General features: G+C 67.6%; 47 protein-coding genes (1 of these 47 running past the window's edge). 31 read left to right on the forward strand and 16 right to left on the reverse strand.

From position 1 onward, the window contains the following. Window positions 1-179: 179 nt before the first annotated feature. On the reverse strand, window positions 180-1,877 hold the full coding sequence (locus tag ACFQ9R_RS15445; RefSeq protein WP_378991254.1) for a DEAD/DEAH box helicase: 1,698 nt from the start codon (window positions 1,875-1,877) through the stop codon (window positions 180-182). A 481-nt stretch (window positions 1,878-2,358) separates the two neighbouring features. Between ACFQ9R_RS15445 and ACFQ9R_RS15450 the strand changes: the two genes are divergently transcribed. The 3 genes from ACFQ9R_RS15450 (at window position 2,359) to ACFQ9R_RS15460 (ending at window position 5,697) form a co-directional block, all read left to right on the forward strand. After that, a complete protein-coding gene (locus ACFQ9R_RS15450) occupies window positions 2,359-3,411 on the forward strand; it encodes an alpha/beta fold hydrolase (protein ID WP_378991256.1) in 1,053 nt (350 codons plus the stop codon). A gap of 93 nt (window positions 3,412-3,504) precedes the next feature. After that, on the forward strand, window positions 3,505-4,935 hold the full coding sequence (locus tag ACFQ9R_RS15455; RefSeq protein ID WP_378991258.1) for an RNA-guided endonuclease TnpB family protein: 1,431 nt from the start codon (window positions 3,505-3,507) through the stop codon (window positions 4,933-4,935). 72 nt (window positions 4,936-5,007) lie between these two features. Next, the gene (locus ACFQ9R_RS15460; protein WP_378991260.1) at window positions 5,008-5,697 is read left to right on the forward strand and encodes a ferritin-like fold-containing protein; all 690 of its coding nucleotides are present in this window, start codon (window positions 5,008-5,010) and stop codon (window positions 5,695-5,697) included. A 38-nt stretch (window positions 5,698-5,735) separates the two neighbouring features. Here the strand turns inward: ACFQ9R_RS15460 and ACFQ9R_RS15465 are convergent, their stop codons facing one another. Then, on the reverse strand, window positions 5,736-6,608 hold the full coding sequence (locus ACFQ9R_RS15465) for a helix-turn-helix transcriptional regulator (protein WP_378991262.1): 873 nt from the start codon (window positions 6,606-6,608) through the stop codon (window positions 5,736-5,738). 100 nt (window positions 6,609-6,708) lie between these two features. Between ACFQ9R_RS15465 and ACFQ9R_RS15470 the strand changes: the two genes are divergently transcribed. Both ACFQ9R_RS15470 and ACFQ9R_RS15475 read left to right on the forward strand, forming a co-directional pair. After that, a complete protein-coding gene (locus ACFQ9R_RS15470; RefSeq protein ID WP_378991264.1) occupies window positions 6,709-7,245 on the forward strand; it encodes a YceI family protein in 537 nt (178 codons plus the stop codon). 100 nt (window positions 7,246-7,345) lie between these two features. Further along, a complete protein-coding gene (locus ACFQ9R_RS15475) occupies window positions 7,346-7,573 on the forward strand; it encodes a DUF3107 domain-containing protein (protein WP_067450585.1) in 228 nt (75 codons plus the stop codon). A 61-nt stretch (window positions 7,574-7,634) separates the two neighbouring features. Here ACFQ9R_RS15475 and ACFQ9R_RS15480 read toward each other — a convergent pair whose 3' ends face one another. After that, window positions 7,635-8,318: a TetR/AcrR family transcriptional regulator gene (locus ACFQ9R_RS15480; protein ID WP_056812916.1), complete on the reverse strand. Its 684-nt coding sequence runs from the start codon at window positions 8,316-8,318 to the stop codon at window positions 7,635-7,637. 195 nt (window positions 8,319-8,513) lie between these two features. Between ACFQ9R_RS15480 and ACFQ9R_RS15485 the strand changes: the two genes are divergently transcribed. The 5 genes from ACFQ9R_RS15485 to fxsT all read left to right on the forward strand — a co-directional run bounded on the left by ACFQ9R_RS15485 (window position 8,514) and on the right by fxsT (window position 15,991). Continuing rightward, window positions 8,514-9,602 (forward strand): DUF3152 domain-containing protein, encoded by a 1,089-nt coding sequence (locus tag ACFQ9R_RS15485; RefSeq protein WP_378991265.1) that lies wholly within the window; start codon window positions 8,514-8,516, stop codon window positions 9,600-9,602. A gap of 109 nt (window positions 9,603-9,711) precedes the next feature. Then, the gene (moeZ, locus tag ACFQ9R_RS15490) at window positions 9,712-10,893 is read left to right on the forward strand and encodes an adenylyltransferase/sulfurtransferase MoeZ (RefSeq protein WP_378991267.1); all 1,182 of its coding nucleotides are present in this window, start codon (window positions 9,712-9,714) and stop codon (window positions 10,891-10,893) included. A 111-nt stretch (window positions 10,894-11,004) separates the two neighbouring features. Next, window positions 11,005-11,856 carry a TIGR02569 family protein gene (locus tag ACFQ9R_RS15495; RefSeq protein WP_378632716.1) on the forward strand — a complete coding sequence of 284 codons (852 nt, stop codon included), beginning with the start codon at window positions 11,005-11,007 and terminating at the stop codon, window positions 11,854-11,856. 143 nt (window positions 11,857-11,999) lie between these two features. Then, complete coding sequence (locus ACFQ9R_RS15500) at window positions 12,000-13,250, forward strand: GNAT family N-acetyltransferase (RefSeq protein WP_378991268.1); 1,251 nt, start codon at window positions 12,000-12,002, stop codon at window positions 13,248-13,250. Window positions 13,251-13,309: 59 nt separating this feature from the next. Next, window positions 13,310-15,991, forward strand: a complete 2,682-nt coding sequence (gene fxsT / locus ACFQ9R_RS15505) for an FxSxx-COOH system tetratricopeptide repeat protein (RefSeq protein WP_378991270.1) — start codon at window positions 13,310-13,312, stop codon at window positions 15,989-15,991. Window positions 15,992-16,445: 454 nt separating this feature from the next. Here the strand turns inward: fxsT and ACFQ9R_RS15510 are convergent, their stop codons facing one another. The 6 genes from ACFQ9R_RS15510 to ACFQ9R_RS15535 all read right to left on the reverse strand — a co-directional run bounded on the left by ACFQ9R_RS15510 (window position 16,446) and on the right by ACFQ9R_RS15535 (window position 23,814). Continuing rightward, a complete protein-coding gene (locus ACFQ9R_RS15510; RefSeq protein ID WP_378991271.1) occupies window positions 16,446-17,471 on the reverse strand; it encodes an SCO2521 family protein in 1,026 nt (341 codons plus the stop codon). Window positions 17,472-17,473: 2 nt separating this feature from the next. Continuing rightward, on the reverse strand, window positions 17,474-18,469 hold the full coding sequence (locus tag ACFQ9R_RS15515; RefSeq protein ID WP_378991273.1) for an SCO2522 family protein: 996 nt from the start codon (window positions 18,467-18,469) through the stop codon (window positions 17,474-17,476). After that, window positions 18,470-19,381 carry an SCO2523 family variant P-loop protein gene (locus ACFQ9R_RS15520; protein ID WP_378991275.1) on the reverse strand — a complete coding sequence of 304 codons (912 nt, stop codon included), beginning with the start codon at window positions 19,379-19,381 and terminating at the stop codon, window positions 18,470-18,472. Window positions 19,382-19,401: 20 nt separating this feature from the next. After that, complete coding sequence (locus ACFQ9R_RS15525; protein ID WP_378991276.1) at window positions 19,402-21,246, reverse strand: SCO2524 family protein; 1,845 nt, start codon at window positions 21,244-21,246, stop codon at window positions 19,402-19,404. A gap of 209 nt (window positions 21,247-21,455) precedes the next feature. Continuing rightward, a complete protein-coding gene (locus ACFQ9R_RS15530; RefSeq protein WP_378991278.1) occupies window positions 21,456-22,940 on the reverse strand; it encodes an MFS transporter in 1,485 nt (494 codons plus the stop codon). Window positions 22,941-23,142: 202 nt separating this feature from the next. Further along, window positions 23,143-23,814: a FadR/GntR family transcriptional regulator gene (locus ACFQ9R_RS15535; protein WP_101466098.1), complete on the reverse strand. Its 672-nt coding sequence runs from the start codon at window positions 23,812-23,814 to the stop codon at window positions 23,143-23,145. A gap of 311 nt (window positions 23,815-24,125) precedes the next feature. Between ACFQ9R_RS15535 and ACFQ9R_RS15540 the strand changes: the two genes are divergently transcribed. The 7 genes from ACFQ9R_RS15540 to ACFQ9R_RS15570 all read left to right on the forward strand — a co-directional run bounded on the left by ACFQ9R_RS15540 (window position 24,126) and on the right by ACFQ9R_RS15570 (window position 32,815). Then, window positions 24,126-25,274: an MFS transporter gene (locus ACFQ9R_RS15540; RefSeq protein WP_378991618.1), complete on the forward strand. Its 1,149-nt coding sequence runs from the start codon at window positions 24,126-24,128 to the stop codon at window positions 25,272-25,274. A 254-nt stretch (window positions 25,275-25,528) separates the two neighbouring features. After that, a complete protein-coding gene (locus ACFQ9R_RS15545; RefSeq protein WP_378991619.1) occupies window positions 25,529-26,983 on the forward strand; it encodes a nitrate/nitrite transporter in 1,455 nt (484 codons plus the stop codon). Window positions 26,984-27,013: 30 nt separating this feature from the next. Further along, a complete protein-coding gene (gene nirB / locus ACFQ9R_RS15550) occupies window positions 27,014-29,563 on the forward strand; it encodes a nitrite reductase large subunit NirB (protein WP_378991280.1) in 2,550 nt (849 codons plus the stop codon). A gap of 63 nt (window positions 29,564-29,626) precedes the next feature. Then, window positions 29,627-30,007, forward strand: a complete 381-nt coding sequence (gene nirD / locus ACFQ9R_RS15555; protein WP_101466100.1) for a nitrite reductase small subunit NirD — start codon at window positions 29,627-29,629, stop codon at window positions 30,005-30,007. Further along, window positions 30,004-31,248: a uroporphyrinogen-III synthase gene (locus tag ACFQ9R_RS15560; RefSeq protein ID WP_378991282.1), complete on the forward strand. Its 1,245-nt coding sequence runs from the start codon at window positions 30,004-30,006 to the stop codon at window positions 31,246-31,248. The genes nirD and ACFQ9R_RS15560 overlap by 4 nt, the downstream gene beginning before the upstream one ends. Then, entirely contained in the window at window positions 31,242-31,970 is a 729-nt protein-coding gene (locus ACFQ9R_RS15565; RefSeq protein WP_378991283.1) for a sirohydrochlorin chelatase, read from the forward strand. Before ACFQ9R_RS15560 ends, ACFQ9R_RS15565 begins: the two co-directional genes overlap by 7 nt. A gap of 77 nt (window positions 31,971-32,047) precedes the next feature. Next, on the forward strand, window positions 32,048-32,815 hold the full coding sequence (locus tag ACFQ9R_RS15570) for a hypothetical protein (protein ID WP_378991285.1): 768 nt from the start codon (window positions 32,048-32,050) through the stop codon (window positions 32,813-32,815). On the opposite strand, the gene ACFQ9R_RS15575 is transcribed toward ACFQ9R_RS15570, so the two are convergent. Further along, the gene (locus ACFQ9R_RS15575) at window positions 32,799-33,749 is read right to left on the reverse strand and encodes a GlxA family transcriptional regulator (protein WP_378991286.1); all 951 of its coding nucleotides are present in this window, start codon (window positions 33,747-33,749) and stop codon (window positions 32,799-32,801) included. The genes ACFQ9R_RS15570 and ACFQ9R_RS15575 overlap by 17 nt on opposite strands. A 126-nt stretch (window positions 33,750-33,875) precedes the next feature. Between ACFQ9R_RS15575 and ACFQ9R_RS15580 the strand changes: the two genes are divergently transcribed. The 6 genes from ACFQ9R_RS15580 to ACFQ9R_RS15605 all read left to right on the forward strand — a co-directional run bounded on the left by ACFQ9R_RS15580 (window position 33,876) and on the right by ACFQ9R_RS15605 (window position 41,820). Further along, window positions 33,876-34,820 (forward strand): NAD-dependent epimerase, encoded by a 945-nt coding sequence (locus ACFQ9R_RS15580; RefSeq protein WP_378991288.1) that lies wholly within the window; start codon window positions 33,876-33,878, stop codon window positions 34,818-34,820. A 100-nt stretch (window positions 34,821-34,920) separates the two neighbouring features. Then, a complete protein-coding gene (locus ACFQ9R_RS15585; RefSeq protein ID WP_378991290.1) occupies window positions 34,921-39,225 on the forward strand; it encodes an amino acid adenylation domain-containing protein in 4,305 nt (1,434 codons plus the stop codon). Further along, the gene (locus ACFQ9R_RS15590) at window positions 39,222-39,899 is read left to right on the forward strand and encodes a DUF6875 domain-containing protein (RefSeq protein ID WP_378991291.1); all 678 of its coding nucleotides are present in this window, start codon (window positions 39,222-39,224) and stop codon (window positions 39,897-39,899) included. The genes ACFQ9R_RS15585 and ACFQ9R_RS15590 overlap by 4 nt, the downstream gene beginning before the upstream one ends. A 56-nt stretch (window positions 39,900-39,955) precedes the next feature. Beyond that, on the forward strand, window positions 39,956-40,921 hold the full coding sequence (locus tag ACFQ9R_RS15595; RefSeq protein WP_378991292.1) for an alpha/beta hydrolase: 966 nt from the start codon (window positions 39,956-39,958) through the stop codon (window positions 40,919-40,921). 35 nt (window positions 40,922-40,956) lie between these two features. After that, entirely contained in the window at window positions 40,957-41,289 is a 333-nt protein-coding gene (locus ACFQ9R_RS15600; protein ID WP_378991294.1) for a TfoX/Sxy family protein, read from the forward strand. Window positions 41,290-41,367: 78 nt separating this feature from the next. Then, entirely contained in the window at window positions 41,368-41,820 is a 453-nt protein-coding gene (locus ACFQ9R_RS15605; protein ID WP_378632767.1) for a VOC family protein, read from the forward strand. 55 nt (window positions 41,821-41,875) lie between these two features. Here ACFQ9R_RS15605 and ACFQ9R_RS15610 read toward each other — a convergent pair whose 3' ends face one another. Continuing rightward, on the reverse strand, window positions 41,876-42,304 hold the full coding sequence (locus tag ACFQ9R_RS15610) for a hypothetical protein (protein ID WP_378632770.1): 429 nt from the start codon (window positions 42,302-42,304) through the stop codon (window positions 41,876-41,878). Between the two features lie 177 nt (window positions 42,305-42,481). Between ACFQ9R_RS15610 and ACFQ9R_RS15615 the strand changes: the two genes are divergently transcribed. Together ACFQ9R_RS15615 and ACFQ9R_RS15620 are read left to right on the forward strand one after the other, a co-directional pair. Next, entirely contained in the window at window positions 42,482-42,703 is a 222-nt protein-coding gene (locus ACFQ9R_RS15615; protein ID WP_378632772.1) for a hypothetical protein, read from the forward strand. Window positions 42,704-42,848: 145 nt separating this feature from the next. Then, on the forward strand, window positions 42,849-45,446 hold the full coding sequence (locus ACFQ9R_RS15620) for a LuxR C-terminal-related transcriptional regulator (protein WP_378991296.1): 2,598 nt from the start codon (window positions 42,849-42,851) through the stop codon (window positions 45,444-45,446). A gap of 2 nt (window positions 45,447-45,448) precedes the next feature. On the opposite strand, the gene ACFQ9R_RS15625 is transcribed toward ACFQ9R_RS15620, so the two are convergent. Beyond that, entirely contained in the window at window positions 45,449-46,066 is a 618-nt protein-coding gene (locus tag ACFQ9R_RS15625; protein WP_378704287.1) for a TetR/AcrR family transcriptional regulator, read from the reverse strand. A 115-nt stretch (window positions 46,067-46,181) separates the two neighbouring features. Here ACFQ9R_RS15625 and ACFQ9R_RS15630 point away from each other — a divergent pair, with 115 nt between their 5' ends. From ACFQ9R_RS15630 to ACFQ9R_RS15655, 6 genes are all read left to right on the forward strand, one after another. Next, a complete protein-coding gene (locus ACFQ9R_RS15630; RefSeq protein ID WP_378991297.1) occupies window positions 46,182-47,555 on the forward strand; it encodes a flavin-containing monooxygenase in 1,374 nt (457 codons plus the stop codon). Then, on the forward strand, window positions 47,552-48,700 hold the full coding sequence (locus ACFQ9R_RS15635; protein WP_378991298.1) for a serine hydrolase domain-containing protein: 1,149 nt from the start codon (window positions 47,552-47,554) through the stop codon (window positions 48,698-48,700). Before ACFQ9R_RS15630 ends, ACFQ9R_RS15635 begins: the two co-directional genes overlap by 4 nt. Window positions 48,701-48,702: 2 nt before the next feature. After that, window positions 48,703-49,746, forward strand: a complete 1,044-nt coding sequence (locus ACFQ9R_RS15640) for an NAD(P)-dependent alcohol dehydrogenase (RefSeq protein WP_378991621.1) — start codon at window positions 48,703-48,705, stop codon at window positions 49,744-49,746. Between the two features lie 11 nt (window positions 49,747-49,757). Next, a complete protein-coding gene (locus tag ACFQ9R_RS15645) occupies window positions 49,758-51,410 on the forward strand; it encodes a class I adenylate-forming enzyme family protein (protein ID WP_378991299.1) in 1,653 nt (550 codons plus the stop codon). A 13-nt stretch (window positions 51,411-51,423) separates the two neighbouring features. Beyond that, window positions 51,424-53,163 (forward strand): amidohydrolase family protein, encoded by a 1,740-nt coding sequence (locus ACFQ9R_RS15650; protein WP_378991301.1) that lies wholly within the window; start codon window positions 51,424-51,426, stop codon window positions 53,161-53,163. Between the two features lie 177 nt (window positions 53,164-53,340). After that, window positions 53,341-53,676: a hypothetical protein gene (locus ACFQ9R_RS15655; RefSeq protein WP_378991303.1), complete on the forward strand. Its 336-nt coding sequence runs from the start codon at window positions 53,341-53,343 to the stop codon at window positions 53,674-53,676. 13 nt (window positions 53,677-53,689) lie between these two features. Here the strand turns inward: ACFQ9R_RS15655 and ACFQ9R_RS15660 are convergent, their stop codons facing one another. The 4 genes from ACFQ9R_RS15660 to narH form a co-directional block, all read right to left on the reverse strand. Continuing rightward, window positions 53,690-54,850: an NADH:flavin oxidoreductase gene (locus ACFQ9R_RS15660; RefSeq protein ID WP_378632789.1), complete on the reverse strand. Its 1,161-nt coding sequence runs from the start codon at window positions 54,848-54,850 to the stop codon at window positions 53,690-53,692. Between the two features lie 122 nt (window positions 54,851-54,972). Continuing rightward, window positions 54,973-55,728, reverse strand: coding sequence for a respiratory nitrate reductase subunit gamma (gene narI / locus ACFQ9R_RS15665; RefSeq protein WP_378991304.1), 756 nt, complete (start codon window positions 55,726-55,728; stop codon window positions 54,973-54,975). Further along, window positions 55,725-56,405 carry a nitrate reductase molybdenum cofactor assembly chaperone gene (gene narJ, locus ACFQ9R_RS15670; protein WP_378991305.1) on the reverse strand — a complete coding sequence of 227 codons (681 nt, stop codon included), beginning with the start codon at window positions 56,403-56,405 and terminating at the stop codon, window positions 55,725-55,727. The genes narI and narJ overlap by 4 nt, the downstream gene beginning before the upstream one ends. After that, on the reverse strand, window positions 56,402-57,671 hold the 3' portion of the coding sequence (gene narH / locus ACFQ9R_RS15675) for a nitrate reductase subunit beta (RefSeq protein ID WP_378991622.1). 410 nt of this gene lie beyond the right edge of the window; only the last 1,270 of its 1,680 coding nucleotides appear in the window; the start codon falls outside the window, past its right edge — the gene reads right to left on this strand; its stop codon occupies window positions 56,402-56,404. The genes narJ and narH overlap by 4 nt, the downstream gene beginning before the upstream one ends.

Below are 57,671 nucleotides of genomic sequence, written 5' to 3' on the forward strand. Positions count from 1 at the left end.
GCTCCTTCGTCGCCTACGCCCCGGCGCCTGACCGGCGGCCCGGCCGCGGACCGGCCACTGCGTGGCCGCCGCTCCCTAGGGGTCGCGGGGGCGGGGCTGGGAGTGCTGTCATGGCGGATTCGGAGTGCCATGGCTGTGGCCGTGGGAGGGCGGGGTGAATCGCCCTCCCCGGGGTCGGGTCAGGCGTCTACGGTGGCGGCCGCGTCGGACGCGGTGGGTTCCGCGGGCTTGCGGCGGCGCCTGCGGCGGGCCGGCTTGGCCGTGTCGTCGCCGTCGTTGTCGGCCGGGGCCGATTCGGGGGCGTCGGTGGCGGGCTCGCTCGACTCGGTGGTCGCTGCTTCGCCTGCCTCGGCGGGCTTGCGGCGGCGGCGCCTGCGGCGGGCGGGCTTGTCGCCGTCGGCCGCTTCGTCGGCGTTGTCGGCCGACTCGGTGGTCGTGGTCGACTCGGTGCCCTCGGTGTCGGCCTTGCCACCGCGGGTGCGGCGGCGGCTGCGGGAGGACTTGGGGCGCTCGGTGCGCTCCTCGACTACGGCGTCGTCGTCACGGGTGGGGGCCGCGGGCTTGCGGATCACGCCGGTGATGCCCTCGGGGATGCCGAGGTCGCTGTAGAGGTGGGGGGAGCGCGAGTAGGTCTCGGCGGGGTCGGCCATGTTCAGGCCGAGCGCCTTGTTGATCGACTCCCAGCGGTGCAGTTCGTCCCAGTCGATGAGGGTGATCGCGACACCGGTGCGGCCGGCGCGGCCGGTGCGGCCGATCCGGTGCACGTAGGTCTTCTCGTCCTCGGGGCACTGGTAGTTGATGACGTGGGTGACGTCGTCGATGTCGATACCGCGCGCGGCGACATCGGTGGCGACGAGCACGTCGATGGCGCCCTTGCGGAACTTGGTCAGCGCCTTCTCGCGGGCGATCTGACCGAGGTCGCCGTGCACGGCGCCGACATTGAAACCACGCTCGGCGAGATCGTCGGCCACCTTCTGCGCGGTGCGCTTGGTGCGGGTGAAGATCATCGTCGCGCCGCGGGACTCCGCCTGCAGCACGCGCGCGACCAGTTCGGCCTTGTCCATCGCGTGGGCCCGGTAGACGAACTGCGCGGTGCGATCGTGCACGGCGGAGTCGTTGGCGAGCTCGGCGCGGATGTGGGTCGGCCTGGTCAGGAAGGTGCGGGCGAGGGTGATGATCGGGCCGGGCATGGTGGCCGAGAACAGCATCGTCTGACGCTTGTCCGGCACCATCGACAGGATGCGCTCGATATCGGGCAGGAAGCCCAGGTCGAGCATCTCGTCGGCCTCGTCGAGGACGAGCACGCCGATCTTGCCCAGGATCAGGTGGTTCTGGTTCGCCAGATCCAGCAGGCGACCGGGGGTGCCGACGACCACGTCGACGCCGTCGCGCAGTGCGGCGATCTGGGTGTCGTACGGGCGGCCACCGTAGATGGCGGCGACCTTCAGCGAACCCTGGTGGTTGGTCAGGTACTTGCTCGCGTTCTCCAGGTCCTTGGTGACCTGGATGCACAGCTCGCGCGTCGGCACGATCACCAGCGCGCGCGGGGTGCCGTCGAGCGGGGTGGTGCCGGTGTCGGCGGTGGCGATGCGGTGCAGCAGCGGCACGCCGAAACCGAAGGTCTTGCCCATGCCGGTGCGGGCCTGGCCGATGAGATCCTCGCCGGCCAGTGCCAGCGGCAGGGTCAGTTCCTGAATCGCGAAGGTGCGTTCGATCCCGATCTCACCGAGTGCGCGCACGATTTCTTCGCGCACGCCCAATTCGGCGAAACTCGGCGGGATGTGGGTGTTGTCCAGTTCGGCCGTCAGGAGTGTGTCGGCCAAACCGGGTTCCTGTTCGACAGTGATCTTGCTCAGTGTTCGTGCCTTCCTCGTCATTGCATCTCGCACGCACGAGGTGGGGCGGGCCGGTCGGCCCGCGACGACCACATACCCGCCTGTGATATTCACCGGGCCGGCGCCGGATAACCATCGCCGACCAGGCGTTATGCGTGGTCGTCGAGACGGTGTCATCGGCGCGGCGCTGCGGTGATGCGGATTCGTTGCGCGCACATTTTCTTCGACATTGCTGTCTGGGCAACGCCGCTGTCCGCCCGCGCTGTGCGCCGGTGGAGTGCCACGCCGCGGAGTATGTCCGGGCGTCGAAACTAGCGTTGTCCACGGAGATTGTAGCGTGATATTCTGCGGAATCCGAATTTCGACGTGGTTGAATGCCGCGCGAAAACGGGCTCGCCACGGGATTACCTCAGCACCGGTGGTGTGTCGCAGCGCAATTCATCGGTGCCGGATTTCGCGCGTGTCCACCGGTGTAATCGAGCTCACTGGTACCGGCGGTACTGTGTGTGAGACATTTCTAGTCGTGAGTATCACCGACACCGTCACCACTGCCGCGCGCAACGCGTGGGCGCTGAGCTTCGGCGCAGGCATCGAGCCCGTCGACCCGGCGCCCTCGACCGTGCTGTGGGACGAGCCGCATCGTCTGCTGCGTCGCTACGATACCGAATTCCAGTCTGCGGCAAGCGATTCCGCGGTGTTGTTGGTGCCGCCACTGGCCGCGCCCGCCACCTGCTTCGACCTGCGCCGCGACCAGAGCCTGGCCCGGTACCTGGTGGAGACCGGCCGTGCGCCCTACCTGATCGACTACGGCGACATCTCCTTCGCCGATCGCCGGATGGGCTTCGAGGACTGGGTCCTCGACATCCTGCCCGAGGCGATCCTGCGCGTGAGCGCCGATCGCGGCGGCGCCCCGGTCGACCTGATCGGCTGGTCCGTCGGCGGCATGTTCTCGCTGCTCACCGCAGCCGCGAACCCGGAACTGCCGATCCGCTCGGTCACCGGTGTCGGCCCGCCGCTCGACTACGACAAGATGCTCGGAATTCCGCAGCTGCGCGCGGTCGCCGGCCTCACCGGCGGCTGGGGCTCCACCACGGTTGTCCGTGCCGCGGGCGGCATTCCGGCACCGCTGACCAAACTGGCCTACCGGCTCGCCGCCTACGACCGTGAACTGGCGCGTCCGCGGTTCATCGCCAGCAATATCGCGAACACCGGGACCCTGGCCAAGATGGAATCCATCGACCGCTTCCAGGCCGCCATGCCCGGCTACCCCGGCCGCTTCTACAACCAGCTGTGGGGCCGGATGATGCTGGCCAACGACATCGGTAACGGCAGGCTCGAACTGCGCGACCGGACCATCGAACTCGCCGACGTGCGCGTGCCCGTGCTGCTGATCGGCGGAAAGTCCGACGTGATCACCCCCAAGGCCGCTGTCGAGGCCGGTTTGCGCACGCTGTCGGGCTCGTCATCGGTCACCTACGAGGTCGTTCCGGGCAGTCACCTCGGCATTCTCACGGGACCGGAGGCCCGCGAAACCACGTGGGCGCACCTGGACAAATTCCTGGCCGAACGCGACTGAGCACTGATCGGACCAAGTTCAAGGGGAATCTGAGCTAGGTCGGGTTGGCCTCGAGCAATTCGATGTCGGTGTTCTGTGTCACACTCGCCGATGATGAGCCGCCATACGAGCTTCCGGTATCAACTCGACCCCACGGTCGAGCAAACCGCGGTGCTCGCTCGTCATGCAGGAGCTGCTCGGTTTGCGTTCAACCGCAGCCTCGATGTTGTCACAACGGCCCTCCGCCTCCGTAAGAGCTCACCGGATCATCGGGTGCCGTGGACCGGGTTCGATCTGATCAACGCGTTCAACACCTGGAAGAGGACCGAAGCCGCCGGACGAGTGATCGCGGTCGACGCGGGCGGAACAGCCGAGGTGGTGGTGACCGGGCTGGCGTGGCGGACTGAGGTCTGTCAGCAGGTGTTCGAAGAAGCAGCTGTCGACTGCGGACATGCCCTGAAAGCGTTCTCGGACTCCAGGGCCGGGAAACGTGCGGGTGCGCGGGTCGGGTTTCCTCGTTTCAAGAAGAAGGACAAGACCATCCCGTCGTTCCGGATCCGGAACAAGCACTCCAAGACCGGGCGAACGAAGATCCGAGTCGGTGACAACGACAGTCCCCGGTCGGTGACATTGTCCGGGATCGGTGCGATCCGGGTGCGTGCAGACACTCGCCGGTTGCGGCGTCTGCTTACGAAAGACCGCGCGAGAATCCTGTATGCCACCGTTTCGTATCGGGCGGCGCGGTGGTGGATCAGCCTGACCTGCGAAGCTTCCGATCTGCACCCGGCTCACCGTCATCAGCCGCGAGAACTGGGCGATCACGATGGTTGGGTCGGGATAGATCGTGGGTTGAGTGTGTTCGCTGTTGCCGCGACCGCTGGCGGGGCCGAAGTCACCCGCATCATCGCGCCCAAACCCTTGGCCGCCGCCCTGGACAGGCAACGCCACCTGGCGAAGTCGGTATCACGCAAACAGAAAGGTTCACATAATCACCGGCAAGCCACCACCAGACTGGCCCGTCACCATCACGGGGTTGCCAATATTCGTCGTCACTTCGCCCATCAGGTCGCCAACACGCTGGTCAAGACCCACGACCGGCTCGTAATCGAAGACCTGCATGTGGCGGGGATGGTGCGAAACCGTCGGCTGGCGCGGGCGATCAGTGATGCTGGATGGGCGGATTTCGCCCGGATGCTGACCTACAAGCAAGCATGGCGGGATGGCGTGATCACGGTCGCCGACCGTTGGTTCCCATCGAGTAAACGATGCTCGGCCTGCACGGCGATCAACTCGACGCTGACGTTGGCGGATCGGGTGTTCTTCTGCGAGTGCGGGTTTCGCGGCGATCGTGATCACAACGCGGCGGTCAACCTCGCGCAATGGCCGATGATTCACCAAGACTTCTCACGATCCCCGGACCCCCGAGCAGGAGGCCGGGTCACCAAAGTCCGCCGACAGACCGGATCTGACCGACACTCTGTGAGTGTTGGTGAAACCGGTCTGGTTGACGCGGAAACCGAAGCCCGAACCACGTTAGTGGCATGAGCTGAGGACGCCCGAGAAGGGCGGTGTCTGGAGGCGGTCAGAGCATTCGGACACGCTGTATTGTTGACGGTCATGGGAGCCCAGACCTCTAGCGCGCCGGAATTCTTCTCGACCGAGCCGCTCGCCGCGGACCACGCGGGGGTGACGGAGCTGTTCGCGGTCCTCGCCTACGGCGAGCTGTCCGCGTTCTACCGGCTCGCCGAAGAGGCGAAGCAGGCGCCGTCGCTGCGCGGCCGGATCGGCGTCGCCAAGATGGCCGCCGCCGAGCTCGCGCACTTCGAGACCCTGGAAGCGGCGCTCACCGAGCGCGGCGCCGACGCCGAGGCCGCGATGGCGCAGTACCAGGGCGCGCTGGACTCGTACCACGCCTCCACGGACCCGTCGACCTGGCTCGAGTCGATGGTGAAGTTCTACGTCGCCGACGGCCTGGCCGCCGACTTCTACACCGAGATCGCGGGCGCACTGCCCACCGAGGTCTCCGATGTGGTGCGCGATGTCCTCGCCGAGACCGGTCACTCGCAGTTCGTGGTCGACGAGGTCCGCAGCGCGGTGGCGGCCAGCCGCTCCGAGCGCGACCGCCTCACGCTGTGGGGGCGCAGGTTGCTCGGGGAGGCGATCACACAGGCGCAGTTCGTGATGGCCCAGCGCGACGAGCTGGCCGAACTGGTCCTCGCCGCCACCGGCGATCTCAACGGCATCGCGACCCTGTTCGACCGCATGCAGCAGCGGCACGCGGCCCGCATGGCAGAACTCGGCCTGTAGCTGTTCGGCCCTCGGGTACCCGGCTTGACCGGGGGTGATCAGCCGCCGATCGCGTGGTGCTGGACGAGGCGCAATTCCGGTGTACGGGAGACGGTTTCGCGGGGTAGCCAGATCACGACCTGTTGATCGTTGTCGGCCGCCAGCGTCTGCACCGTGTAGGTGATAGTGCCTCGGGTGGGATGTTCGAAGCCGAGCAGGGTGGGCAGATCCTCCGCGAGACGGTGGGGTTGCCAGCGGCGGGCGAACTCAGGTTCCTCGCACAGGTCGGCGATGAGTTCGGCGACGCGTTCGTCATCGGGGCGACGCAGGCGCGTTCTGGCGAGCTGGTCGGCGAGTTGGTCGGCGAACTGGGCCCAGTCGGTGACCGTGGTGCGGGCGAGCGGATGGCGGAACGTCCACAGGGCCAGGTTGACCAGGTCGGGATTGTCGAGCAGGCCGAGCGGGGCGGCCAGGTCCGACCACGCGTTGTTCCAGGCGAGCACGGTGGCCCGGGGGCCGAGAGCGAACGCCGGGGTGGGGTCGAGCGAGTCGAGCACGCCGCGCAGGGCGGGGGGCACCTGATCGAGGGCGGGATCGAAAGCGGTACTCGGGCACCGGGCGTCGCTGCTGGTGGTCAGGGCCAGCCAGGCGAAATGGCCACGCTCGGTGTCGTTGAACCGCAGGGCGGTGGCGAGTGCGTCGACGACCGCCATCGACGGATTGGTGTCGCGGCCCTGTTCGAGCCGGGCCAGATAGTCGGCACTGACACCGGCCAGCACCGCGACCTCTTCACGGCGAAGACCAGGGGTGCGACGCCTGCCGCCGCCGGGCAGGCCCACGTCGGCCGGATTCAGCTCGGCTCGACGGGCGACGAGAAGTTCCGCGAATGCCGAACGAGCGCCGGGATGATCTGCCATATCTGCGCCTACCATGTCTCGATGGTGCCCGGTCATGGCGTTGTCAGCCACGCCCTGCCAGGACCAGGATAACCGCGGTCTGGTTAACGGACCGCAGTCCGGTCAGGGTGGAGGCATGACTTCCTCGACACAGACCCAGCAGCTGAAGACCGGGTCCTGGGCCCTCGACACCGCCCACTCCTCGGTCGCGTTCACCATTCGCCACCTCGGGATCGCCAAGGTGCGCGGCGGATTCACCCGCTTCCAGACCGAGTTCGCCGTGGACGAGACGGGCGCGGCCACCCTCGGCGCCACCATCGAACTCGATTCCTTCGACACCAGCAACGCCGACCGCGACGCTCACATCCGCCAGGCCGACTTCCTCGACGTCGCCAACCGCCCGACCCTGAGCTTCCGTGCCACCCAGCCGGTCCGGGTCGCCGAAACCTTCACCGTCACCGGCGAGGCCACCCTGGGCGCGATCACCCAGCCGCTGACCCTCGACGTCGAATGGGGCGGCATCGCCGACTTCCCCGACGGCACCCGGCACGCGGGTTTCTCCGCCACCGGCGCCATCAAGCGCACCGACTTCGGCGTCGGCGTCGCTATGCCGGGCATGCTGTCGGACACCGTGAAGATCGAACTCGAGATCGAACTGATCGAGCCCGCCTGATCCCGTTCGCTGACAGCGCACCAGGTGTGGGAGCGGTGGTGTTCGGGCTGCACTAGCCTGGGACCTGACAACACAGGACTCTTACGTTCGGAGGTTGGCCGTGGAGGTCAAGATCGGTATTTCGGATAGCCCGCGCGAGCTCGTGATCAACAGTGCGCAGAGCCCTGATGAGATCGAGGCGCTGGTGTCCGATGCGCTGAGCGGCTCCGCCGGTGTCGTGTCACTCACCGACGAGAAGGGCCGCAAGTTCCTGATCCAGGCCGCGAAGGTCGCCTACGTGGAAATCGGTTCCCCGGCCGTCGGCCGAGTCGGCTTCGCCACGATCTGAGCTGCGAACACAAAAATGCCCCGCCATTTCCGATGGCGGGGCATTTTTCGTCGTTGCGGACTCAGAGGTCCTGGGAGTAGGCCCGCTGGGCGGCGGTCAGCGGCACGTGCTTGAGGCCACCCCAGGCCAGCGACACCGTGGTGTCGACGGCTTCGTCCTTGGGGACCGGGCGGTCGGCTTCGAGCCAGTAGCGCGCCGAGAACTGGCTGGCGCCGACGAGGCCGACAGCAAGGATGCGCGCGCGGTACGGGTCGAGACCCGAGTCGTGGGCGACCAGATCGAACACCGCGTCGACACAGGCCTCGGTGGCCTGCTCGACCCGGCGCTGCACCTGCGGTTCGCTGGTGAGGTCGGATTCGAAGACGAGGCGGAAGCCCTGCATCTCGTTGTCGACGAAATCGAAGTACGCGGCGACCGCGGCCCGCACGCGCTGCTTGTTGTCGGTGGTGGAGCGCAGCGCCTGGCGCACGCTCGACACCAGGATGTCGACGTAGTTCTGCAGCACCGCCAGGTACAGCTCCAGCTTGCTGGCGAAGTGCTGGTACAGCACCGGCTTGCTGACCCCGGCTACCTGGGAGATCTCGTCCATGCCCGCCGCGTGGTAGCCGCGCTGGACGAAGACCTCGCTGGCGGCGAGCAGCAGCTGCTGGCGGCGCTCGTCGCGAGGCAGGCGGGTGCCGCGTTTGGCCGGGACCGTCTCCGGCACCGATCGGCGCGAGGGCATGCGGTCCACGAGGTCAGTCATCTCGGCTCTCTATAGTCGATTCCCCGGGCCGCCGGGTGTGCGGTCGGGTATCCCACGAACGATACTCGCACGGTGTTCGCCCTGCGTCTCGCCCTGGAAATGTAGTACCAGTCCACGGAGTTCGCCGGGCCGTAACCGCGCGATCTCCTCCGGCCGCCCGTACGGCGGATTTGCGCACTGTGAGAATCTGATGGGGTGACCGACCGGACGGATGACCATGCCGACGGCGGGCGCGATGTCGCTCGCTCCACGCAACCCTCCGAGTCCGGTGCTGTCACGTCGGCGCAGGAGGGGCGGGAGTTGCAGGTCTACGACCCGCTCGGGCTCTATCAGCCCGCCGACCGATCCCGCCAGCCGCTGCGTGCCCGCTGGGATCCCACCGACCACGACAACGGCCGCCCGCGCAGCCCGCAGCGGGAGGCGAAGAAGCAGAGCGCGCTCGGTCGATTCGTGTCGGCCTACGGGTGGCGGGCCTACGCGCTGCCGGTGCTGCTCGCCATCACCGTGCTGGTCGTCGTCGACGCGGTGCGCACCGGGCCGATCCCGCCGCCGAGCGATCCCGGCTTCGGCGCGCTGAGTCCCAAGGTGGCGCAGTCCGGCATCATCGGGGCACCTCCCGGCGACGGCAAGTTCCCCGCCGATCTGCCGCTGGGCGCGCTGCCGGAGGGCGGCGACTACGTCGAGCGCGCGGCGGGCACCTGGCATGTGGTGCCGGGCACCAGCGCCCAGGTCGGCGCCGGCACCGAGCGCGTGTTCCGCTACACCGTCGAAGTCGAGGACGGCATCGACACCGCACCGTTCGGTGGCGACGCCGCCGTGGCGAAGATGGTGGAGACCACCCTGGCCAACCCGAAGAGCTGGACCAACGACCCCAAGTTCGGCTTCCAGCGCATCGACGCGGGCCCGGCCGACTTCCGGCTCTCGCTCACCTCTCGCGAAAGCACCCGCGCCGCGTGCGGCTTCGAGATTCCGATCGACTCGTCGTGCTACAACGCCGACCTCGACCGGGTCGTGCTCTCGGAGGTCCGCTGGGTCCGCGGCGCGCTGGCCTTCGACGGCGACATCGGTTCCTACCGGCAATACCAGATCAACCACGAGGTCGGCCACGCCATCGGCTATCACGGCCATCAGCCGTGCGAGACCGACGGCGGCCTCGCGCCGATCATGATGCAGCAGACCTTCGGCACCAAGAACAACGACATCGCCCTGCTCGACCCCCACGGCGTGGTCCCCGCCGACGGCAAGACCTGCCGCTTCAACCCCTGGCCGTACCCGCGCGGCTAGTGGCCTCGCCCATGCGGGACCATGGACGGGAAGAACAGCGCGGCGGGTCTTGTTGTAGACAGCAGAACGGCCACCAGGCCCAGCCGCCTTCAGATACAGGAGTTCTCACGTGTCTCTCACAGGGACGTTGCCGCCGCTGGTTGAACCGGCCGCGGAACTGACCAAGGACGAAATCGCTCGCTACAGCAGGCACCTGATCATCCCCGATCTCGGTGTCGACGGTCAGAAGCGGTTGAAGAACGCCAAGGTCCTCGTGATCGGCGCGGGCGGCCTCGGCTCGCCTGCCCTGCTCTATCTGGCCGCGGCCGGTGTCGGCACGCTCGGCATCGTCGAGTTCGACGAGGTCGACGCCTCCAACCTGCAGCGCCAGATCATCCACGGCGAATCCGATATCGGCCGTCCCAAGGCCGACAGCGCCCGCGATTCCATCCTGGAGATCAACTCCGGGATCGACGTGCGGCTGCACAAGATCCGCCTGGAGCCCGAGAACGCCGTGGACCTGTTCGCCGAGTACGACCTGATCGTCGACGGCACCGACAACTTCGCCACCCGCTACCTCGTCAACGACGCCGCCGTCCTCGCGGGCAAGCCCTACGTGTGGGGCTCGATCTACCGCTTCGAGGGCCAGGTCTCGGTGTTCTGGGAAGACGCCCCCGACGGGCGCGGCATCAACTACCGCGACCTGTACCCGGAGGCCCCGCCGCCGGGAATGGTCCCCTCCTGCGCCGAGGGTGGCGTGCTGGGCGTGCTGTGCGCGTCGATCGGATCGGTGATGGTGACCGAGGCGATCAAGCTGATCACCGGCATCGGTGAGACGCTGCTCGGCCGCCTGATGGTCTACGACGCACTGGACATGAACTACCGCACCATCAAGCTGCGCCGCGATCCGCAGCGTGAGCCGATCACCGAACTGATCGACTACGACGCGTTCTGCGGTGTGGTGTCGGAGGAAGGCACCGCGGCCGCGGCCGGGTCGACCATCACCGCCGCCGAGCTCAAGGATCTCCTCGATGCCGACAAGGTCGAGCTGATCGACGTGCGCGAGCCGGTGGAGTGGGACATCGTCCACATCGCGGGCGCGACCCTGATCCCCAAGGACCGCATCCTGTCCGGCGAGGCCCTGTCCGAACTGCCGCAGAACAAGCCGATCGTGCTGCACTGCAAGACCGGCATCCGGTCGGCGGAGGCGCTGGCCGCGTTGAAGCGCGCCGGTTTCGCCGACGCGACGCATCTGCAGGGCGGCGTGGTGGCCTGGGCCAAGCAGGTGGATCCGTCGCTTCCGGTCTACTGACCCGATAGCTGCCGGTTTGCGACCTCATCGCATATTGCGGTGAGGTCGCAAAGTGGACTATCACAGCGTGCCTTGGGTCGCCTGCGGTGATCGCGGGGTTACGGTACGGCCGTGACCTCAGTCGAACCTCCCGAGCATGTGCGAGCCACATTCGGGCTTCGCGAAGTGACGCCGGTTTCCCTCGGAGACTGGGACGGTGGCTGGCGCATGGGCGACGTGGTGCTCAGCCCCGTCGCCGATCACGCCAGGGCCGCGTGGTCGGCGAAAGTACGCGAACACCTGGCGGTCGACGGGCTGCGGGTGGCCCGCCCCGTCCGCGCCACCGACGGACGCTATGTAGTCTCCGGTTGGCGTGCCGACACCTTCGTGGACGGCGCCCCCGAGCCCCGCCACGACGAGGTCGTCTCGGTCTCCCTGCGGTTGCACAAGGCGACAGCGGAATTGGAACGCCCCCGCTTCCTGGTCCAGCCGCCCGTCGCCCCGTGGGTCGACGTGGACGTGTTCGTCGCCGCCGACCGGGCAGCCTGGGAATCGGTCCCGCTGCGCACCCTGCGCGCGGGCGGTGTCCCCATCGCCGCCACCCCCGACGGCCAGCGTTCCCTCGAACTGATCGGCCAGCTCGCCACGCTGCGCAAACCCGTCCGCAGCCCCGACCAACTCGTCCACGGCGACCTCTTCGGCACGGTTCTGTTCACCGGCGCCCACACCCCCGGCCTCACCGACATCACCCCCTACTGGCGCCCCGCCACCTGGGCCGCGGGGGTCGTCGTGGTCGACGCGCTGGCGTGGGGTGGGGGCGATGACGGCTTACTCGACCGCTGGGCCACCCTGCCCGAATGGCCCCAGATGCTGTTACGGGCGTTGATGTTCCGCCTGGCAGTCCACGCCCTGCACCCGCGTTCCACCCCCGAGGCCTTCCCCGGGCTCGCCCGCACCGCGGACATGGTCCGTTTGGCGCTCTGACGCGAAAACCGCACCGGCGCTGCCTAATCAGTCGCTGTCGGACAAATGCTGAGTGCAGTTCCTCTGATCTCTATGTCAGAGATCAGGTGTGGGCGTCTAGGCTTGACCGCAGGGGTTTCTTGTGCGCGAACGCAGGGGAGTAGATGACCACCGCGGAATCCGTGTGGTACCGGGAGCCGACGCAGGCGGACCTGCCCGATATTCAGGTTGTCGACGGCGCAGCCTTTCATGACCGCTATCCATTCTTCGTCTTCCGCCAGTTGCTGGACGCGCACAGCTCCCGCTGCGTCGTCGCCGTCGAACCCGGCGACGATGAGGACAAGGTGGTCGGGTACGCGCTGACCATCATGGGTGAAGGCGCGAGGGCGTGGCTGATCAGCCTGGCCGTCTCGCCCGATCGGCGCGGGCGCGGCTACGGCCACGGCCTGCTACAGCGCAGCGTCCAGGTGTGCCTCGAGAGGGGCGACGTGGAGGAGGTCTGGTTGACCGTCGACCCGCGGAACATCTCGGCCTACACGCTGTTCGCGGATTTCGGTTTCGTGTTGCGCGAGCACGACGCACAATATTTCGGCGATAGCGAGCCGCGCGACGTACTGGTCTACGAGCTGCACCGTCTACCCGGCGAGCCACCGGTCGGCGCCAGCGAAAACGGCTGGACCGAAATACGATCGGCCGGGCACGACGCGGGGTCAGCGGGCAGGGCGCGGTCATTGCATGCACCGGCCATCGCCGATTCGGCGACCGCGCTACACCCAGGTACTCGATCCGCTGGTGACTTGCAGTCCGGTCCAGTCGCTGCCGGGTTCAATCAAGGCATCTTGACGCGTAACATATTCTGCACCAACATGTTTCGCTTCCTGCTATGCTTGGGCCGCAGTTACGAGAGTGGTCTGGTGGGGGATCTGGCACCCGAACTCAGGCCCTCGTTTGCTGGGGAGCGGGGAGTGGCAATCGTAGAAAACATGCGGGCCGATGAGGCGGACCCCACATGGGAGCGGCTAGTCGGACAGCTTCGGTGGTACAGCGCGCGCAGCAGGTCGGCGCAGCGGTGGTACAGAACTGTGAAAGTTGTCCAGATCTGCGTTGGCGCGATCGTGCCCGTTCTTGCGATGCAGGCATCGGCGGTTGTTACTGCGGCCGTGGCGACCGTCGTCGTTGTCGCAGAGGGAATGCAACAGGTGTTCCAGTGGCACACAAATTGGTTGAGATACCGCGCTACCGCAGAATCGTTGAAGCGTGAGAAGTATCTGTTTCTTTCGGGTGCGGGACCGTACGCGTCTGCGGGCGGCCGCAGTACATTGGCTCAGCGAATCGAGGCCATCACGGCCCAAGAAACATCGCGATGGGAGTCGGACAACGCAGATGATGGTCGTCGTGCCGAGATTTCATCGTAGCGAGTTGAGCGGTATTGACTGGAATGGATGTAACGGAGCGATCTGGCCGGGCCTCGGAAATGAGATATTTCATCAGCTACGCCGGCGCTGACCGTGTCTGGGCTTTCTGGATCGGGCAGCAACTACGCGCGAGCGAGTTCGAGGTAGAACTGGATGAATGGTCATGGAATGTCGGGACCAGCTTCATTCGTAACATCGAACATGCGCTGGCCCAAGCCGACCGAATTATTGCGGTCTGCTCGGCCGCCTACTTCGATGTCGGCTCGTATGGTTCCGAGGAACGCGAGGCGGCGTTGCGACTCGCGCATACAAGGCCGGGGCTGATAATTCCAGTCGTGGTGGGAGATTGTGAATTTCCGCCACTGATCGCAGTTCTCGCGAGGATCAACCTCATCGGACTGGATGAGACTGCGGCTAGAACTAAGCTGCTGGAAAAATTGGCCGGAGCCACGCCTCCGGCGATTGGGTATAAGCCGGAATGGCCAGGAGTCAATGGCAGAGAGAAATTCGTTCGTCCTGGCGAGCGTAGGCGCGGGGATCGTCGTCGGCTCAAGACGGTTTGGAATGTTCCACACCGCAATTCGCGATTTACAAATCGATCGAATATTCTCGGTCGACTCGATAACTATTTCGAGCCGGTAGAAACCCATGCGGTGGCGGCAATATATGGAATGGGAGGTGTCGGCAAGACACAACTCGCGATCGAATACGCTTGGCGTAACGCGCATCGCTACGATATTGTGTGGTGGATTTACGCCGAGCAGGAGGCGCATATCGCTCCCCAACTCGGTGCGCTTATAGAACAATTGGGTCTGCGTTCGAGTGGGTCCGCCACACAGGACGCAAAAATGGCATTGAATTCGCTGCGCCAGTCGAATCGTTCGTGGCTCGTGGTCTTCGATAACGCACCTTCCGTCGGTGCCGTGCGCGAGTGGCTCCCGCCTGGCGCCCGCGGGCACGTGCTCGTCACATCAAGAAGCCCAGAGTGGCGCTCGCTAGGTGAATCTCTAGAATTGAGAGAATTGGCGCTCGCTGACGCGGCCGCATACCTACAATCGCGCACCGGATGTACGGCACTCGACACCGCCACTGCCATAGCCAGCGAAGTCGATTGTCTGCCACTGGCATTAGAACAGCTCGCCGCCCACATTGAGCACATTGGTGTCGACCCAGGCCTCTTCTTGACGAAATTCCGAACTCAGCGAGCTCGCTACCTACGGCGCGGTAGCGACTTCCACTACGGAGGATCAATGGACACAGCGTGGTTGCTCACCCTGGAGAATCTTGAACATAACGCTCCCGCGTCGGCCCAGTTGGTGACGCTCCTGGCCTTTCTGGGCCCGGAGCCAGTACCCCTTGATCTCTTCGTCGAGGGTGCGCGAGCGTTGCCCGAGCCCTTGCGTGCCTCCGTTCTCAGCGAAGACTCGGATGGGCCTGATTTCGACGATGTAGTCGCCGAAGTACTTAGCCTGTCCCTCCTGCGGCGCGACGGCAACGCTCTGATCATGCACCGGCTGATCCAAGACGTAGTTCGCACACGGCTGTCGCCGAGCAATGCCGAGTTGGCTGCCCGCACGATACGTGGCCTCGTCGCCGCGTATCTGTTGCAGTACCGACCTGACCGGCCCGATTCGTGGCCACGCTGGGAACAGCTGGATCTGCATTGGTCTAGCGCGCTAGCGTTCACGGACCAACACGTCACGGTCGCTGAACACGAATTTCGGCAAACGATGCTGAACGGGTGCCGGTACCGATGGGCGAGGGGGAATTACGCCGGAACCAAGTCCTTGGTTGACTCGTTCCTCGGGTTGTGGCGGGCACACCTCGGGCCAAGCGCGATTGAGGTGCTCGAGGCCGAGTGCATCAGTGCTGCAGCGTCATACGATCTCGGCGAATACGGCGTCGCGATGTCGGCCGCTGAGAACCTGACGGTGCGTTGTGGTGAAGTGCTCGGCCTGGAGCATCCGCTGACCCTGACAGCGGCGAGTTGCTTGGCCAGATGCCTGCGCGGGGCGGCCAGGTACGAAGAAGCTACAGAGCTGAATCAGAGCATTCTCGAAGTGCGAACCCGTGTCCTCGGCGAGGATCACCCGGAAACGATCGCGACGGCGTGCAGCCTCGGTCGCTCGCTCGCCGGTGCCGGCAGACTGGCGGAAGCGGAGCAGGTGGATCGTCGGAGTGTCGACATCCGGTCAGCCGCGCTGGGACAACAGCATCCAGACACTCTTGTTGTGACGAACAGCCTGGTTGGCGATCTGCTATTTCTCGGCCGGGTCGAGGAGGCCCACGAGATCGGTGACGTCAACCTGCATGCGCTACGCGACGTCCTCGGTGACAGTCACCCTGACACGCTGAACGCTGCATACAATTTCGCTGGCGTCCTAGCGGCGCGGCGTGAATTCGACGCGGCGCTCGCCCTTGACACTGATACTCTCGACCGCTGCGTCGCGGTTTTCGGAGACGGACATCCCAATACGTGGCATGTTCGAACAAACCTGGCTACCGATTGGGCCGGGCTCGGCAATTATTCGAGCGCGGTCGCGGCTGATCGCGAGCTTCTGGTTGCTTATCAAGGGTTGCTGGGGCATGGTGATCCGGCGACGTTGACAGTGGCGAACAATCTCATGCTCGACTTGCAGGCTGTCGGCGACAGTGACGGCGTCGCCGCACTGAAGGAGGGATTTCCCGATGTCGACGGTGAACGTCGAATGCGGGACTGGTGGTTCTCGCGCGTGCGCTAGTACCGACAGGCGAACCCACAATCGACGTCGGAGACGGAACAGCTGCGTTTCGGCACAGGGCACGAGCGGGTGTTCAACACGGTTCCAGGCGATGATGGGTCCTGGTGTCATCCGCTGATCGCGGGATTGGCCGCAGAAGTCGAACTCCGTGGACCACCGCGGCTCACTCCGACCAGAACACCTTGCTCGCAACGCAATACGAGACGCTGGCCACCGGGGTGTCGGGGTGGGGTGCGCTCGCGCACGCAGTGCGGGCATGGGGCGGTGTCGTGGAGCGGTACCGCACGCCGAGAAATACCGGGAGGCGCGGATCGGAGTGAGCTTGTGCTGAGCCGCCGTCGCACCTTCGAGCCGGGCTGGCGGCGCGGGTCCTGTTCGCGGCCGAGGTGTAGCCGGGCGCGGGTGGATGTCGGTGTTCTTCGCGCTGCTGGTTCGCCGGTTGTTGCGGCTGTAATCACCATCCACCAGCCGGGTTTTCACCGCGCGCGGCATAGTAGGTTGCCACCTCGATTCGGCGCTGCACCTGTTCGATGCGGGCAGTCCACTGTTTGGAGAAGTTGGCCGCTGCCTGCAGGTTCCGCCACAGCGCCCGCATGGCGGTCGGGACCTGCGCGCCCGGCATCCACAGGTGTGCCAGATGTTCGAACACCGGGGCGAGCACGGCGACCTGCTGCCCGTCGCCGAACCCTTCGGCCGCCCGCACCGTCGCGTCGATGACCGTCAGCAGCCAATCATGGGCGGCGACGTCCTGGCAGAACCGCACGGCGTCTGGGAGATCCGCTGCTTCCCTCACCGTGACCCGGAGAGCTCTGGACCGTTCGTCCTCGAGGCGCAGCGACACCGCGGGCCCGGCGCTGCCACCGATGCTGGCGGTCCACCGCAGTCGCGTGGTCGGTGCCCGCAGCGGCGGCCGTTGATCCAGCAGCGATGAGGACCTCAGGTCGTCGAGATGTCGGGCGCAGATCGAGGCGAGATCCAGCGTCTTCGGGCCGGGCGGGGCGAAATAGCCTGCGGCCAATTCCTTGTCGGCGACCGCGCGGTCCGGCAGCTCGCTGATGACCTCTGTCACCCCGACTCGGCCTACGTAATGCGACCAAGGCCGACGTACCTTCTGGTCAGCCTGTACCACGGTGGTGTGCGACGACAGCTGGGCCAACCGGCCGCCCACCAGGACCACGGTCGACTCCACTGTCCCCACCACGCGCGCGGTCGTCGTCGCACCCCATCCGACGTGGCAGTCGACGCCGGTCGCACGACGCGGTGAAAAGGCAAGCTGGCCTGGACGTTCACGGCGTCGAACGGTTTCGCCGGCAACCGTGGCCAGCAGATCATCGGTGGCCCGACCGTCCATGGTCACCGAATGCGGCAGCAGGCAGGTGCGAATCTCGCCGAGCACCACGAGCGGCGTCGGCGTTCCTGACGCGGCGCGGCGCGGCGGCGATGCGGTGCGGGCTGGATTGTCGACCTCTGGGCTCGTCATGGTCAGGTCCCGTCGAGCAACAGATGTCCCACGCGTTCGACGACTTTGGCTGGCACCAGCACCTGCTCGGCACTGCCCTGAGCTGCGACCAGCGCGGCGACATCATCATCCGGCGCGAGATGATCGAGGATTACCCGCACCGCCGACTCGATCAGCAGATAGCGCTTGGGCAGCATCGAGAGCGTCCGATACGCCGTGAACGGCGCGGCGTCCGGATTGAGCCGCATCACCGGGGGCAGGGCAGCCCAGTGGTCCGGCCAATCCCGGTCGGCCGGCCAAAGTTGCGGATCCACCACGGGCGCACCGTGGTAGCGCAGCATGCCAAGGCGCAACAGCTGCCACACAGCGGCCAGGAACTGGCATGACCATCGCCGCGCCGTGTCCCGGTCGTGCCAGAGCTCCACGTCGAGAAAGATCGAATGCTCGCCGCGGCCGTACTCCTGCGGCGGCCGATACGGCTGCGGATGCATGGCCGGGCGCGACGAGCCGTTCTGCTCCCGACGCCCATTGCACAGCCAGCCGGATTCGGTGGTCGGTGGTCGGCGGCCGTTAGCGATCTCCTCCTCCTCGGGCTGGGCGATGAGCCGAGCCGCCACCATCTCCGCGACCGGGACAGCCGCGCCGACGGCGACCCTGCCCGCCAACACCGGCGCTTGGTAGCATGCCGATTCCCGGGCCAGATAGTCGATGGTCAATCCAGCGTCGGCGGCGGCGCTGAGCAGCCGTCCGAGGACGTGGGCCGGTTCGAAGCGGGGTTGGAAGTAGTCGTCGGTGAGGTAGCAGGTGCTCACTCGGGTATCGGGCCCGAATTCGATCCGCGCGGACTCGATGAACGCGGCGACCAGCGGGACCGCGCGCCGGAATTGCGCGCGGACCAAGTCGGTATCGTAGAGGATTTCCTCATGCCGGAAATGGCCGATCTCGATCGACAGGTGGGCCATGGGAAGTGGCGCGATGATCGAATCCTCCGACGCCTCACGATAGGTTGGAAAATTCATCTACTCGATATCCCAGGTCGCCGAATCGGTAAGCCGCCGAGCTAGATCCGTGTACGCCTCGACGGTCGCCGGATTGGCGAGTCGGGCATTGACGTCGGCGTCGAGGATGAGCTGTTCGCGCCACTGCAGCATCGGCTCGATCGGTGTCTGTCCCAGCACCATGGCCGCGCCGATGCCATGGGCAATGGCCAGTTCGCGCAGCGCTTTGGACTGCTCGTTCAGCCAGGCCGCCTGGGGTGGATCCCCCGTGCGCGTCCAGTCCGATGCGGCAACTGCCGTGCGCACGCAACGCGTGGATGCCAGCAGTGCCCCGTCGTCGTGATCCCACAGTGTGCCAGCGTGGACCAGCCCGTGCGATCCGTGCACCAGGCCACCGGCAGCCAGCACATGCTGGCGCGTCCATCGGTGGAAGACCAGCCATCGGTGCACGCGATGCGCCAGCACTGTCGAGGCGGTGGCCCGTAGCGCGATCTCCAGGGCGACTGAGCGGCCGGCGCTGAGGTCGACTATCACCACGGCGAATTCGCTCAACAGCGTGGCGAGCAACTTGGCGGCGCGCTCCACCATGGCTTCGTCACAACCGAATTCGGCGCCGCCCACGTCACCGGGCAGCAGCACCAGCTGACCGGCTCCTGGCTCGGCGCGGCGCAGCTGGGCGCGGTCGGTTTCGCGGCCGATGATCAGCCGCCGCGGCTCGCCGGTCTCTCCGAGCAAATACGAATGCAACCCGTGGCCCTCGTTGGTGCCGCGTTCGGCGTGGCCGATCTCGAACAGTGCGCCCGCCGTCGGAGACCCGAAATCGAAGTCGACATACGCAACTTCGATGCCGCGTAGAGACAGCCGGTAGGCAACGTTGCAGCTGGTGACCGATCGTCCAGTGCCCCCTTTGTCGGAGGTCGCGAAGACCAACATCGAGTCAGTGCACTGGGCGCTCATCGGGTGGCATCCTCCCGGGCGTAGGCGAGTGCGTCGAGCCGCTCGAGTGCATTGGCGGCCAGCGCCTCGGCAGTGTGGGGTCGCTTGGTCAGGACGTCCCCGGCCCGATCGAGTAGCTGCTGGATCGCCGCCAGCTCCTTGAAGCGCGGTGAGTACACGGCATCGCTGACCTGAAGCAACTCTTGATTGAGCAGATGCTCGGCCTCGCCGATCTTGCCGATCGCGGCGTTCACCATCGCCTCCGTGGCGAGCGGGGGTCGTGTGTAGGTGTTGTGCGCGACGACCAGGCACTCCATCATGCGTTCGGTCAGGAACCACGAAGGCGAGGCTTCGGCGGCGTCGCAGTCTGGGCCGAGGTTGTCCCACAGGCCCGCGGAACGCCCGCTGGTGATGGCTCGGTCCTGCATGTGCTCCAAGGCCGCGGCAGCAAGGTCGAGCAGCTGCTCGCGGGTATCCACATCGCGTGCCAGTCGAGCAGCCTGCAGACTGCGTTTGAGCAGCAGTGTCGCGAAGTCGCTCACGTGATAGCCCAGGAGCGGGCCCGGCTCGATGGCCCCAGATACTTTGAGCGTCAGGGTGACTCCGGGATAGTGCAGCAGGGCAGCGGGATCGCCTGGAACTTCACGGTTGATGATTTTCGCCCGCTGCGCCAGCTGGCGCAGCACCGCGACGGTGCGCGCCAGATCGGTGGTGGACTCCCGTTCCAGCAGTTCCTGGATGAGGAAAGCTGTTACCGCGAGGCTGAAGTAGTCCGACTGTTTCCCGTCGGAAGTGCGCCAGGGCAGGTCCTCCAGCGGCCAGCGCCCGGTGCCGAAGCGCGAGATCGTGGACCAGTAGCGCTGGGTCAGTTCCGCGCGACGCTTCAAGGACTCGGCCAGCTGAAGCTGATGTGGCTCTAGCAGAGCGGGTTCCTGAGTGCGCTGGGAGTACAGGTCTTTGATGCCGTCGAGTGCGACGAGGGTGAAATAGAGGTAAGGCTCGGTGACAGCGAAACCGGGTTGAGTTGCAACCCGACTGGTGATCTCGGTGAGGTCACCGGCGTTCGTGTCGATCCCCCACGCCCAGCCGCATTCGAAGGCCCGGTTGTCATCGCGCAGGTCGATATCGGCCGCGTGGCCACTGCGCACATCATTCTCGGCTTGCACGCGGATCTGCTCGAGGGCAGCGGAGTAGTCGGCAAGGACGTTTTTGTCCGGGGCACCGGTCTGGTTGACCAGCTTCAGGATCTCCTGCCCAGCGGGGGAGGTGAATGGCGGTGTGTGGATGACGAAACTCCGGATCAAGCCGATCATCGCTGAGGTCAGCCGACTGCTCACACGGGGGATCAGCGCGACGACCCGCTCGTTCATTCGGCGTGCCTCGCGGCGCACTTCGTGTCCCAGGTACCGCTGCAGACCACGCAGGAAACGCAGCGACGCGATGCACAGACTCAGCGACATCGAATATGAGTCGACCACCTCGAGCTCACGCTGCGCTGCCGACGGTTCCCCGAAGCCCATGTCGCGAAAGTAGCTGCCGCCCGCAAACATCGGCTCCCCGTCGGCATCGGTATAGGCGTCGAAGAACTCCTCGATCTTCGTCACCAGGGCGCCGCCGACCCAAATGTCCTCGCCGAGCACTGCCATCACCGCGGCGATATCATCGGCGGTCGCGATGCTGTCCGGGTCGAGGGCGAAACTCGCCAGCTCGGTCGACGGATACAGCAGGCACATCAGCTGTTCGGCGTCGCTGATCGAATTGCGTCCGTCACGTCCGCCCCAGACCCACCGGTCGTCGCGGAACGAGGTGCGCAGGTGTGCGCGCCAGAGATCCAGAAGTTGTTGCCGCGGTCGGATTCTCATCGGTGCCCCTCCGTACAACTGCACCTCAGTGTGAACGGTGGACCGCGTCCTTGTCCTCGGTTGAGCCGTAATACGTTTCGAGCAACGCTCGAGGATGTGTATTGCGAACTGGCGCAGCATCTTTCGGTTCGTCGGCAAGACGGCCCGCTGCAGCCGAAAGCCACGTTCGGGAGGGGACCGAACGTGGCTTTCGGGTGGGTGGGGATGGATCAGACGCTGGCGTAGGCCAGGGAGGGAACCTTGTCGGTGGCGAAGGAGGTGCGCAGGTAGCACCACCAGGTGACGGCGGCCATCACGAGGAAGACGGCGGCGTAGGCCCAGAAGGCGGGGGCCATGGTCTTCAGGTGGACGTTGGACAGGCGAAGGGCCTGCTGGACGACGAATCCACCCGCGGCGCCGACCGCGCCGATGACGCCGATCGCGGCGCCGGCCTGGCGCTTGGCGGAGGTGGCCGCCTCGGTCAGGTCCATGCCGTGCTCGGAGGCGTACTTCTTGGCGGTGGCGTTGAAGATCGACGGGATCATCCGGTAGGTGGAGCCGTTGCCGATACCGGCCAGGATGAACAGGGCCAGGAATGCGGTCAGGTAGAGCGGGAAGCTCTTCATGTCGACGGCGGCCACGATGCAGGCCACCGCGATCGACATTCCGCCGAAGACGAACACCGTGATCTTGGCGCCGCCGCCGATCTTGTCGGAGACCCAACCACCGAACGGGCGGCTGAACGAACCGACCAGGGCGCCGAGGAAGGCCAGGTTACCCAGGGTGGTGATCCAGCCGATCTTGGCGAGGTCGGGGAAGGTGGCCTTGATCAGTGTCGGGAAGGCGAACGAGAAGCCGATGAACGAGCCGAACGTGCCGATGTAGAGGAACGACATGATCCACGTGTGCCGGTTGGTCAGCGCCAGCTTGTAGGACTTGCCGTCGGACTTGGCCTCGGCCAGCGAGTCCATGAAGTACAGCGCGCCGAGGGTCGCGACCGCGATGAACGGCAGCCAGAACAGCACGGCGAGGGTGATGCCGAAGCGATAGCCGCCCGCGTCCTTGGCCATGATGTGGGTGCCGAAGGTGATCAGCAGCGGCACGATCAGCTGGGTCTGCGCGACACCGAGGTTGCCGCCCGCGGCGTTGAGGCCGAGCGCGGCGCCCTTCTTGCCCTCGGGGAAGAAGAACGAGATGTTCGACATCGACGAGGAGAAGTTGCCGCCACCGACACCGGCGAGGGAGGCCAGCACCAGGAACACCCACATGGGTGTGCTCGGCTGGTTGACGAAGTAGATGATGCCGAGCGCGGGCAGGAACAGCAACGCGGCGCTGAACGCGGTGAACGCGCGCCCACCGAACCGCGGAACCGCGAAGGTGTACGGAACTCGCAGGGCCGCGCCGACCAAGGTCGGGATCGAGGTGAGCAGCAGCGCGTTGCTCACGGCGACCGCGTTGCCCTTGCCCAGACCCTGCAGGAACTCGAAGCCGGCCGGGCCCATCGCGGTGACGATGGAGCCCCAGATGACCCACATGCTGAAGCCGAGATTTTCGGCGAATACGGAGAAGTACAGATTCTTCTTGGCGGTCTTCGCGCCGCCGGATTCCCAGAACCCCTTGTTGTCGGGATCCCAATGGGAGATCCAGCGGCCCTTCTTCTGGTATTCGAAGGACGGGGCTTCCGTCTCATGGCCGGTGGCGGCTATCGCGGTCATCGGCTTCCTCTCGATCGGGCTCGATAGGAGCAGCTCGCCTGGTGTTCGACGATGCTCCCTGCGGTGTCGAGATAAAGGTAGGAGCCGGTTGTTGCGTGACAATGGCCTCAGGTGACGTTCCAGGCAACTAGGGCTCACCGTGCGAATTCGCTGGTGGTGACAGCCCGGTTACCTGGATTTAGGAAGCGTCTCTCTGCGCTGCTCAGCGGTCCGGATATTCGGCGATGAGCGAGCCGAGGAAGCAGTTGGCCGCCTGCACGGCCCGCTCGGCGTCACCGTCGATGACGGCTTGGACCAGTTCGGCGTGCTCGGTGTCGTACGCGTCGTCGGATTTCGCGGTCCGCGCGTGGATCACCTGCTCGATGATCGGCAGCAGCGAATCGTAGAACTCCAGATATACCGCGTTGTGGCTGGCGACGACGATCGCGCGGTGCAATTCGACGTCGGCGGCGATGGCCACCGGGTCGGCCTCGGCCCAATTCCGGTTGCTGCGTTCGGCGAGCAAGCGCTGGAGAGTGGCGATATCGGCGTCGTCGCGACGGCGCGCGGCCAGGCCCGCCGCCGTGGTGTCGAGAGCTTGGCGCAGTTCGAGGATGTCGCGTTCGTGCGCGTCGGCGAAGTACTTGCCCAGCGTGCCGCCGACCTCGGAGGTGGCGATCACATAGGTGCCCGAGCCCTGGCGGCGTTCGAGCATGCCCGCGTGCACGAGCGCCTGGACGGCTTCGCGGACGGTATTGCGGCCGGTCCCGGTGAGCTCGGTGAGCTCTGGTTCGGTGGGGATCCGTTGGCCCACTGGCCAACGGCCGGAACGGATCTCGGCCCGAAGCTGTTCGGTGACCTGGGCGATGAGGCTGGTACGCCGGACGGGTTGCACGTCAGCAAGGGTACTGGGCTGTTCCGCCTCGCCGGGACTTCAGGCCGGACTCGACCAGCGCGGGCGGTCGGCGGTGCGTCAGCCCGTTCCGGCGAGTTCCCGTGTTCTCGCGGGAGATCGCTCACAGTCGCTTGGCAGTAGTCATCGGGTCATCCTATGATTTCCGGGTGCCGCCGCTCCGTGATTTCCAGCCAGCTTCCGGCGCCGGGTCGACCCTCGAGGACGACCGGCGTGGTCGCGTCGACCCGTCTCCCGAGATCACCGAGCGGTCGCTGATCGAAGGTCGGCTGCTCGTTCTGGCGGCCATCATCATGTCGGCGCTCACCTTGCGTGCCGCTGTCACCGCATTCAGTCCGCTCGCCGAGACGATCGGCGCCGAGGTCGGGTACGGCACGGGGATCGTCGGGGTGTTCGGCATGTTGCCGACCGCGATGTTCGGTCTCGCCGGGCTCATCGCGCCGCTGTTCGTGCGCCGGTTCGGGCTCGAGCGGACCGTGTTCGTGGCGATGCTGCTGGCCGGCGCCGGGTCGCTGGTGCGGGTGTTCGCCACCGGGACCGGTGGACTGCTGGCGTTCTCCGGGGTGGCGCTGCTCGGTATGGGCATCGGCAATGTGGTGATTCCGCCGCTGGTGAAGCGGTATTTCGGCGATCATCTGGCCGCGATCAGCTCGCTCTACATCGTGATGGTGCAGCTCAGCACCGTCATTCCGGCGTTCATCGCCGTGCCGGTGGCGCAGGCGCACGGCTGGCGGATCTCGATGGGGGTGTGGGCGCTGGTCGGTTTCGCCGCCGCGATCCCGTGGTTCGTCGTGCTGCGTGATCGGCGTGGTCGCGACACGGTCGACACCACCGCGCTGCCCGCCGAGGCGCCCGAGACCGGCAGAGTCTGGCGTTCGCCGGTGGCGTGGGGGATGGCGGGCATGTTCGGCATGACCTCGCTGACCACCTACGCCATGTTCGCCTGGCTGCCCAAGATCCTGTCCGACGCGGGCGCGAGCGCCGGTTTCGGCGGCAGCATGGTCGGCCTGTTCGCGCTGATCGGGCTGATCCCGGCGCTGGGCGCGCCCACCGTGGTCTCGCGGATGCGCAATCCGTTCCCCGTCGTCGTCGGCTGCATGGTGCTGTTCGCGACCGCTTTCATCGGCTTGCTGGTGGCGCCGATGCAGGCGCCGCTGCTGTGGGTTGTGCTGCTGGGTCTCGGCCCGTCCACCTTCCCGATGGCGCTGACGCTGATCAACCTGCGCACCCGCACCCCCCATGGCTCGGCGGCCCTGTCCGGCTTCACTCAGGGCGTCGGGTACGCGATCGCCTGCACCGGCCCGCTGCTGTTCGGCATGCTGCACACCTGGACCGGCGGCTGGCTCGTCCCGTTCGCCATGCTGTTCGTCGCCCTCGGTGTGCTCCTCGCGGGCGCCTGGCAAGCCTGCAAGCCGCGCATGCTCGAAGACAGCTGGAATTGATCTCACCGTTCGAGTTGCGAACCGGTGCGTTCGGAGTAATGCTGTGTAGATCACACCCTCACGGGCGTTTCCGATGATTTCTTGCTGCTTCCTTACGCGCGGAAATCGTTGCGACACATGCCGGAAACAAAAGGGCTGATCTCACCTCCCTGATCGGGGGAAGGTGAGAAACCGTTGATTCAAGCGACATTTCCCGCAGCATTTCGGCAATACCCATTTCCTACCGTTGGGCCATCGCACTTTTGGGAGGCCCAATCTTGAGCACGCTGAAGCGGAACCACGACATCGACGACTGGGATGCCGAGGACGTCGCGGCCTGGGAAGCCGGTGGCAAGGATGTCGCCAAGCGCAACCTGATCTGGTCTGTGATCGCCGAGCACATCGGATTCTCGGTGTGGTCGATCTGGTCGGTGATGGTGCTGTTCATGCCCACCGACAAGTACGGCATCGACGCGGCGGGCAAGTTCTTCCTCGTCGCCATGCCCACCCTGGTCGGCGCGTTCCTTCGCATCCCCTACACCGTCGCCACCGCCCGCTTCGGCGGCCGCAACTGGACAATCTTCTCCGCGTTCATGCTGCTCGTCCCGCTGGCGCTGACCGCGTACTTCGTCAACCAGCCCGGCACGTCGTACACCACGTTCCTGATCGTGGCCGCGTTCGCCGGCTTCGGTGGCGGCAACTTCGCGTCGTCGATGACCAACATCAACGCCTTCTACCCGCAGCGCCTCAAGGGCTGGGCACTGGGCATGAACGCCGGTGGCGGCAACATCGGCGTCCCGGTGATCCAGCTGCTCGGCCTGCTGGTGCTGGTCACCCTCGGCGGCGACTACGCCACGGTGATCTGTGCCGTCTACCTCGTCCTGGTCGGTGTCACCGCCGTGGGCGCCGCGTTCTACATGGACAACCTGACCAACCAGAAGGCCGACCTGTCCTACATGGTCAAGGCCCTGCGGGTGCCGCAGTCCTGGGCGATCGCCTTCCTCTACATCGGCACGTTCGGTTCGTTCATCGGTTACAGCTTCGCCTTCGCCCAGATCCTGCAGATCAGCTTCAAGGCCGGTGGCGACACCGCCGCTCAGGCCGCCATCCACGCCGCGTCGATCGCCTTCATCGGCCCGCTGCTCGGTTCGCTGGCCCGCCCCTACGGCGGCAAGATGGCCGACCGGATCGGTGGCAGCAAGGTCACCATCGCCACCTTCAGCGCCATGATGCTCGCGGCGCTGCTCGTGATCACCGCCTCGACGATGGCCGACGGCAACAAGGGCGTTGCCACCGGTGCCACCATGACCCTGCTGGTCGCGGGCTTCATCGCCCTGTTCGTCCTGTCCGGTTTCGGCAACGGAGCCGTCACCAAGATCATCCCGTCGGTGTTCGAGGCCAAGTCCAAGAGCCTGCCGGTCTCGCGGGTCGAGCAGGCGGCCTGGTCGCAGAACACCTCCGGCGCCCTGATCGGCTTCGTCGGCGCCATCGGCGCCCTCGGCGGCGTCGGCATCAACATGGTGCTGCGCAGCTCCTACGCCAGCACCGCTTCGGCCACCACCGCGTTCTGGGTGTTCCTCGCCTTCTACGTGGTCTGCGCCGCCGTTACCTGGACGGTCTTCCTGCGCCGTCCCCGTCTCACCTCCGACTCCGCAGTGGTGGTCGAGGCCGAGCACATGGTCCTCGAGGCCGAAACCAACGCTTCGTCGGCCAATTCGTCGGCTCGCTGACAACCGACCACTACCAAGGAGGTCACTCTCATGAACAGCACTCGTAAAACAGCGGTCGTGGTCGGCCACGGCATGGTCGGACACCGTTTCGTCGAAGCCCTTCGTTCGCGCGACGAGGCAGGCCAGTGGCAGGTCATCATCCTGTCGGAGGAGAAGCTGCCCGCGTACGACCGCGTCGGCCTGTCCTACTACGTCGGCAACTGGAACGCCGACGACCTGGCCCTGCCCGGCAACATGTACGACGGCGACGACCTGGTCGACCTGCGACTGGGCCAGCGCGGCGAGGCTATCGACCTCGAAGCCAAGACCGTCACCAGCACCAGCGGCGACGTCATTTCCTACGACGCCCTGGTCATGGCGACCGGTTCCTACCCGTTCGTGCCGCCGGTCCCCGGCCACGACCTGCCCGAGTGCTTCGTCTACCGCACCATCGACGACCTCGACGGCATCCGCGCCGCCGCCGAAGCGGCCGGTCCCGGCGCGCACGGTGTGGTCGTCGGCGGCGGTCTGCTCGGCCTGGAAGCGGCCAACGCGCTGCGCCTGCTCGGCATGACCCCGCACGTCATCGAATACAACGGCCGCCTGATGCCCGCCCAGGTCGACGCCGGTGGTGGCGCGATTCTGGAGAAGCTCGTCACCGATATCGGCCTCAACGTGCACACGGGTGTCGGCACCGCCAAGATCGTCTCGATCGAGGAGGAGGGCGCGGACAACGTCACCGTGCACCTGTCCGACGATGCCGAGATCAAGGCCTCGCTGGTGGTGTTCTCCGCCGGTGTCCGCCCGCAGGACGCCCTCGCCAAGGCCTCCGGCCTCGAGATCGGCGCCCGCGGCGGCATCCTCACCGACCTCACCCTGCAGACCTCCGACCCGAGCGTCTACGCGATCGGTGAGTGCGCCGCGATCGAGGGCGTCTGCTACGGCCTCGTCGCCCCCGGTTACACCACCGCCGAGATCGTCGCCGACCGCCTGCTGGGCGGGGCGGGCGAGTTCCCCGGCGCCGACATGTCCACCAAGTTGAAGCTGATGGGCGTCGACGTGGCGTCCTTCGGTGACGCGCACGGCACCACCGAGGGCGCCCTCGAGGTCGTGCTGCACGACGCGGCCAAGGGCACCTACGCCAAGCTGGTCGTCTCCGACGACGCGCAGACCCTGCTCGGCGGCATCCTGGTCGGTGACGCCAGCCAGTACGCGGCCCTGCGCCCGCTGGTCGGGCGCCCGCTGCCCGCCGACGCCGCCGCGCTGATCTCCCCGGCCGGCGCCGAACTCGGTGCCGACGCACTGCCCGACGACGCCCAGATCTGCTCCTGCAACAACGTCAGCAAGGGCGCCATCTGCGGCGCGATCGCCGAGGGCGCCTGCGACATCCCGGCCGTCAAGAGCTGCACCAACGCGGGTACCTCCTGCGGTGGCTGTGTGCCGATGATCAAGAAGCTGCTCGAGCAGTCCGGCGTGGCGCTGTCGAAGTCGCTGTGTGAGCACTTCACCCAGTCGCGGGCCGAGCTCTACGACGTGGTCGCCGTCACCGGCATCCGCACCTTCTCCGAGCTGATCGCCAAGCACGGCAAGGGCTCGGGCTGCGATATCTGCAAGCCGACCGTCGCCTCGATCCTGGCCTCGACCTCGAGCGAGCACATCCTCGAGGGCGAGCAGGCCGCGCTGCAGGACACCAACGACCACTTCCTGGCCAACCTGCAGAAGAACGGCACCTACTCGGTCGTCCCGCGGATGCCCGGTGGCGAGGTCACCGCCGACCAGCTGATCGTGATCGGCGAGGTGGCCAAGGAGTTCGGCCTCTACGTCAAGGTCACCGGTGGTCAGCGCATCGACCTGTTCGGCGCCCGCGTGGAGCAGCTGCCGCTGATCTGGAAGCGCCTGGTCGACGTCGGCATGGAGTCCGGCCACGCCTACGGCAAGTCGCTGCGCACCGTGAAGAGCTGCGTCGGTTCCACCTGGTGCCGCTACGGCCAGCAGGACTCGGTCGGCATGGCCGTGCTGCTGGAGAAGCGCTACCGCGGCCTTCGTTCGCCGCACAAGATCAAGCTGGCCGTGTCGGGTTGCGCGCGTGAGTGCGCCGAGGCCCGTGGCAAGGACGTCGGCGTGATCGCCACCGAGCACGGCTGGAACCTCTACGTCGGCGGCAACGGCGGTCTGACCCCCAAGCACGCGGTGCTGCTGGCCGGTGACCTCGACGACGAGACCCTGATCAGCTACATCGACCGCTACCTGATGTTCTACATCCGCACCGCCGACCGCCTGCAGCGCACCGCGCCGTGGCAGGAGGCCCTCGAGGGTGGCTTCGACTACCTCAAGGCCGTCGTCTGTGACGACAGCCTCGGCATCGCCGGTGACCTCGAGGCCGCCATGGCCAAGCACGTCGAGGGCTACAAGGACGAGTGGGCGGCCGTGCTCGAGGACGAGAACAAGCTTTCGCGCTTCGTCTCCTTCGTCAATGCCCCTGACGAAGCCGATCCGACGATTTCGTTCGACGACAGCGGCGAACGCAAGGTACCAGTGCTCCTCGGTCTTCCCGGCATGCCCGTCGGTGTTGCTTCGGACACAGCACCGGCCGGGAAATAAGCCCTTAACGCTGCGGAAACAGGGCGCCTGTACCAATAGGTAAGGCGTTCGGAGGAGGAACCGATGACCGTTATCGACACACCCACCATCACCACTGAGACCGTGACCTGGACCCAGGCTTGCCGGCTCGATTTCCTGATCCCGGGGCGCGGCGTGGCTGTCCTGTTGAAGGGCGGCCGTCAGGCGGCTCTGTTCCTACTCACCGACGGCACGCTCGCCGCCGTCGGCAACATCGATCCGTTCGGCCGGGCCGCGGTGATGTCGCGCGGCATCATCGGTGATCGCGGCGGTGTTCCTGTCGTCGCGTCGCCGCTGCTCAAGCAGGCCTTCTCGCTGATCGACGGCCGTTGTCTCGACGACGAGTCCCAGTCCCTGCCGGTGTACGCCGTCCAACTCGACGGCGGCGTCGTCGCGGTCTCCAACGAGCCGGTGCAGACCCCATGACCTCTCCCACCGACAGTGGCCCGTGCCTTGCCGGCTTCACCATCGGCGTCACCGCGGCTCGCCGCGCCGAGGAATTCAGCACTCTGCTCACCCGCAAGGGCGCGAGCGTGGTGTCCGCCCCCGCCATTCGCATCATCCCGCTGGCCGATGACACCGAGCTCGAACGGGTCACCGAACTGCTGATCGCCGATCCGCCGCAGATCACCGTCGCCACCACCGGCATCGGTTTCCGCGGCTGGATGGAAGCGGCGGAGGGCTGGGGCCTGGCCGAGGTCCTGCGCGACACCCTCGCGTCCACCCGGATGCTGGCCCGCGGCCCCAAGGCCAAGGGCGCGATCCGCGCTGCCGAGCTGCGTGAGGAGTGGTCGCCTGCCTCGGAGTCCTCGGCCGAGGTGCTCGACCATCTGCTCGCCGAGGGCGTCGAAGGCGTCCGCATCGCGGTGCAGCTGCACGGCGCGACCACCGAATGGGAGCCGGTTCCCGACTTCTGCGAGGTGCTGCGCTGCGCGGGCGCCGACGTGGTCCCGGTCCCGGTGTACCGCTGGGAGCCGCCGGCCGATCGTGGGCCGATGGACAACATGATCGAATCGATCATCTCCGGCAGCCTGGACTGCGTCACCTTCACCAGTGCGCCCGCCGTGGCGTCACTGTTGATGCGCGCCAAGGAAACCGGACTCCTGGAGTCGGTGCTGCACGCGTTCCGCGGCCGGGTGCTCGCCGCCTGTGTCGGGCCGATCACCGCGGCCCCGCTGGAAGAACTCGGCGTGCCGACGACGATGCCCGGTCGCGCCCGGCTGGGTGCGCTGGCTCGCCATGTGGCAGAAGAACTTCCGCGTCGCGCCAGCCGCATCTACGCCGCCGGTCATCTGATCAGCGTGCGTGGTGGATGTGTTGTCGTCGACGGTGAGGTGCGCCAGCTGGCGCCCGCCCCGATGGCGTTGATGCGATCGCTGGCTCGCCAGCCCGGTCGGGTCGTGTCGCGCGAAGACCTGCTGGCCGCGTTGCCGGGTGGCGGTGACGACACCCATGCGGTGGAGACCGCGATCGCGCGATTGCGGGCCGGCTTGGGCACTCCCAAGGCGATTCAGACCGTGGTGAAGCGCGGGTACCGGCTGGCGCTGGACGCGGCCGACTGCTCCGATACGCCGCCCGTGCGCGCGGCTGTTCAGGCACCGCACGCCGCGGGGATCGGAACGCCCGCCCGCTCGCCCCGGCCGGCTCAAGCGATCGGAGTGTGGTGAGCGCCGGGCAGCCGGGTGATCCGGCTCTGGTGCTGGTCGCGCACGGCACTCGCAGTGCGCGCGGGGTGGAGATGATCGCGGCGCTGGCCGACGCGGTCGCCGCCGAACTCGGCGTCTCGGCGCCGAATACCGCGCTGCGGACAGCATTCGTCGACGTGCTCGGTCCGTCGCCGTCGGAGGTGCTGCGGGATCTCGATGGGCCCGCTGTCGTTGTTCCGGCGTTCCTCGCTTCCGGCTATCACGTGTACCAGGACGTTCCGCGTGAGGTTGCCGAGAGTGGGCACTGCGCGGTGGCCGTGACCGAGGCGATGGGACCGGATCCGGCGCTGACCCGGATCATGGCGGTGCGGTTGCGCGCGGCCGGGTGGAAGCCCGGTGACGCGGTGGTGTTCGCGGCCGCGGGTTCTTCGGATTCGCGTGCGCGCCAGGATGTTCGGCGGGCTGCGGGCATGCTGGCCGAGCAGCTGGACGCGCCGGTGAAGATCGCGTACGTGGCGACCGGGACGCCGCGTGTGCCCGAAGTCGTTGCCGCGCTGCGCGAATCGGGTGCGCAACGGGTGTTCATCGCGTCGTATCTGCTGGCGCACGGGCTGTTTCATCAGCGGTTGCACGAGGCCGGTGCCGATGGGGTGGCCGAGCCGATCGGTGTGCATCCGGGGGTTGTCCGGTTGATCGTCGATCGGTACCGGAGCGCGGCCAGGGAACTGGTCGGCGTTCGCTGACGCCGATCGCACAGGCAGCCGGTGCGGCCGGCTGCGACTAGAGTTGGGCCGACTTCACAACAAGGGGGCACCGCTCGATGTCAGATTCGTCCGCAGGTCAGGGCTATTCATCGCAGGATGACGGGCTGACGGCGTATCCGGACGAGTCGGCGGCACGTGGGCCCGTGAATCCACCGGTTCCCGGCACCTATCCGCCACCGCCGAGCCAGGCCGTTCCGCAGCCGCCGACGTACGGCCCGGTGCCGGGTGCGGTGGGATCGCCACCGCCCTACACGCCGCCACCGCCCTATGGGCCGGGTGCCCCGTATCCCGGGCCGGGTAGTGCGCCGGTGGACGCCGGGCCTCGGGTTGTTCCGCAGAGTGTGCAGATCGCGTTCTACGTGATGCTGGCGGGGGCTGTGGTCACGCTGCTCGGCATGGCCTACTCGCTCACCATGCTCGACGAGACACGCAGTGCCGCGCTCGACGCTTCGGGTGGGGTGTTGCGGGGCGACGACCTCGATCTTCTGGTGTACGCGAGCGTCGGCGGGGCCCTCCTGAGTTCACTGGTGACGGTGGGGCTGTGGGTGTGGATGGCGTTCGTCTGCCGGGCCGGAAAGAACTGGGGCCGGATCACGGGGGCGGTCTTGTTCGGGATCAACGCGCTGCTCTATGCCGCAGGCACGGTGACGGCGTTCGTCACCTCGACGGCGGGGATCGCGCTGGTGTTCAGCACGGTCACCCTGGCGATCGGGCTCGCCGCGGTGATCCTGCTGTGGAACCGGACGTCCTCGCCCTTCTTCGCGGCTCCGGCGCCGCAGGGCTACCAGCCCTACCCCGGCTATCCGCCTATCGCGCCGTACTGAAATTCGCGCGGTAGGTACTCGGGGAGACGCCGACCTGGCGAACCATGTGCTGGCGCAACGACTCCGCCGAGCCGATGCCGCTGTGCCGCGCGACCTGTTCGATCGGCAAGGTCGTCGATTCCAGTAGTTCCCTGGCGCGGTGGATGCGCTGACTCAGCAGCCATTTCTGCGGGCTGAGGCCGGTCTCCTCGTGGAATCGGCGGCTCAGGGTGCGCACGCTGATTCGCGCGTGTTCGGCCAGCTCGCGCAGGGACACAGGGGTGTCGAGGCGTTGTAGCGCCCACGTCCGGGTGGCGGAGAGGGACAGGTCGTCGTCGGCGGGTAGTGGTGTGTCGACGAACTGGGCCTGTCCGCCGGGCCGCACGGGCGTCACCACCGCGGCCCGCGCGGCGGCGTTCGCCACGGTGGCGCCGTAGTCGGCGCGAATCAGGTGCAGGCACAGGTCGATTCCGGCTGCCGCGCCTGCCGCGGTGGTCACCGGTCCGTCCTCGATGAACAGTGCGTCGCTGCGCACCTGGACGAGCGGATGGTCGCGGGCCAGCTCCTCGGCCAGTGCCCAGTGCGTGGTCGCGGTGCGCCCGTCGAGCAGTCCGGCTTGGGCGAGCACGAACGCGCCGCTGCAGATCGAGGTGACCAGGATGCCGCGGTCGACGGCCGCGCGCAGCGCCTTCAGCGTCACCGGATCCGCGTCGGCGCGGCTGCCGGTGCTCGGCACGATCACCGCGTCGGCGGTGTCGAGTACCTCGAGCCCGTGCCGGATCACGACGTCGAACCCACCGGGCGACATCGAGGGCAGCGCCCCCGGCACGGCGGTGCACACAACCACGCGATAGCCGGGCTCGCCGTCGACCGTGATCGAGCCCATCAGCGTTTCGGGCATCGACAGATCGAAGGACTTCACCGGTGGGACAGCAACCACGGCAATGGTCTTCATGGCCTGATCCTTGGGATAGCTGGCAGTGCGGCCACTAGTTTAGCCGTCTCGCGAGCGGCATCGTGGAAGGCGCGGGCACGACCGCGTCGCTCGCATCGAAATATGTTGTCGTGAAAGGGAATTCACATGTCCACTCATGTTGTGATCGGCCATGGCGGCACCGCCACCGCCACCGCGCTGTCGCTGGTCGACGCCGGGGATCGCGTACGGATGGTGAGCCGGACCGGGCTCGGCCCCACCCATCCCGACGTGGAATTGATCGCCCTCGACGCGCTCGATACCACCGCTCTGATCGAGATCGCGACCGGTGCGAGCACCGTCTTCAACATGGCGATGCCCGCGTATCACACCTGGCCGGAAACGGTTCCGCCACTGTTCGGCTCGATCCTGTCGGCCACCGAAACCGTCGGCGCCGACCTGGTCATGCTGGGGAACCTGTACGGCTACGGTCCGGTCGACGGTGTGGTGTCCGAGCACACTCCGCTCGCCGCGACCGGCAGTAAGGGCGCGGTCAGGGCCAGGATGTGGGCCGATGCGCTCGCCGCGCACGAGGCAGGCCGGCTGCGCGTCACCGAAGTGCGCGCGGGCCAATTCCTCGGCGCGGCCGCTGTCTCGGTCTTCACCCTGTTCGTCCAGGCCGCGGTTCTGGCGAAAACCCCGGCCAAGGTCCCGCAGGAACTCGACCTCCCGCACTCCTACACCGCGATCGGTGATGCCGCGGCCGCGCTGGTGGCGGTCGCGCGTGACGACCGATCGTGGGGGAGGGCCTGGCACGCCCCGGTGATCACCACGACCGTGCGCGAGATCGCGAACCGGCTCGCCGAGCTGGCCGGCGTCGCGACACCCGAACTCGCGGTGCTCACCGACGCGGAGATCACCGAATTCGCTCAGCAGGACCCGTTCTGGACCGAACTGTTCGAGACGAAACACATGTCCCATCGCGAGTTCGTCGTCGACGATTCGGCGCTGCGGACCACCTTCGGCACCACCGCGTCGAAGCTGGACGAGGTGCTCGCCGAGGTGGTCGCCGCCGACGCGGCCGCACGGCTATCCGTGCCCGACGCGGGGTAGATGCCGTAGGTTTGCCGGGGGAACCAGTCAACGGTTGCTCCGAATCCCGGGAGGCCCGGTGCGGCAAGGCGAGGATGGTATCGGCGCGGTAGATGCCGTGATGGCGGCAGAAGCTGTGCCGATTCCCCTGTCTCCCGGGCAATTACGCTGGTGGGTAGCTCATCAGCTCGCACCCGGTGTGCCCGCCACGATCGCCCTGTATCTGGATCTGCGTGGGCCACTGGACATCGCGCGCCTGCGCACCGCGATCCGCTCGGCGGCGGTGCGGCTGGAGTCACCGCATGTGCGCATACGCCTCGTCGACGGCACACCGCACCAACTCCTCGACCCGGCCGTCTTCGGCGAACTCGCCGAGGTCGATCTCACCGCTGCTGCGAAGGGGCCGCCGGGTGGCGGTGTGGATCATGGTGCGGCGGTGGTCGAAGCGCTGTCGCGGATGGAGGCGGATCGGCGGGCTCGGCTGGATCTGTGCACGGACGCGATCACTGTCGCGACGTTGTACCGGGTGGGACCCGAGCGGTGTTTTCTCTACCTGCGCAGTCATCATCTGGTGCTCGATGGTGTCGGTGCGGCGGCGCTGCTCCGGCTGGCTGCCGAAAACTATTCGTGGGAAAGAGATCTCGACCGGACCGAGGTGTTGTCGATCGAGGACCTGGTCGAGGCGGACCGGGTCTATCGGCATTCCTCTCGCGCGGTGGCGGATCGGGCGTTCTGGGCGAAAGAGACTGCGGGGCTGCCGGATCCGATCGGGATGGCCGGTGTCGCCGCGCCCGCGTCGGCCTGTCCGCACCGGGTGTCGGCCTGCCTCGACGAGCGCACCGCGAATCTGCTGGCCGTCGCGCGCCGGCGTTACGCGGCCAGCTTTCCGGAGCTGACCGCCGCTGCCTTCGCCGCGTTCCTCGCCAGAATGTCGGGCTCCGATCAGATCGTCCTCTCACTGCCCGTGGCCGCTCGGCCCACCGCTGCCCTGCGACGCTCGGCCGGGTCGGTCTCCAATGTCGTGCCCTTGCGGCTGCGCGACCTCGGTACGGCGACAGTCGAAGAACTGATCGATCAGGTGCGCCTGCGGGTGATCGGCGCCCTGCGTCACCAGTGCTACCGCTATGAGGACATTCAACGCGACCGTGGCGAAACCCACTTGGCCCGAGGTGGATTCGGCCCCGTGATCAATCTCCTCGGTTTCACCGCTCCGCTGACCCTCGGTGCGGCTGACGGCCGGGCCCACCTGCTGAGCCTCGGCCCCGTCGAAGACCTCCTCGTCAACGGCTATCAACTCGGTCCCGACGACACCACCGCGACGATCGACTTCCAAGCCAACCCGGCCCGCTACGACGCCGCCACCCTGGCCTGGTACCACCGCCTGTTCCTCGACTGGTTCGCCACCTTCCTGGCCGCCGAACCCGCCCGGCAGATCCGCGACCTGACTACCGAATTCACCACCCCGCGCCCTGCGCGATCCCCCGCCGAGGACGCAGGCGTGAAACCAGGGGACAGCGATGACGCGGGTGACCTCGCGCAACGACCGCTGCTCCGGCCTGCCGCGGAATCGGTCCCGATCCTCTCGCACCGGGCCGTCTGCGCGGCAACGACTTCGACGTTGCCGGAACTGTTCGGCGGATTCGAGGAGGCAGGCGCCGTCGCGGTGGTGGACGGTGGCCGGTCGATGACCTATCGGGAGCTCGGCGAGTCGGCGGCGCGGTGGGCCAGGGTACTCATCGCGTACGGGGCCACGCCGGGGAGTCCGGTACTGACCGCGATTCCGAGGTCGCTCGAGTCGGTGCTGGCAGTGCGCGCGATCGCGGCGGCCGGTGCCTGCCTGACACCGATCGATGTGGGAGATCCGGGTGAGCGGGTTGCCCGGATCATCGCCGGATCCGGTGCGGTGCTCGGGTTGACGACACGGGCTGCTCGCCCCGGGCGATCCGGCGATTCCGCCGGGGTCACCTGGCTGCTGCTCGATGACGCGGAAACCCTGGCCCACGTGGCCGATCAGCGATCGGACCCGGTCACCGACGCGGATCGTCGCGACCGGCTGACCTGCGCGCACCTCGCCTACCTGATCCATACTTCGGGGACAACCGGGGCGCCCAAAGGCGTGGCGGTGACGCATCGCGGCCTCGCTCCCTTGACCGGCCACCTGCTCGACCGCTACCGCACCACGCCGGATTCGGTAGTGCTGCACGCGCATTCACCCGCCTTCGACGCGCACCTGCTCGAACTCCTCGCCGCGTTCGCCGCGGGCGCGCGTCTGGTGATCGAACCGCCCACGGTGGTCGCGGGCGCGGAGCTGACCGGGCTGATCGCCCAGCATCGCGTCACACATCTGCTCACCACGCCCGCCGTGCTGGCGACACTGCGCCCCGCCGACGTGCCGAGTCTGGCGGTGGTGGTCGTCGGCGGCGAGGCCTGCCCGCCGGAATTGGTCGCCACCTGGGCATCCCGAGTCCGCTTGCACAACGGCTACGGCCCCACCGAGGCCACGGTGATGGCCACCCAATCGGCGCCCCTGGTAGCGGGGGAGCCCGTGACGATCGGCGCACCGCTACCGACAGTGGTCGCGCTGCTCCTGGATCCACGCCTGCGAGCTGTCCCCGCCGGTGCGCGGGCCGAGCTGTACCTCGGTGGACCGTGCGTAGCGCAGGGCTACCTCGGCGATCCCGCGACCACCGCGGCCCGTTTCGTGGCAGATCCCAGAGGCGGCGGCGAACGTGTCTACCGCACCGGCGATCTCGTCGGACCACGCCCCGGCGGCGGCTACGAGTTCCTCGGCCGCATCGATTCCCAGCTGGCCGTCCGCGGCCGCCGCATCGAACCGGCCGAAGTCGAAGCAGCCCTGCTCACCGACCCTGCCATCGCCCACGCCGCAGTCGACATCGCCGACGCGGGCACCCCCGCCGCCCGTCTCATCGGCTACGTCGTCCCGACCCGAGCGTCCGTCCGCGCCGGTCCGCAGCACCCCTTCGCGCCGAACACCGCAGCCGACAGTACCTCCGTCCCGGTCCGTGGCTCGGCCGATCTCTCCGCGTCGGGCACCGCAGCCGACGGTGCCTCGGTCCCAATCTGCGGCTCGGCCGATCCGTCGGCGCCGGACGCCACCTTCGACAGTGCCCCGGCCCTGGCCCGCCGTGGGCCGGAACATGTGTTCTCCTCGGATATCACATTCGATGTCACCGCAACCCTCGCTCGTTTACGCACGGTTCTGCCCGCGGCTATGGTCCCCGCCGCGTTGGTCACCCTCGACCGCCTCCCACTGACAGCCAACGGCAAACTCGACCGCGCGGCACTTCCCACGCCGTCCTCCACTCCTTACCGATCGCCACAAACCCCGCTTCAACACCTGATCGCCACCACTTTCGCCACCGCCTGCCATCTCGACACGGTCGGCGCCGACGACGACTTCTTCGCGATCGGCGGCAATTCGCTGACCGGCGTGAGTGTTTCGGCGCAGCTGGCCCAGTCGACGGACACCCCGATCACGGTCCGCTGGCTCTACACCGCACCGACCGTCGCCGCCCTCGCCCACCGCATCGAGACCTACCGCGCCGACGCCGACCCGGGCGCCGACGCCCTCGCCACCGTGCTGCCCATGCGCACCGGTGGAACCCGTCCGCCGCTGTTCTGTGTCCACTCCGCCGTCCCGCTCGCCTGGTGCTACACCGGCCTGGCACGCCACATCACGGACCGTCCTGTGTACGGATTGCAGGCACCGACCTTGTCGGGAACACGGTCGGGCCAGGCCGCATCAGGTGCGCACGTGACCGCGCGACCCGACGCCCTGACCGTCGACTTCCTCGCGAGGACCTACGTCACCGAGATCACCCGCCTGCAACCCGACGGCCCCCTCCACCTCCTCGGCTGGTCCCTCGGCGGCCAACTCGCCCACGCCACCGCCGTCCGGCTGCGCGCCGGAGGTCGTGACGTGGCCACCCTCGCCATGCTCGACAGTGTCGTCATCCCCGATCACGCCGACCCACCCCCGCGCCCCCGCATGCGCGACCTCCTCACCCACCTGCTCGGCGACGAACCCGACGACGCAGACGCCCTTCCCGACCTCTCGGCGGAGCAAGCCGCCGCCGAATTGGCCGCCGCCGGAGCATCTCTCGGGTCCGGACTCGCCGCTGCCCAGCTGACCCGACTGCACGAGGCCTACGCCGACGGTGTTCGTCTCTCACACGGCTACCGCCCCGACCGGTTCGACGGCGACCTCCTCTACTTCTGTGCCACCCAGGGCATGACCGCCTTCCTCGACGCCCAGATGTGGCGTCCTTTCGTCACGGGTCGTCTCATCGAACATCCGGTCGACACCACCCACGCCCAGCTCACCAACGCCGACGTCGTCGCCCACATCGGCCCGATCCTCGACCGCCACCTGCGTGCGGCCGAAACCGCGACAGCCACACCATGACCACCCTGCGCTCGACGACCGGCAGGCGTACCACCGCTACTTGGTGGTGCGTTTACGACGACCCCGTCCGCTGGTCCGCCGAACATCCTCGAACGGCGCCGTTGCTGGAGTGGTTCGCCGGCACCCTGATGCGACCGGATCCCGCCCAGGGCAGGCCGGGCCCCGTCTGCCCGTTCGTCAAACCCGCTGCCGCACAACACACCCTGTGGATCGCCGAACTGGCCGACACCGGCTCGATCGCCGAGGCCGTCGACGACGCCTTCGACCTCTACCGCACCCTCGACCACACCCCGGCCGTCCTGACCGTCTTCCCCGACCTCGACGACACCACCCGCATCGACGCCGCCCACGCCACGCGAAAGAGCGACATCGTGCGCGCGGGCGCCATGCTCGGCCAGTTCTATCCCGGCTGCCCGGTGGCGGGCCTGTGGAATCGCGACTACCGCCCGCTGCACGCGCCGCTGCCGATGCTGGTGATCCGCCCGATGATGAACACCGATTTCCCGTTCCTCGTCGGCGAACCGCAATGGCTCTCGGCCTACCTCGCCCGGCACGCGCCCGGACTCCCGCGCAAGCTCCGTGCCGCGATTGCGGACCGGATGCACGTCCCCGACGCGGGACCCGCCTCGATCACCGGGCTGCGCGCGCATTTTCCGGATGAACACGCACAATAGGGACACGAACCGCCCAATGCCGGACATTAGCGGGGTCATGCGGCACACTACGTCGCATGCGTCGGCTTGTGTGCTGTCTGCTCGTCCTGCTCGGCTGTGGAATCGTCGTCTCGCCCGCGGCGTCGGCGGAATCGGGGATCCTCGATGTTCGCCCGCTCGGCGGCCGGCAATTCGAGGTGGTCGTGTATTCCGCGGCGATGAACCGCCCGATCACCCTCTGGATGTCGCATCCCGGGTCCGGTGCGCCCGCGCTGTATCTACTGAACGCGGTCGACGGTGGCGAGGGCGGCGGGCCGTGGATGCGGCGCACCGATGTGGTCGACTTCTTCGCCGACAAGCCGGTGAACGTGATCGTCCCGATCGGCGGCCGCGCCAGCATGTACACCGACTGGCAGCGCGACGACGGTGCGCTGGGTCGCAACAAGTGGTCCACCTTCCTGACCGAAGAACTTCCCCCGCTGCTCAACGATCGCTTCGGCATGACCGGCGCCAACGGCGTCGCGGGCCTGTCGATGTCGGCCACCTCGGCCTTGAACCTGGCGATCGCGGCGCCCGGCCTGTATCGCGCGGTCGGCGCCTTCAGCGGGTGCACGCAGACCAGCAATCCGCTCGCCGAGACGCTGGTCCGGTCCCAGCTGGCCACGTTCGGCGCCGACGCGACCAACATGTGGGGCGCCCCCGGCGACCCGGCGTGGGCGGCCAACGACCCGACCTTGCACGCCGACCGCCTGCGCGGCACCGCCATCTACCTGTCCTCGGGCAACGGCGCCCCCGGCCCGCACGAGGCGTTCAACGATCCGAGCATCGCGGGCAACGTCGGCGTCCTGCTCGACCGGGTGCTGGTCGGCGGCACCATGGAAGCCGTGGTCGGCAGCTGCTCGAGCCCACTCGCGGGACGCCTGGCCCAGCTCGGCATCCCCGCGGACGTCCGCTTCCGCGCCGGGGGCACCCATGCCTGGCCGTACTGGCAGGACGACGTTCACGATTCCTGGCCGATGTTCGCCGCCGCCCTCGGCATCTGAGCCTTCTTGTCGGTGGCTCGGCGCACACTGAGTCGATGGCATACGACGAGGAACTCGCCGAGCGGATCCGGGAGATCGTCTACCCACGGCCCGATCTCGACGAGCGGAAGATGTTCGGCGGTCTCGCCTTTCTGATCGGCGGCAACATGGCCGTGGCCGCCAGCGGCAAGGGCGGGCTGCTGGTGCGGGTCGCCCCGGCCGAAGGCGATGCCCTGCTCGACGGATCGACGATCACGCCGATGGTGATGGTCGGGCGCGAACTGCACGGCTGGCTGCGCGTGGCCCCCGAGACGGTCGACGACGACACCGCACTGCGGGAATGGGTCGAACGCGGAGTGGGGTTCGCGCAGACCTTGCCGCGAAAATAAGTTCGGTGGATGTGTCGAAGGGTGGTGTGCGGCTCCGACCAGTGGGTGAAGCAAGCCCCTCACCCCAAGGAGCACATCATGTCCGTCAACACATTCCTCTGGTTCGATGCCGACGCCGAAGCGGCGGGCGAACTCTATGCCGCGACCGTCCCGAACTCGCGCGTCGTCGAGGTCACCCGCCAGGGCGACGGTTCGGCCTTCATCGTCACCCTCGACCTCGACGGCCAGGCCGTCACGCTGATGAACGGCGGCCCGGGCCACCCGCACAGTGATGCCGCCTCGCTGCAGGTGATCGTGGATACCCAGGACGAGATCGATCGGCTCTGGGAGGCGTTGACGAGTGGCGGCGGCGCGCCCGGCCCGTGCGGGTGGCTCACCGACCGCTTCGGGGTGTCCTGGCAGGTCGTCCCGGCGGTGCTGCCCAAGTTGATGGGTGGCGAGACCGATCGCGTCATCGCCGTCGGCACGGCGCTGCGCTCGATGTCCAAGCTCGACATCGCCGCTCTGCAACAGGCCTACGACCAGGCCTGAACGCGCGAACGGCCGCCGCGGGGAGAGGTTCGCGGCGGCCGTCGTCGCGGGTGGGCTAGCCGGCCGAGCCCGACAGCAGCCCACCCAGATCAGCGGACCCGGTACTCGTGCCGCCGCCGGGGTTGGTCGGCTTCGGGGCGACGGTGATCGTGACGGTCTTCGAGCTGATGAGCTCCTGCACCGCCTTGATCTCGTGCGCGCCGGTGGTCTTCGGCGTCCAGGTGATGGTGGCCTTGCCGTCGGCCACCGAGACCGGCTCGCCGATCTGGGTGCCGTTGTCGGTGAAGGTCACCTTGAACAGGAACGAGGTGGCCGTGACATCGGCGGTCACGGTGTAGGCGGTATCCACGTAGTGCGTGCTGCCGCTCACCGCGATCCCCTGCACGAGCGCGGATGCCTGGGGTGCTGCCAGCACGGCGGCCGCGGCCACCGCGGTGAATGCCGTGAGTCCGAAACCGGCACGCCGCGCCTGGTAGATCTTCATGATGTTCTCCTGTTCGCGCTGATGTTGAGCGCGACATTAGCCACCGGAGCGGCACCGCGTCCCAGAAACTGAAATAACCATGTTTAAAAATGTTTCGGCCGGTGACGTCGCAGGTGGCGACCGAATTCACCCGGAGCGGATGAGGCGCCCTCGGCGACCGGCCGCGACGCTGGAACCATGTCGACGTCGGGCCCGCTGCGCTATCAGTTCGTCATCGAGGGCGAGCTGTCCGAGCGTGTCCTCGCGGCCTTCCCCGAGTTGCGCCCCAGCTCGCATTCGCCCACCGGAACCACCACCCTCTTCGGTCTGGTCGCCGACAGTACGGCCATGCGTGGCGTGATGGCCCGCATCGACACCCTCGGCCTCACGCTGCTGAGTATGTCCCAGTTGCCCGACTGAGCATCCGCCGACGAGTCGACGTCGATCTGATAACGAGCGCCCTCACTTCCCCTCGCCAGCAACCGCGCAGCCGCTGATTCGCCTACCGTCGATCTCGGCGGAGGTCGGCCGCCGCGCGGTGAACAGCGTGTTCAGGAGGGTGAAGATGGCTTCGTCGTCGGGTTCTCTGGACTTTCACGGTGGCGGCTCGGTGATAGCTGTGTCGGGTCGGCCTGCCGGTCTCCCCGAGCTGTCCTTCGCCCCGGTTCGATGCAACGAGGCGTTCGCGCGCCTGGATCGGGCGCAGGCCGCCGCCGGGCAGACGGTGCTGCTGTGCGGGCCCGCGGGCAGTGGGAAAACCGTCGTGCTGGTCGACTGGGTGCGCCGGCGGTGTTCGGCACGCGTCGCGTGGTCCACCGTCGCCGAACAGCACGGATCCGATCTGCTGACCGACATCGCCCGAACACTCGAGCCGATCGCGGATTTCGTCCCGACCGGGATGCTGCACACGCCGATGGACCGCGCCGTGGACCTCGTCGCCGCGCTGGCCGGCGTCGAGCCGACCGTGCTGGTGATCGACAACGCCCACCTGCTCACCGACCCGCTGCAACTCGCCGGCCTCGAATACCTGCTCACACACCTGCCCGGCCAGGTCACCGCGGTGATCGCGAGCCGATTCGACCCGCCGCTGCGGTGGCACGCCCTCGACCTGGCGGGCAGGCTCACCCGGATCGGAGTGCCCGAACTCGCGTTGTCCCCGGATCGGGTCGCTCAACTGCTCGCCCAGCACGGGTGCCGGCTCGACGACGCCGAACTCGCCGTGGTCCAGAACCTGACCCGTGGCTGGGCCGCGCTGGTCCGCATCGCGGCGATCTGCCTGTCGGCCGGCGGCACCGACCGCGACACCGCCCTCGCCGCGCTGGCCCGCCCTTCACACGCCGTCGCCGACTTCCTGGTCGCCGAACTGCTCGCCGCCCTGCCCGCGCCCACGCTCGAATTCCTGCTCGCCACCGCGGTTCCCGAGCAATTCTGCCTGCCGATGGCCGAGGATCTGGTCGGTGACGACGCCGCCCGCATCCTCGACGAACTGCTGCGCGCGAACTTCCCGCTGCACACCGTCGCCCACGCGGGCGAACTCTGGCACACCTACCATCCGCTCCTGCGCGCCTACCTGCTCGCCGAGGCCGCGTACACCAGGCCGGAGCGCCTGCCCGACTGTCATCGCCGGGTGGCGGCCTGGTTCACCGCGGCCGCGATGCCGGGGCCCGCGCTCGGCCATGTCCTGGCCGAGCCCGGCACCCCCGGGCTGGTGCCCTTCCTGCGCGACTGGGGGTTGCGCATGGTCTTGGACGGCACGGGTCACGCCCTGCTCGCCGCCCTCGAAAACCTCCCCGAACACGACACTTTCGTTCGCCTGCTGCGCGCGGCCGTCGCGGTGGAGTCGGGCGATATCGCCGCCGCGGAGGTCTATCTCGAAGCCGCCCATGTGGGCCCCGAATCGGCCGCGCCGGTGGTGCCCGCCGAGTGGGTGGCAGCTCTCGACCGCGCTGTGAGCGCGGGAGTGGCTGTCCTGGTGGGTGATTCGTCCTCGATGCGCTGGCCGCTGCCGCCGGTGACCGGTCAGCCCGACCTCGACTGCTACGCCGCGCTGCACTGCGGCATCGCCGAGATCTACGGGGGCGAGATCGACAGCGGCGCGGCGTCTGTGCGCCACGCGATCGTGCACTCCGAGCAGGCCGGACTGGGTCGCGTCGCGGTCCGTGCCAGAACCGCGACGGCCGGGGCGGCCGGGATGGCGGGCCGGCTCGGTGAATTACGCGCGCTGGCGGTCCAGGCGATCGACTGCGCCGAACGCTACGAACTGGCAGGCTCGGCCGATGCCGCTCCGGCCAGGGTGCTCGCGGCCTACGGCGCCTACCAGCAGGGCGCGGATTTCGAGCGGCCGCTGCCGGGTCTGCCCTGGGTCGCGGCCGACGAGACCGTGGTGCCCGCGCCGGTGCGTCAGGTGGCGATCATGACCGGGGTGCTGATGTTCGCCGACGCCGCGGATCGGTCGGCCGCCGGGGTCGCACTCGCCAAGCAACTGCACCGCCTGCTCGACGAATCGCCGACGCTGTACGGCACCGGTGAACTGGTCACCGACGTGCTGTGGCTGCTGCTGCGCGTGCAGGCCAGGGCCGACGCGCAGCAGTTGGTCGACCACGCAACGCGCGTGCTCGGCCGGACTCCCGAGATGGCTGTCGCCGAAGCGGGACTGGCGCTCTACGCCCATCGCCCGGCCGTCGTGCTGACGGTGCTGGAACCCCTGCTCGCCACCCCGCGCTGTTCCTCGCGCTCGCTGGTCGCGGCATGGCTGCTGGTCGCGGTCGCCGCCGACCGCCTCGATCGTCCCCGCAAGGTCGACGATGCCTGCGAACAGGCTCTCGCGCAGGCGGCGGCCGAACAACTGACGCGCCCGTTCCTCGACGTGCCGGAGGCGGCCGAACTGCTCGCCCGGATCGGCGCGCGCTTCGGCCAGTACGCGGCGCTCGTGGACCGGATCCGTGCCCACCGCGGCGCCACCGCGGGCGCACCGCAGCTCACCGACACCGAACTGGTGGTGCTGCGCCAACTTCCCTCTGGCATGACCGCGGGCAATATCGCCACCGACCTCGGCGTCTCGGTGAACACCGTCAAAACGCACCTGCGCGGCATCTACCAGAAGCTCGCGGTGAACGCGCGCGCCGAAGCGATCGCCCAGGCTCGCGTGCTCGGCCTGCTCTGATCTCAGTCCGGCGCCTGGAGGGCCGGAAACCAGACATCGGTGAGCACCGCCGCGGCCTGCGTGGCCGAGACGTCGATGGTGCCCTGCATCGCCCAGCGGGTGAAGAACCGCTCGAGCTGGGCGACGAGCAGTTCGATCCGCAGCCGGGCCTCGTCGCGGCGGTGCTCGGGCCAGCGGGCGAGATAGGCGGGCATGGTGTCGGCCAGGGTCATGATGCCCTCGCGCGCCACCGCGCGGAATTCCGGTTCGAGCGCGGTGGCTTCGTCCCAGGCCGGGAGCATGTCCTTGTTCGTGAAGAACCAGTCGATCGCGCGAGTCATCCAGTCCGCGAACGACTCTCGGGAGCCGATGGTGAGTACCCGGTCCAGGTCGGCGTAGAAATCCCGGACGCTGGCGAGGGTGCCTTCCTGGGCGATGGCGCGCAGCACCTCGCCTTTGCTCGTGAAGTGCAGGTAGAAGGTCGCCCGGCTGCAGCCGACGGCGGCGGCGATGTCGTCGACGCGGACATCGGAGTAGCCCTGCGTCTCGAACAGGGTGCGTGCGGTCTCGACGATCCGGGCCTTCGTCAGGCGCTTCTGTTCCTCGCGGAGCGAGCCACGGCGGGCGGGTTCGGTCGTCATGAGGTCATCTTAGACGATCAGCCCATTCACTGGACATGATGTCTAGTGAGACGTTATCCTGTGGTCCACGTCACGGCATGGTCATCGATGACCGAGGCCGCTGGAGGAGTTGTGCATGGATACACGCGAATTACCCAAGGTCTGCGTCATCGGCGCCGGACCTTCGGGTATCACCGCCGCCAAACGGCTTGCCGAGAACGGAATTCCGTTCGACTGCTACGAGGCGTCCGACGAGGTCGGTGGCAACTGGTACTTCAAGAATCCCAACGGCATGTCGGCGTGCTATCAGAGCCTGCACATCGATACCTCGAAGTACCGCCTGCAGTTCGAGGACTTCCCGGCCCCGGCGGATTGGCCACACTTCCCGCATCACTCGCAGCTGCTGCAGTACTTCAAGGACTACGTCGACCACTTCGGCCTGCGCGACAGTATTCGGTTCAACAGCCTGGTCACCTCGGCCGAGCGTGACGACGCGGGCCTGTGGCGGGTCACGACAGCGGCGGGCGACACCGAAATCTACGACGCGCTGATCGTGTGCAACGGCCACCACTGGAACCCCCGATTCCCGGACTACCCCGGCGAATTCGACGGCGTGCTCATGCACAGCCACGCCTACAACGACCCGTTCGACCCGATCGACATGCGCGGCAAGCGGATCGTCGTGGTGGGCATGGGCAACTCCGGGCTCGATATCGCCTCGGAACTGTCCCAGCGATTCATCGCCTCGAAGCTGTTCGTCTCCGCCCGTCGCGGCGTGTGGGTGCTGCCCAAGTACGTCAACGGGCAAGTGGGCGACCGTGCGTCGATGCCCGCGTGGATTCCCGACAAGATCGCGCTCAAGCTCAAACAGCGCTTCGTGCGCAAGAACCGCGGCGAGATGTCGACCTATGGACTGCCGACGCCGGATCACGAGCCGTTCGAGGCGCATCCGTCGGCGAGTGAGGAATTCCTGCACCGGGCCGGCTGCGGTGACGTGGAGTGCAAGCCCGCGATCACCCGATTGGACGGCGACACCGTGTATTTTGCCGACGGCACCACCGAGCAGGTCGACGTGATCGTGTGTGCCACCGGCTACCACATCAGTTTTCCGTTCTTCGCCGACGCCGAGTTGGTGCCCGATGCGGCCAATCGGTTCCCGCTGTACCAGATGATGATGAAGCCCGGCGTGGACAACCTGTTCTATCTCGGTCTGGCCCAGCCGATGCCGACGCTGGTGAACTTCGCCGAGCAGCAGAGCAAGCTGGTGGCGGCTTACCTGACCGGCCGCTATCACCTGCCCCCGCGCGAGCAGATCGACGAGGTGCTCGGCGCGCAGGAGGCCAAACGCGCCGGACGTTATTACGATTCGCCCCGCCACACCATCCAGACCGAATTCGAGCCGTACGTGCGCTCGATGACCAAGGAGCTCGAGCGCGGCGCGAAACGTGCCGCCGCCGCGGGCAATACGTTGCCGGTGCCCGCTCGGGTGACCGCCGAGGTGGCGCGATGAGCACTTCTTCGGGCTTCTGTCGTGACGAATTCGCCGGTGTGCGTGCGGCCTTCGATGAACACCTCGCCTCCGGCGCCGAACTGGGCGCCGCCCTGTGCGTTACCGTCGACGGCGATCCGGTGCTCGATCTGTGGGGTGGCTACGCCGACCCGGAGCAGACCACCGCGTGGGCGGCCGACACTCTGGTGAACGTCTTCTCGGTCACCAAGACGATGACGGCGCTGTGCGCCTTGCTGCTGGTCGACCGTGGTGAACTCGATGTCGACCAGCGGGTGGCCCACTACTGGCCCGAATTCGCGGCGAACGGTAAGGCCGACATCGAAGTTCGCCACCTGCTCTCGCACACCTCCGGTGTCTCGGGCTGGGACAAGCCGATCGAGCTGCCCGACATCTACGACACCGATGCCGCCGCCGCCCGGCTGGCGACGCAGGCGCCCTGGTGGGAGCCGGGCACCGCCTCGGGCTATCACGCCATCAACTACGGCCATCTCGTCGGCGAACTCGTGCGCCGCATCACCGGTCGTTCGCTCGGCACGTTCTTCGCCGACGAGCTGGCCGGGCCCTTGGGCGCCGATTTCCACATCGGCACCGGTCCCGAGCACGCCGACCGGATCGCCACCCTGGTCCCGCCGGAGCTGCCGGACTTCGACCTGTCGATCCTCGATCAGGACAGTGTCCTGATCAAGACGCTCACCAGCCCCTGGCTCGAGGTTTCCGAAACCGCCACGCCGGCCTGGCGAGAGGCCGAGATCGGCGGCACCAACGGGCACGGCAACGCGCGCTCGGTGGCCCGCATCCAGTCGCTGATCGCCAACGGCGGCGAGCTGAGCGGCAGGCAGTTCCTCTCGCCGGCGACGATCGAGCTGATCTTCCGCGAGCAGGCCGACGGCATCGACCTGGCGCTGCTGGCTCCGCTGCGTTTCGGCATCGGCTACGGGCTGCCACGACCGGAGACGTTCCCGCACATCCCCGACGGGCGGGTCTGCTGGTGGGCCGGGTACGGCGGCTCGATGGTCGTCAACGACCTGGATCGCCGAATCACCTTCGCCTACACCATGAATCGCATGGCGACCGGACTGATCGGTTCCGATCGGTGCGACAGCTATCTGAAGGCCACCTTCGACGCGGTAGGAGACGCCCGATGACCATGCGCGCGATGCAGTTGACGGCGCCGGGCACTCTCGAGCTACGGACGGTGCCCGTACCCGAACTCGGCCCCGGCGATCTGCTGCTGCGGGTCGGCGCGGCGGGGATCTGCCATTCGGATTCGTTTGTGCTGAGCCTGCCGTTCCCGATGAGCGAGAAGCCCTTGACGTTGGGCCACGAGATCGCGGGCACCATCGAGGCGGTCGGCTCGGGGGTGGAAGGTCGCAGCGTCGGCGAACGCGGGATCGTGTACCTGTGCTGGTCGTGCGGCGAATGCCGGGAGTGCCTGCGCGGCAACGAGAATGTCTGCCTGGCCGCCGGTCGCACCGCGATGCCGCCGTGCCCCGGCCTCGGCCCCGACGGGGGCATGGCCGAATACGTCCGCATCCCGGTGCGCTCGTTCGTGCCGATCGCCGACGAACTCGACTTCGCGCACGCCGCGCCGCTCGCTGACGCGGCCCTGACGCCGATGCACGCCATTCGCGGCGCCATGGACCAGCTGTGGCCCGGCGCCACCGCGGTCGCCATCGGGATCGGTGGACTGGGTCACGTGGCGGTGCAGTTGTTGAAGGCACTCACCGAAACCACTGTGATCGCCGTCGACGTGGACGCCGACAAGCTCGCCCTGGCCACCGAATGCGGCGCCGACATCGTGCTCAAGGCCGACGAGAACACCGCGGCCACGATCTTGGAGCTCACCGGCGGACGCGGTGCGGAGGCGGTGTTCGATTTCGTCGGCGCCGACCCCACCGTCAAGGTCGCCGTCGAATCCGTAGCCCCCAACGGTGCTGTCCGGCTGGTGGGTCTCGGCGGCGGCGCCACCGGCATCGACTCGGGCCCGGCGGGCGGACCCGGTCTGCCCTGGGGTGCCACGGTACGAAAGTCCTACGGCGGCACCAGGTCCGACCTCATAGATTCTGTGGCCTTGGCCGCCGCGGGCAAGCTCCGCGCCCAGGTCGAGCGGTTCGACCTGGCCGATGCCCGCACCGCCTTCGACCGACTCGACTCCGGCGCGATCCGCGGCCGCGCCGTCCTCATTCCTTGATGGAGAAGAACATGACCAACGCTGTAGACCCACAGGAATTCGTGGCCAAGGTGGCTGCGGGCCTGACCGCGCCGGGCGCGCCGTTCGAGATGACCGTCGAACCCGTTCTCGGCGTGCCGATTCCGGTCCTCGCCCATCGCCGTGCCAACCTGCGCGAACTCTTGGAGCACTCGCGCAAGTGGGGCGAGCGCGACTACCTCGTCACCGAGGACCGCCGGATCTCCTTCACCGAGCACGCCGCGGCCGCGGGCGCGCTGGCCACCGCCCTGGCCGCCAGGTACGGCGTCGGCAAGGGCGATCGCGTGGGCATCCTGGCCGCCAACGGCCCGGACTGGGTGATCGCGTTCTGGGCCGCGCAGTGTCTCGGCGCGATCCCGGTCGGCTACAACGCCTGGTGGGCGCCGCCGGAGATCGCCTACGGGCTCGGCCACACCACTCCGACCGTCGTCGTCGCCGACGCGAAAAGGGCTGCGCTGCTGGCCGAGACCGGCACCGACCTGCCCGTCCTGACCATGGACGAGGATCTGCCCGCCCTGATCGCCGAGTTCGGCGGCGGCGAGATCCCCAGCACACCGGTCGACGAAGACGATCCGGCCGTGATCCTCTACACCAGCGGGACCAGCGGCAGGCCCAAGGGTGTTGTTCATTCGCAGCGAAACATGGTGGCGATCAGTGACTACCACCGTTTCACCGACGCCATGATGGCCGCGTTCATGGGCCAGGAGCCCGGGGATGCTCCCAGCGATCGCCGCTACCTGGTCACCGCGCCGCTGTTCCACATCGCCAGCCTGCACAACCTCGTCATCCCGCGCCTGCTGACCGGTGCGGCGGCGGTGTTCCCTCACGGGGCGTTCGAGGTCGGCCGCGTCCTGAGCCTGGTCGAGCGCGAGAAGGTCACCAACTGGGCCGCGGTGCCGACCATGGCGTCGCGCCTGCTGGAACACGATGTGGCCCAGCACGATCTGTCCTCGCTGAGCGCGCTCTCGCTGAACTCCGCGCCGTCCTCGCCCGCGCTGCTCGCCAGCCTGCGCGAGAAGATCCCGGCCCTGCAGTTCTCGCTGACCACCAGCTACGGCCTCACCGAGAGCGGCACCGCGGCGACGGTCGCCACCCCGCTGGACCTGGCCGCGGACGACGCCTCGGTCGGCAGGCCGATCATCGGGGTGGCAGTGGAGATCCGCGACGCCGAGGGCAACGCGCTCGGCGAGGGTGCGGAGGGCGAGATCTGCATCCGCAGTCCCTACGTCATGCTCGGCTACTGGAACGACGACGCGGCGACAGCGGCCTCGATCGACGACCAACGCTGGTTGCGCTCCGGTGATTTCGGCACGATGGACAACGGCAGACTCACCGTGTCGGGCAGGCGCACCGACCTGATCCTGCGCGGCGGCGAGAACGTGTATCCCACCGAGATCGAGAACGTGCTCGTCGAACATCCGGCCGTCAGCGATTGCGCGGTCTTCGGCGTCGCCCACCCCGATCTCGGCCAGGAAGTGGCGGCGATCGTCGTCGCCGAACCAGTGGCGGTGGACCCGGCGGAACTGAGCGCCTTCGTCGCCGATCGCCTCGCCTATTTCAAGGTGCCCGCCCGGTGGCGGATCACTTCGGACGCGCTGCCGCGCAACGCGACCGGTAAAGTCACCAGGCGCGAGCTCGCGATCTAAGAGGGGTCACACCATGTTCGACAGCATCATCAAGGGTGCCCGTTGGTTCGACGGCACCGGCGCCCCGTCCGCGGTTCGTCACCTCGGCATCACCGACGGCAAGATCGCCGAGATCTCGGAGACCCCGCTCGACGAGACCGGGTGCTCCCGCGTCGTCGACGCGACCGGCAAATGGGTGATCCCCGGCATCATCGACATCCACACCCACTACGACGTCGAAGTCCTGCTCGACCCGTCGCTGTCGGAGTCGGTGCGGCACGGCGTCACCACCGTGCTGCTCGGCTCGTGTTCGCTCTCGACCGTGCACGTCGACGGCGAGACCGCGGGCGACCTGTTCGGCAGGGTCGAGGCCATCCCGCGTCAGTACGTGGTCGGCGCGATGAACGACGTCCAGACCTGGAGTACCGCAGGCGAATACGTCGACGCGCTCGAACAGTTGCCGCTCGGGCCCAACCTGGCCGGCTTCATCGGCCACTCCGATATCCGGGCCGCGGTGATGGGGCTGGACCGCTCCACCCGCAAGGACGTGAAACCGTCCGAGGCGGAGCTGGCCGAGATCGAGCGCATGCTCACCGACGCGCTCGACGTCGGCTTCGTCGGAATGTCCTCGCAGCAGCTGCTTTTCGACAAGCTCGACGGCGAGACCTGCCGTTCGCGGACGCTGCCGTCCACCTACGCCAAGAGCAAGGAACGCCACCGGCTCAACACGATCCTGCGCAAGCGCGGTCGCGCGTTGCAGGGCGGACCCGACATCACCAACCCCAAGAGCCTGGTGTCGATGGCGGTGTCGAGCATCGGTCTGTGGCGCAACGCGCTCAAGGTGAGCCTGCTGTCGGCGGCCGATGTGAAGGCGGTGCCGGGCGCGTCCAAGATGTTCCCGGCCGTCGGCAAGATCATCAACGGGCTCGACGGCAATTTCCGCTGGCAGCATCTGCCGGTGCCGTTCGAGGTGTACTCCGACGGCATCTCGCTGCCGGTGTTCGAGGAGTTCGGTTCCGGCGCGGCGGCTCTGCACCTGTCCGACCACATCGACGAGCAGCGTCACCTCATGCAGGACGAGGAGTACCGCCGCACCTTCCGCAAGGACTACGACAACAAGTACGGCCCGCGCGCGTGGCACCGCGACTTCTTCGACGCCGACATCGTCGAATGCCCCGACGAGACCGTCATCGGCAAGACCTTCGGTGAGGTCGGTGTCGACCGTGGGGGTCTGCACCCGGTCGACGCGTTCCTCGACCTCGTCGTCGAACACGGCGACAAGCTGCGCTGGCGCACCACCATCTCCAACCACCGACCCGAGGTGGCCGACGTCCTGGCCGCCGACCCGTCGGTCCAGCTCGGCTTCTCCGACGCGGGCGCGCACCTGCGCAATATGGCCTTCTACAACTTCGGTCTGCGCCTGCTCCGTCGCGTCAACGACGCCGCGACCAGCGGCAAGCCGTTCATGACGGTCGAGCACGCGGTGCACCGCCTCACCGGCGAACTGGCCGACTGGTACGGCCTGGACACCGGCCACCTGCGCGTGGGTGATCGCGCCGACGCGGTCGTCATCGACCCCGCCCACCTCGACGAAACCCTGGACGCCTACGCGGAGAGTCCCCTCGCGATCTTCGGCAACCTGTCGCGCATGGTCAACCGCAACGACGGCACGGTCACCGCGGTCTTCGTCAACGGCCGCTACGTCTTCGGCGAGGGCGAAGCGGATCCCGTACTCGGCACCGAACGAGTGGGAGCCTTCCTGCGCGCGGAGTAGGACCGCCGCCCGGCGCTCGCCGCGCGTCCGGGTACTCGCCGCTGGGTCGTCGCGCATCCTGACCCGGTGCGCGACGACCCAGCCCCGATCTGCGACCCTCACCTGATGACCGGGCGGCGGTCGACCCGAACCCGGTCGTCGCCGCTGGACTACCTCACATCAGCGAGAGGACTCGATATGTCGGACGCGAAACGGATCGCCTGGGGTAAACCGCGTCATCCCACCGACGCCGACCGCGACGCCCTCCGCGAGGACCTGCTCGCCAAAGCACGCGCGGTGCGCGGCGACGGCTGGGCCGACCACCGCGCCGAATGGCCCGCCGGTCAGGTGGCTGTGGTCGCCTATGTGCTGGGCGACGCCGACGTTCTCGCCGAACTCGAAGAGAACGAGAGCACCGTCCTGAGCCGCTACGCCGCCGACCTGTTCGGCTTCGTCGGTGGCCGCAAGGACAACGAGAAGGGCCTCGTCGACACCCAGGCCTGGTTCGACGCGGTGCGCAAAGCCCTCGCCTAGCTCGCGTCGTGGGCTAGGTGCGGAGCACGCATTCCGTGCGTGAGTAGATGGTCGGCACGCATTCGTTGCAGTGCGTGCACAGGGAACGGGTCGTCGCATCGGTGTGCCAGCGGCGGATCAGGTCCGGTTCGCGCAGGAGGGCGCGGCCCATGGCGACGAAATCGAAACCGTCGTCGATGGCCTGCTGTGCGGTCGGGCGGTCGGTGATGCCGCCGAGCAGGATGATCGGCAGCGTCAGCTCCTCGCGGAACCGGCGCGCCTTGTCGGCGAGATAGGCCGGGCGGTACGGGTATTCGCGCAGGAAGCCTTTACCGACGAGCTGGAATCCCCACCGGGTCGGCACCGGCAGCGTCTTCGCGAAGTTCTTGCGCGGCGCGTCACCGCGGAAGATCGCCATCGGATTGAGCAGGGAGCTGCCCGCGGTGAGTTCGAGGGCGTCGATCGCGCCGTCGTCCTGCAACCAGGTCGCCACCTGTAGCGACTCCTCGATCGAGAACCCGCCGCGCACACCGTCTTCCATGGTGAGCTTGGCCGTCACGGCCATCGTGTCGCCGACGGCGTCACGCACGGCCTTGACCAGTTCCCTGGCCACCCGCGCCCGGTTGACCAGCGACCCACCGTAATCGTCCTTGCGCCGATTGAGCATCGGACTCAGGAACGAGCTCGCCAGATAGTTGTGTCCGAGATGCACCTCGACGGCGTCGAACCCGGACTCGCGCGCGAATCGCGCCGCCCGCGCGTGCGCCGCGACGACCTCGGCGATCCCGAGCGCGTCCGGCACCTTCGTGAACCGCATCCCGAGCGGATTGAACATCCGGCTCGGCGCCAGCGCGGGCGCCTGATTCGATTTGGCGTTCGCGACCGGTCCGGCGTGCCCCAGTTGCGCGCTCACCGCCGCGCCCTCGGCGTGCACCGCATCGGTGAGCCTGCGCAGGCCGGGTACCGCCTCGTCGCGCATCCAGATCTGATGCCGGTCGGTTCGCCCGCCCGGCGCGACCGCGCAGTAGGCGACCGTCGTCATCCCCACCCCGCCTTCGGCGACCTCCCGGTGGAACTCCACCAGGTCGTCGGTGACGAGTGCGTCGGGTGTCCGCCCCTCGAAGGTGGCGGCCTTGATCACCCGGTTACGCAGGGTGAGCGGACCGAGAGTGGCGGGTGCGAGGACATCGCTCATGTGCAAAAGTGAAACACGTTACAGTCCTGCGGGCAATGGGGGATCTCCCGCTGAGTGGGCCGAAACGGCAAACGGCCCGCCTGCGTGGAGAGCGGGCGGGCCGGTGACACGGGCTCTGTGAACTACCAGCGGTCGGGTGTGACCGGGGCGTCCCAAGCCTTCGCGAAGCGGGTCTTGTCCTTGGTGTCCACTTCCTTGCGGCGGTAGACGATGTAGGGGCGGGTGAGGTAGCCGATGGGGGCGCTGAACATGTGGACCAGCCGGGTGTAGGGCCACGCCGCGATCAGCGCGAGAACGACGAGGCCGTGGAGTTGGAAGGTCCAGGGGACGCCGACCATCAGACCCGGTTCGGGATTGATCGAGAACAGGCTGCGGAACCAGGGGGAGACCGTGGTGCGGTAGTTGTAGGTGCCCCACAGCAGGTTGGAACCCCAGGTGTTGAGCAGCCCGGTGACCAGGGCCAAGGTCAGCAGCGTGTACATCATGACGTCGTTGCGGCTGGTGTTCTTGCGCACGGCGGGAATGGCGATGCGGCGGTAGCACAGGATGGCCACGCCGAGCACGACCATCAGGCCCGCGATCGACCCCGCGCCGACCGCGACGATGTGGTAGGCGTGCTCGGAGATGCCGATCGCCGAGGTCCAGGATTCGGGAATCAGCAGACCCATCACGTGCCCGCCGAACACCCCGAGCATGCCGAAGTGGAACAGCGGGCTGCCCAGTTGCAGCAGCTTGGACTCATAGATCTGCGAGGACCGAGTGGTCCAGCCGAACTGGTCGAAGCGGTAGCGCCAGACATGGCCCAGCACAAAGGACGTCGCCGCGATATAGGGCAGGATCAGCCACAGGCCTTCGGGCAGGGGGATGGTTGCGTTCATCGGCGGCCTTCTGTTGCTTCGAAGAGGGCGGGGTCCATGGCGAAGGGTTCTAGGCCGACCTCTTCCTCGGGCGGACCCTGGGCGGCGAGTTCGGCGATGCGCCTGCGGTCGGCGGTGGTCACCGGCGGCAAGGTGGTGAGCACCGCGGCGAGGACGCCGCTGTAGGGAGAGTTGTTGTCGCCCAGCGACAGTCGCAGCAGCTCCATGACCGGTACGTGCTCGCCGAGCAGGCGTTCGCCGCCGATCGGGTCGATGGTGGCGGCGAATTCCAGCAGCACCGGCAGGTGGTCGGGCAGTTCCTCGTCGCCGAGTTCCACCCCGGCCTGGCGGTAGGCGTGCTTGAACCGCAGCAGTGCCATGCCGCGTTTGCGGGTGTCGCCGAAAGCGTAGAACGTCAGGTGCAGGCTGGCGCGGCGGCGCATGTCGAAGGTCTCGACATAGCTCTGTGCCACCTCGATCGCCGGGGTATCGCGCAGATAGGCCAGCAGCGCGGCGAAGTGCGCCTGCACCTCGTCGGGCAATTGCGCTGCGGCGCCGGACAATTGGTCGAGCATCGCGAAGGTCTGCTCGCCCGGGTAGTCCAGCAGCAGCGCGGCCAGCCGCCACACGACCCTGCGGTCGTGCTCGGGCATCGCCGTCACCGGTTCGGGCCGTTTGCGGATGGAGAGCAGACTCATGGCGCGACACCGCTCACGGGCGAGTCGGCGACGGCAGCGCCGTTGCTGCCGTTGCCGTTACCGGCGCCGTTGCCGGTACCCCCGTTGCCGTTCGTGGTCGGCACGAGTCCACTGGTGCTGCGCCCGTCCCAGTTGAGCAGGTTGATCCGGCCCGACTTCTCCTCCGGCGCGGCCTGATTGGTGTCGGAGAGCGAGAACTTCTCGACGACCTGGTCGAACGCGGTCATGCCCGGTCCGCCGTCGGTGTCGAGACTGCACCCGGTGGCCAGCGAATCCAGTTCGTGCGCCTTGGATGTCGCGCCCATCGGGATCACGTACCGGTGCTCGTACTTGGCGATGGCGAGCAGCCGGTACATGGCCTCGATCTCCTCGGGCTCGAGCCCGATCGACGGCGCGATACCGGCCTCGGGTTCCTCGCCGAGGTTGACCGACCGCATGAACGCCCGCATCCCGGCCAGCCGTTGCAGCGACGAGCGCACCGGGCCGATCTCACCGGCGGTGAACAGCTCGGCCAGGTACTCGATCGGGATGCGCAGCGCGTCGATGGCGCCGAACAGGTTGCCCGCGTCCTCGCCGTCGTGGCCGGTCTCGCTGAGCACGTCCACCACCGGCGACAGCGGCGGCACGTACCAGACCATCGGCATGGTGCGGTATTCCGGATGCAGCGGCAGCGCCAGCTGGTAGTCCACGATCAGCTTGTAGACCGGCGAATCCTGGGCGGCCTGAATCCATTCCGGGGAGATCCCGGCCTTCTCGGCTTCGGCGATCACGCGCGGGTCGTGCGGGTTGAGGAACACGCCCAGCTGCGAGGTGTAGAGGTCCTGCGGATCGGTGACCTGGGCCGCTTCGAGCACCGCGTCGGCGTCGTAGAGCATCACGCCGATGTAGCGCAGCCGCCCGACGCAGGTCTCCGAGCACACGGTCGGGATGCCGACCTCCACGCGCGGGTAGCAGAAGGTGCACTTCTCCGCCTTGCCCGTCTTGTGGTTGAAGTAGATCTTCTTGTACGGGCAGCCGGTGATGCACTGGCGCCAACCACGGCACTTGTCCTGGTCGACGAGCACGATGCCGTCTTCCTCGCGCTTGTAGATCGCGCCCGAGGGGCACGACGCGGCGCACGAGGGGTTCAGGCAGTGCTCGCAGATGCGCGGCAGGTAGAACATGAAGGTCTCTTCGAACTCCAGTTTCACCTTGGTCTCGAGCTTGCCGAGCAAGGGGTCCTTGGCGACCTGCTCCGGACCCGAACCCAGATCGTCGTCCCAGTTC

Source organism: Nocardia sp. NPDC056541, from assembly GCF_042794235.1.
In the GTDB taxonomy this organism is placed as follows: Bacteria; Actinomycetota; Actinomycetes; order Mycobacteriales; family Mycobacteriaceae; genus Nocardia.

Coding starts and splice junctions, on each gene's coding strand:
- ACFQ9R_RS15445 (WP_378991254.1), bottom strand. CDS start 1,877: ATGACGAGGAAGGCACGAACACTGAGCAAGATCACTGTCGAACAGGAA.
- ACFQ9R_RS15455 (WP_378991258.1), top strand. CDS start 3,505: ATGAGCCGCCATACGAGCTTCCGGTATCAACTCGACCCCACGGTCGAG.
- ACFQ9R_RS15460 (WP_378991260.1), top strand. CDS start 5,008: ATGGGAGCCCAGACCTCTAGCGCGCCGGAATTCTTCTCGACCGAGCCG.
- ACFQ9R_RS15465 (WP_378991262.1), bottom strand. CDS start 6,608: ATGGTAGGCGCAGATATGGCAGATCATCCCGGCGCTCGTTCGGCATTC.
- ACFQ9R_RS15470 (WP_378991264.1), top strand. CDS start 6,709: ATGACTTCCTCGACACAGACCCAGCAGCTGAAGACCGGGTCCTGGGCC.
- ACFQ9R_RS15480 (WP_056812916.1), bottom strand. CDS start 8,318: ATGACTGACCTCGTGGACCGCATGCCCTCGCGCCGATCGGTGCCGGAG.
- ACFQ9R_RS15500 (WP_378991268.1), top strand. CDS start 12,000: ATGACCACCGCGGAATCCGTGTGGTACCGGGAGCCGACGCAGGCGGAC.
- fxsT (WP_378991270.1), top strand. CDS start 13,310: ATGAGATATTTCATCAGCTACGCCGGCGCTGACCGTGTCTGGGCTTTC.
- ACFQ9R_RS15510 (WP_378991271.1), bottom strand. CDS start 17,471: ATGACGAGCCCAGAGGTCGACAATCCAGCCCGCACCGCATCGCCGCCG.
- ACFQ9R_RS15515 (WP_378991273.1), bottom strand. CDS start 18,469: ATGAATTTTCCAACCTATCGTGAGGCGTCGGAGGATTCGATCATCGCG.
- ACFQ9R_RS15520 (WP_378991275.1), bottom strand. CDS start 19,381: ATGTTGGTCTTCGCGACCTCCGACAAAGGGGGCACTGGACGATCGGTC.
- ACFQ9R_RS15525 (WP_378991276.1), bottom strand. CDS start 21,246: ATGAGAATCCGACCGCGGCAACAACTTCTGGATCTCTGGCGCGCACAC.
- ACFQ9R_RS15530 (WP_378991278.1), bottom strand. CDS start 22,940: ATGACCGCGATAGCCGCCACCGGCCATGAGACGGAAGCCCCGTCCTTC.
- ACFQ9R_RS15540 (WP_378991618.1), top strand. CDS start 24,126: ATGTCGGCGCTCACCTTGCGTGCCGCTGTCACCGCATTCAGTCCGCTC.
- nirB (WP_378991280.1), top strand. CDS start 27,014: ATGAACAGCACTCGTAAAACAGCGGTCGTGGTCGGCCACGGCATGGTC.
- nirD (WP_101466100.1), top strand. CDS start 29,627: ATGACCGTTATCGACACACCCACCATCACCACTGAGACCGTGACCTGG.
- ACFQ9R_RS15560 (WP_378991282.1), top strand. CDS start 30,004: ATGACCTCTCCCACCGACAGTGGCCCGTGCCTTGCCGGCTTCACCATC.
- ACFQ9R_RS15570 (WP_378991285.1), top strand. CDS start 32,048: ATGTCAGATTCGTCCGCAGGTCAGGGCTATTCATCGCAGGATGACGGG.
- ACFQ9R_RS15575 (WP_378991286.1), bottom strand. CDS start 33,749: ATGAAGACCATTGCCGTGGTTGCTGTCCCACCGGTGAAGTCCTTCGAT.
- ACFQ9R_RS15580 (WP_378991288.1), top strand. CDS start 33,876: ATGTCCACTCATGTTGTGATCGGCCATGGCGGCACCGCCACCGCCACC.
- ACFQ9R_RS15585 (WP_378991290.1), top strand. CDS start 34,921: ATGGCGGCAGAAGCTGTGCCGATTCCCCTGTCTCCCGGGCAATTACGC.
- ACFQ9R_RS15590 (WP_378991291.1), top strand. CDS start 39,222: ATGACCACCCTGCGCTCGACGACCGGCAGGCGTACCACCGCTACTTGG.
- ACFQ9R_RS15595 (WP_378991292.1), top strand. CDS start 39,956: ATGCGTCGGCTTGTGTGCTGTCTGCTCGTCCTGCTCGGCTGTGGAATC.
- ACFQ9R_RS15600 (WP_378991294.1), top strand. CDS start 40,957: ATGGCATACGACGAGGAACTCGCCGAGCGGATCCGGGAGATCGTCTAC.
- ACFQ9R_RS15605 (WP_378632767.1), top strand. CDS start 41,368: ATGTCCGTCAACACATTCCTCTGGTTCGATGCCGACGCCGAAGCGGCG.
- ACFQ9R_RS15610 (WP_378632770.1), bottom strand. CDS start 42,304: ATGAAGATCTACCAGGCGCGGCGTGCCGGTTTCGGACTCACGGCATTC.
- ACFQ9R_RS15615 (WP_378632772.1), top strand. CDS start 42,482: ATGTCGACGTCGGGCCCGCTGCGCTATCAGTTCGTCATCGAGGGCGAG.
- ACFQ9R_RS15620 (WP_378991296.1), top strand. CDS start 42,849: ATGGCTTCGTCGTCGGGTTCTCTGGACTTTCACGGTGGCGGCTCGGTG.
- ACFQ9R_RS15625 (WP_378704287.1), bottom strand. CDS start 46,066: ATGACGACCGAACCCGCCCGCCGTGGCTCGCTCCGCGAGGAACAGAAG.
- ACFQ9R_RS15630 (WP_378991297.1), top strand. CDS start 46,182: ATGGATACACGCGAATTACCCAAGGTCTGCGTCATCGGCGCCGGACCT.
- ACFQ9R_RS15635 (WP_378991298.1), top strand. CDS start 47,552: ATGAGCACTTCTTCGGGCTTCTGTCGTGACGAATTCGCCGGTGTGCGT.
- ACFQ9R_RS15640 (WP_378991621.1), top strand. CDS start 48,703: ATGCGCGCGATGCAGTTGACGGCGCCGGGCACTCTCGAGCTACGGACG.
- ACFQ9R_RS15645 (WP_378991299.1), top strand. CDS start 49,758: ATGACCAACGCTGTAGACCCACAGGAATTCGTGGCCAAGGTGGCTGCG.
- ACFQ9R_RS15650 (WP_378991301.1), top strand. CDS start 51,424: ATGTTCGACAGCATCATCAAGGGTGCCCGTTGGTTCGACGGCACCGGC.
- ACFQ9R_RS15655 (WP_378991303.1), top strand. CDS start 53,341: ATGTCGGACGCGAAACGGATCGCCTGGGGTAAACCGCGTCATCCCACC.
- ACFQ9R_RS15660 (WP_378632789.1), bottom strand. CDS start 54,850: ATGAGCGATGTCCTCGCACCCGCCACTCTCGGTCCGCTCACCCTGCGT.
- narI (WP_378991304.1), bottom strand. CDS start 55,728: ATGAACGCAACCATCCCCCTGCCCGAAGGCCTGTGGCTGATCCTGCCC.
- narJ (WP_378991305.1), bottom strand. CDS start 56,405: ATGAGTCTGCTCTCCATCCGCAAACGGCCCGAACCGGTGACGGCGATG.